Source organism: Shewanella sp. 10N.286.51.B7 (genome assembly GCF_002873615.1).
Taxonomy (GTDB): domain Bacteria; phylum Pseudomonadota; class Gammaproteobacteria; order Enterobacterales; family Shewanellaceae; genus Shewanella; species Shewanella electrodiphila.
In genome coordinates this window covers 1-57,671 of sequence record NZ_MCUF01000061.1, presented here as the reverse complement: position 1 = coordinate 57,671, position 57,671 = coordinate 1, and the positions used below count along the sequence as shown (strand labels likewise).

Genomic DNA, 57,671 nt, shown 5'->3' with positions numbered 1-57,671 from the left:
ACCCGTTTTACCCGCTAAATCAACATTTGGGAAAGCGCGTCCTAAACGTTTTGCCGTACCATCTTTTACCACTTGATTCATAGCATATTGCACCAGGTAATCGGTTGCTGGCTCCATTCCTTGTGTGGCACTTTCTCGGCTCACTTTCAAAGGTTGATTGTTGCTATCTAATACCGCCGTAATCGAGGTCAAAGGACGGTATCGGCCATTATTTGCAATCGTTTGAAATGCTTGTGCCACCATATACGGCGAGCCATTAATCGCACCTAATAACATTGACGGATAACGCGGTATAGCCTCACTCCAACCCGCATCTGCCATAGTTTTAGCCACATTATCCACACCGACTTCAATACCCACATTGACCGTTGGTACATTCATTGAGTTTTTAAAGGCGGTCAATAATGGTACTTCGTCTCTAAAGACTCTATCCACATTTTGCGGTGACCAAGTTTTACCCTGGCCATTTTGCAAAGTAATCGGTTTATCAGCCACAGGTGATGCCAAGTTGTATTTACTGCCTTGCTGAAGCGCCGTAGCGTAAACAAACGGTTTAACCAGAGAGCCAATCGGGCGTCGAATTTCTACCGCACGGTTAAAGCCATCAAAACTTGGCACTCTATCACCGACCATTGCCGCGATACCGTCAGTATATTTGTCGGTGACGACCATGCCGACCTGCACATTTTTGGCACGTTCATCTAACGTCTTCATGGTCGAAACAACTGCTTTTTCAGCCGCGTCTTGCGCCATAGGATCAAGTGTGGTGTATACCTTTACCCCAGATTGCTGTAATAAACTGTCACCATAACGACGGCGCAGTTCATTTTTCACTACCGCAAAGAAAGCAGGTAACTTCTGATGCACTGACTTATTAAAGTCACGTAAACCAATGGGCGATTCAACCGCTGCCTTATACTGTTCAACGGTGAGTTTGTCGTCTTCCATTAACAAGCGCAGCACTAAATCGCGACGGTTTTGGGCACGTTCTGGCGATCGCCAAGGGTTGTAATAAGATGGCCCTTTAATCGCAGCGATTAAAAATGCTTGCTGCGATACTGTCAACTCGGCAATTGGACGACCAAAATAGAATTGCGAAGCCAAGCCCATACCATGCACGCCGCGAGACTTATCTTGCCCCATATAAACTTCATTTAAATACGCCTCAAGAATTTCATCTTTGCTGTAGCGAAAATCAATAATGATCGCCATTAAGGCTTCACGTATTTTACGAACAATCGATCGCTCACTGGTCAAAAAGAAGTTTTTAGCTAACTGCTGAGTTAATGTCGAGCCGCCTTGAACTGTGCGCCCTGCGGTGATGTTAACGATCGCTGCTCGCGCGATCGCAAAAGGGTTGACTCCGTGATGCTCATAAAAACTGCGATCTTCTACCAGTATTAATGCATCAACAATGGCTTGGGGCATTGCTTCTGTTGGCACAAATAAACGATCTTCGCCCCCAGAAGCTAATATTCTATCTAATAATACTGGCTCTAAATGGAACACTGCCATCTGGCGTTTATCAGACATGCGCTGAACAGCTGAGACACCTTGGCTATCGAATGAAATCATCACTCGCTGTGCAACTTGATCGCCTTCTGGATGCAAAAATGGTCGACGCCATAACTCGATTTTTGTGCTCGACGCTGAAAACTCGCCCACTTGTCTCGGATTAGCAACTTTGCGATATCCCAGTAACTTAAGTTCAGACATTAATTGTGGATGATTAATCGCAGCGCCGGGATAAATGGCCATTGAGCGACTGAAAACCTGTGCAGGTAAATGCCACTTTTGCCCTTCAAACTTACGCGCAATGATTTGGTCTAAGTAAATGCCATAGGAGCTCACAATCACTAAACCAATCAAGGCTATTTTCCAGAAGAATGACCAAAATACCTTCCATTTAGAGCGAGGTTTCTTTTTCACATTAACACGTTTTACACCTGACTTTTTAGCGGGTGCTTTTTTTGCTGTGGTCTTTTTAGGCGCTGCTTTTTTTACTGCAGGTTTTTTCTTATTATCAGTCATATTTGGGTAAGTCTGTTCGTCCTTGGCTATTACTGTAAGCCTGGTGTTTTCTTTTTAGTGAATTTAGTGGCCGTAGTGTTGGCCGGATCGTCTGGCCATAAATGGCGCGGATATCGACCACGCATTTCTTTTTTAACATCAACATAAGGCCCTTGCCAAAAGCTGGCTAAATCCGCAGTCACAGCAATAGGTCGCTGCGCAGGAGACAATAGTTCCATCGTGACCACCAGCTTACCATGAAGTAATTGCGGGCTTTGTGATAAACCTAAAGCCTCTTGCAGTCGCACACTTAATAACGCTCGAGCTTGAATACCGAGACTTTTTCCGTTCTGGCGATTCGCTATTTGATCAATATCTGCATTATCACTGGCAATGTCATCAACTTGATAAGTGATCGGCGCTGATGTCCCTGTTGCCATTTTCCAATGTGTTGGTAACAGCTCATTTAATGTTTGTTGCTGCGACCAAGTTAATAGGTTCTTTACGTGACCTAATATATCCACTTTTTGCAGTTTAGCAATCGAATTAACCTCAGTTAAATACGGCGCTAACCACTGCGACAAGCTGGCAAGTAAATGCTCTGTATCGATAACAGGCCAATCATGATCAGGGGCAAACTGCTGTGCTAATTTTAAACGATATTGTAACTGATAAAAGCGCTCATCAAGGTTAAGGATGCTTAACCCTTTTCGTTGAATATGGCTCACTAACGCTTGCACAATTAAAGAAGAGTCAACATTACTCTCTAATGTGCGGCTAACAATAATGTCGCCTATTTTTTGTTGTCGTTCAGCATAAAATCGCCCTTTCACTTCATCCCATTCACAGATTTTATGTTCCGAAATCAAACTCGCTAAATCATGATGTAAATGGTCAGAGTTAATGGCTGCGGCTAAATAGACTCGACCGGCATTGCGCCCTTGTGATTCTTGAAAATCTGCCACCACTAACCAGTCATGATTGGACATATTATCTTCAATATCTATGGTAACGCCTGTGCCGTTACTCAGCAGAAACCCTTGTTTACCCCGTGCTTTAGCTATGCGGTCAGGAAAGGCTAACGCCAGTAAACTGCTGATATCACGACTTGCTGCATCACGGGCGATTTGTTTTATATCACCTGACACAGCTAATAATCTCTGCCACTTTCTCACTTGATTAGCCATTAGCCCTTGGGATGCGAGAGAAAGGTACTGACTAATATCCACGCCTTTTTTAGGTAAGCCTCTCGCTTCTAATACGGCAGCGAGTAAGCATGCTAACGACACCAAATCCGCTTGTTGATGAGCATCAGCAAGTGCCTTAGATTGCAATAACATATGCGCTAAACGTGGATGGCAACCCAGTTCATAAGCGGCTTGGCCTTGTTGGGTAATCTTATGTTGAGCATCAACAAGTGCAAGCTGTGCTAACAAGCGCCAAGCAACTTGCTGATGTATCGTTGGCGGCGGCGTCAGTAAAGGGAAGTTTTCAATATTGCTTTCACCCCAATAAGCGCAATCTAACGCCATTGAGGTTAATTCACTAATGCTGATTTCTGGGGCTTCTGTTTTGGCTAAGCGGCTTTGCTCTTCTTGTCCCCATAAACGTACACAACAGCCTGGTGCAAGACGACCTGCACGTCCTGCACGCTGAATAGAGGAGGCTTGGCTTATGCGTTTAAGTGATAAGCGACTCACACCTGTGCGGGGATTAAAGCTCGCTTCACGCTTATAACCACTGTCGACCACAATGGTGATGCCATCAATGGTCAAACTTGATTCGGCAACGTTGGTCGCAATGACAATTTTCCGCTTGCCTTCTGGTGCCGGCGCTATCGCTTTATCTTGCTCAGCTGGGGTTAAGTCCCCATACAATGGACACAAGATAAATTGCTGACTATCAAGCTTTTGACTAAGAAGTCGTTGCAGTTTATTAATTTCGCCTTTGCCCGGCAAAAAAGCTAATACTGAACCTTGCTGATACTGGACTGGCACTGTTTTTGACTCAGTGCTGACACTATCGATGATGACACTCGCTAACGCATCTAACCACTGCTGTTGACCCGCTACTGGGCGGTAGACTTTTTCAACATCAAAACTTCTGCCTTCACTGACTAGCATCGCAGCATCAGGCATTAAGTTCTGTAACGGTAAGCCTGAGAGCGTCGCCGACATGGCAATCAGCTTTAAGTCATCTCGTAATGATTCTTGCACTTCTAACGCCAGTGCTAAGCCTAAATCTGTGGGTAAATGACGTTCATGAATTTCATCAAAGATGATCACTTCAATTCCTGTGAGTTCAGGATCTTGTTGGATCATTCGAGTTAGAATGCCTTCAGTAACAATTTCTAATCGAGTGTTGGCGCTGACTTTTGCTTCACCACGCACGCGATAACCGACACTATCACCAACCTTTTCGCCCCGTGATTTAGCAATAAATTGCGCGACACTGCGGGCAGCAACACGCCTGGGTTCAAGCATCAGAATTTTGCCATTGATTTGCGGCCATTGCAGCATTGCCATCGGCAATGCTGTGGACTTACCCGCCCCAGTAGGCGCTTCAAGGATAATTTGACTATGGTCGGTCAATGCTTGCTGCAACGGTGCAAACAAAGCTTGGATCGGTAATGAACTCAAAAGGATAACTTTAACAACGGATGATGCTATTCAGTTTACGCATATTCGAATCTTGATGCCATCTCATAGACTGACACTATTGCGTTGAATTGCGTTGAATTGAGTTGTGTTGCGTTAATTTAGTAACCAAGGGCTGCGAACCCCTGAGGATAATTCAATTAACCGTGCAGGCCTGCCAATAGCATAACCTTGGCCATAATCTACGCCCAGCTCACGTAATAATCGGCCAATGGTCTCGCTTTCAACAAACTCACCAATCACTTCAAAATCCATGTCTTTACCCAGCTGACATATGGCCGACACAATGGCTTTATCACTGCGGTCATCACAAACATTTACTACAAATTGACCGTCAATTTTAACGTAATCAACATCAAGACATTTAAGGTAAGCAAAGCTTGAGAAACCTGAGCCAAAATCATCTAACGCCAGTTTACAACCTAGTGGCTTAAGTAAGTCAATCAAAGCTGTCGCTTGTTCAAGCTGACTCACAGCCGCTGTTTCAGTGATCTCAAAACACAGTTTGGACACTAATTCAGGCTCGACCATTAAACGCATTTCTAACCAGCTCATAAATTTACTGTCAGATAATGACAATGCAGATAAATTTACTGACACCATAGAAAGCTGTTCCCAAATTTCCATGTGGCGAGCGCCCCATTTTAATAAGTTATCTATGACCCAACGATCGATTTTTGAGGCCAGGTTATAACGTTCTGCCGCAGGAAGGAAAACCCCTGGTGAAACGTATCGGCCATCTTCTTGCACCATACGCAGCAGAATCTCCATATGAATACCCGATTCATCGGACGATAATGGCTCAATAAGTTGATAAAATAGTTCAAATTGGTTCAGAGCCAATGCTGAAATGATATCCACTGAAGCGAGCATTTGATTGTACAACTGGTGCATTTGTGGATCGTTTTTACAATAAAAGTGCCAGCGATTTCGGCCGCCTTCTTTGGCAATTCGACAAGCTGCATCAGCTTGGCTCATTATGCTATATATATCTGAAGTGCGTGAGTCAAGTTCTGACAAGCCCATACTGATACTGACATTATGGGTGATTTCCCCCCAAATAAATTCGTGTTCCGATAGTTGCTGGCAAATTCGTTTTGCCACTAATTCGGCCGATTCCTTATCAGCATAGAACATCAAGATGCCAAACTCATCACCCCCTAACCTTGCGACAATATCACCGGTGCGTAATAGCAAGCTTAGGCGTTTGGATACTTGGCACAAAAGTTCATCACCCGCTTTATGACCACTCACATCATTGATCACCTGAAACTGGTCTAAATCAAGAAAAGCAACACACGCAGGCAGGCGATCTTTAGCATCAATAGCTTCTTCTAACATCGCTTCAAACTGCACACGATTGGGTAAACCAGTAAGAGGGTCATAGTTTGACTGGAATGACAGTTCATCGGCTAATCGATATCGCTCGGAAATATCCTCAACCATCATCAGTAAATGATTTTCGATATCTAACGCACGACAAAAGCTCATTTTATACCAATGTTTTGTTCCAGCGATAATTAATGGAATTTCGCACCAAGACTGATGCAAAGCGCCTTCACGCACAATGTGTAAACAATCTTCCAGCAGCAAATGATCATCTGAGTTAATTACCGAAAATAAACTTTGGTTTAGATGTAATGGTAAGTTCTGGTTGGCAACCTGATTCTGTTTACTGACATTGTTATCTTTATCGATTAACGCACATGCGACGGGGAGTTGTTGAAATAGTTCTAAATATTGTAATTCTTTATTATTTAATAACTCAGTGACACGAGTCAGCTCCACTTGAGAACAAAGCGTAAGCGCACTTTCATTCACGAGATAAAATTTAGCATCTGCTTGAGCAACAATACCCTTATGTTGATGTTGATGTTGATGTTGATGTTGATACGGCACCAAACATAATCGGCTGTTGCCAATAACGACAGTATGGTTAATGTGTAATTGAATAGGCAGCGTGGATGATGTAATGAATTGATTTAATTCGTCAATTAATCGTACTGAAAAATGACTTTGCTTAACCTCGCGGGACTCTGGCTCTAGGTCTTTATCAGGAAATAAGCCACTGTGTTGATTAAGTAATAATTGCTCACACAGGATTGGAAATGATGCCAATGATAAACCAAGAATTTCGGCATTTTGGCGATTGTTCTCATACACTTTCAATGCATTGGCTTGTAAAACAAAGCCACTGGTAATGTGCTCTGATACTTGGGACAAAATAACGATCACGCCATCGCAGCCAAGTTGCTGTTGCAACGCTTCAACTTCTGTAGCCACTTGCTCTGACGATAACAAGCGACTTAATTCAGAAGATTGTTTACTGACCCATATCGATTCCAATTCGCTATCAATCATTAAATAACTCATTATGTAATTGCAATTTATCTCTCACTATTTAGTCGTATCGCTTTTAGCATTACGATGGTGAACTGTTGTTCCATAACGTTAACTACAATCTTAGCTCATATTATTAACGTCAGGTTAAAAACGACAACTTTCTTGGTTATCCTTAACTTAAGTAACCTATAAATTATCTTAGAGTTTATCTCTGCGCGAGATAATTCAATGCATAACGACTTAGTAAGGCAAACGAATGTCTGAAAATGATAACAAACGCACTTTTATTGGCTTTTCTATATCAATTAATAACCAGCAACGGCTAATAAACATCCAACAGCGATTAGCATCTCACATCAATCCATCTGCCACACCAGTGCGTAATACTAACTTACACATAACTGCGGCTTTTTTAGGACTGACCAGTGCTCAAGACATTGAAAAAATTGACACAGAGATATCCTCAATGTCATTGCATCGCTTTAGCCAAAGGCTTGAGCATATTAGTTATTGGCCGAAGGCAAAAATACTGTGTATCGAAGGAGTAGCCTCAATTGAATTAAGGAGTATTGTTGAGCAACTCACGCAGTTAACCAAGCAGCTAAACCTGCATCAAAGCCAACATGATTATCGGCCTCATGTCAGTTTATTTCGTCATGTAAAAATACCATCTTCAACTCAAGCGTTAATGAATGAGATAACGACAAAAGCTTCCAACATGATAAAACTAGCGCCTATTAGCTTCGATATCACTGAGCTGACTTTATTTGAATCAAAATCAACACCAATGGGCGTTGAATATTTAGCCCTTAAAAGTTGGCCACTGAACTGATAACTGTAAACTGCAAATCGGAAAATTAAACACAAAAAAGCCGCATATAGCGGCTTTTGGGATGTAAATCGATTGTGGACTAACCAATACGACAGCTCTAGATCTCAGCTTATTTATTTAGTATCGCAGCAATAGTCAGAACACCGTGAGCCGTGGCACCCGCGCTCCATAGTGAATTAGCCGATGACGCATAGGCGCCAGCTAAATCCATATGTAACCAGTTAACATCAGGGCGAACAAAGCGCCACAAGAAGCCTGCAGCATTTGAAGCACCACCAGCACCGCCACCTTTCATTGCACGGCTGTTAGCCGTATCAGCATAAGGTGAAGGACACATATCTTTATGCCATGCATCTAATGGTAAAGGCCATACATTTTCAGCAACGCTTGCAGCTTGTTGCTGTGCTAACTGTAATGTTTCCATTTGCGGAGAGAAAATCGCGTTATAATTTGTCCCAACAGCCATGACGGCTGCGCCTGTTAATGTCGCTGCATCTATAATCAGTTCAGCTCCGGTATCGGATGCGGCTTGTAAACCATCAGCTAAGACTAAACGGCCTTCAGCGTCAGTATTAACCACTTCAACGGTAACGCCATTTTTGTAAGTCAGGATGTCACCTAACTTATAAGCATGACCACTGATTAAGTTCTCAGCGCAACATAGGAATAACTTCACGCGCTTATTCAGCCCAGCTTTCATTGCTAGACCTAATGCAGCGGTAACAGTGGCAGCGCCGCCCATGTCACATTTCATATCAAGCATGCCTTCAGATGGCTTAATACTGTAACCACCTGAATCGAATGTAATGCCTTTACCCACAAGTGCTGTTGATACTTCTGCATCATCACCTAGTGGATTAAAATCAAGTACCAACATCGCAGGAGGACGCTCACTACCACGACCTACAGCATGTAAGCCAATCCATTGCGCTTCTAATAGTTCTTGGCCTTCCACGATGTCATAACTAACATTGTCACCACCAATGGCCTTAAGCCATTTCGCAGCATGATTTGCCAATATCACTGGAGATAATTCTTCAGGGGTTTCATTTACCAACATGCGCGCAAAGCTGGCAGCTTCAAAGCGATGAGTTAACGTAGTCTGAATCTCACTGTCACCACACCACAATACCTCAAACTCACCTTTAGCAGTGGTAAAGCCTTGTGAGAATGCCCATTGAGAGTCAATGCTCCAAAGCGCACCATCCAATTGAACCTTGCTTACTCCCTGGCTGCGGATTTTTCTTGCAGCCGCCTGCACTTGGCGTAGTTCATCTGTACCTGATAAATGTATAAACGCTTGGTTGCCTTGATAGGTAACATCAGCTTTACCCCAAAGGCTCTGTGGCGCTTCTTGTGTTAGGGTAACAGTCATTATTTCCATTATGATTTCCTTGTTGTACTTGCATTGTCACTTTTGTTTCCAATGGGCTAAGTGTACTGTAATTCGATAATGAAACGTGACAAAAACTACTATAGATTTCAATAAAATTGTAAACACTATTATTACGGAGAAAAATTTTTCATGGAGTTTACCCCAGCGCTGCAACAGGGAACCTTGATCAAACGTTACAAACGTTTTTTAGCTGATGTTAGGCTTGATGACGGAACAGAAATAACCATTCATTGCCCTAATACTGGTTCAATGAAGAATTGCTTATTTCCTGGTGAACTCGTGTGGTTTTCAACCTCAGATAACCCTAAAAGGAAATATCCAAATACGTGGGAAATCGCTCAAACAACAGAGCAACATTTAATTGGCATTAATACTGGTAGGGCTAATGCTTTGGCTGAAGAAGCCATCAATGCGGGTGTCATCACTGAGCTTACTGGTTATTCAACCCTAAAACGAGAAGTTAAATATGGTGATGAAAATAGCCGCATAGATATACTGCTCAGCGATGAAAATCGCCCTTTATGCTATGTAGAAATCAAAAGCTGTACATTATTAGAGCAAACAGTAGGCTATTTCCCTGATTCGGTCACTACAAGGGGGCAAAAGCATTTGCGCGAGCTTATGCATATGGTTAGTCTAGGTCATAGAGCAGTATTGCTGTTTGTTGTTCAGCATACTGGTATCAATATTGTGCAAGCTGCAGAGCATATCGATCCGCAATATGCATTATTACTAAAACAAGCGGTAAATAGCGGCGTAGAAGTTTTAGCTTATCAAACAGAATTATCGGCTATTTCAAGTACCCTAAGTCGTTCGTGCAAAGTGATTGTTTAGGTCAAAAAAGCGTAAAATACTAAACAAATAATTTGCCACGCTATAGCGTTTCTGCTATAGATAGCGGCCATAAATTTTACGACGCACATAAATCGCTAATTATTACAGGAGATGCGTTATGCCTGAAGGCACTAAAAAACTCGGCGTACTCGCTATCGCAGGTGTAGAACCTTACCAGGAAAAAGCTGGTGAGGAGTATATGGGTGAAGAGCAACGTGGTCATTTTAAAATGATTTTAGAAGCTTGGCGTAACCAGTTACGTGAAGAAGTTGACCGCACGTTAAACCATATGCAAGACGAAGCTGCTAACTTCCCAGATCCAGTAGACCGCGCGGCGCAGGAAGAAGAATTTAGTTTAGAGTTACGTGCTCGTGATAGAGAACGTAAACTCATTAAGAAAATTGAAAAGACATTACAAAAAATTGAAGAAGACGATTTTGGCTTCTGTGATTCTTGTGGTGTTGAGATTGGTATCCGCCGTCTTGAAGCACGTCCAACAGCTGATCAATGTATCGACTGTAAGACGCTTGCTGAAATTAAAGAAAAGCAAATGGCTGGCTAATTCAGCGACCACTGACAATCGGTTTAAGCACTTTCCGATATCAGATATTGGGCGAGATGATTCTCGCCCTTTGTTTTTGTATTTTCCCTACCGCTAAATTGATTTAAGCAAAAGGTATATCGGTGAACTCACCTCATTATATTGGTCGCTTTGCTCCATCCCCTTCTGGCCCATTACATTTTGGCTCTCTTATTGCTGCACTTGGCAGTTACCTTCGCGCTAGACATCAAAATGGCAAATGGCTTGTTCGTATTGAAGATATTGACCCGCCAAGAGAAGTTAAAGGCGCAAGTGATGACATTTTAGCCACGCTCGACGCCTATGGATTACATTGGGATGAGCAAGTTCTTTATCAAAGTCAGCGAACAGAAATATACCAACAGCAAATAGATACTCTATTAAGTAAAGACTTAGCCTACTTTTGTCAATGTACTCGAAAACAAATTGGTCAGATGGGTGGCGTTTATGACAGTCGCTGCGGACAATTAACCTCACCACTCAACCAAGGCGCTATTCGAATTCGAAATACCGCTAAAGTTGATCAGTTCAATGACTTGTTGATGGGTAATATTACGGTCAATGAAGGATTTGCAGGTGAAGATTTTATTATTAAACGCAGTGACGGCTTATATGCTTATCAACTTGCGGTAGTGCTCGACGATGCTTTTCAAGGCATTACTGAAATTGTACGAGGCTGTGATTTGCTCGAAACCAGCTGCCGACAATTAAGCATGAATAAAATTCTTGGTTTTTGTTCGCCAAACTGGCTGCATCTACCTCTAGCATGCACTAAACCCGGATTTAAGCTTTCTAAACAAAATTATGCAAATGCAATTGATGTCATTAGGCCACAAGCCAGTATCAATGCGGCTTTGCAATTTTTAGGGCAAGCCCAAGTAGACATAGACCATGTGGATATTATGCTAAAACAAGCATGCGAGCAATTTAGTATTGTTGATATTCCACAAGTATCTGAGATTCTGATAGCGCAGTGATATACTCATTGGCGTACAATTGGTATATCATAGCCGCCAGATTTTTAACCATTTAATTTTAACCATTAATCGTATCGTTCGAGGTGTATTATTTTTCGCCGTATTAGCCAATTCTGCAAACAACTGTTTGAAGACAATAAATCCACTCCGGTCATTGAGCCAGAAGCTCAAGATGACGGATTGCGCCTGGACATTGTCACCAGAGATGCCCATACAATTTCTAGGCGTCAAATCAGTGAAAATGCACTAAAAGTTCTTTACCGTTTGAGCAAGTCAGGCTACAAAGCCTACCTTGTCGGCGGTGGTGTTCGCGATATCCTATTAGGCATGGAACCGAAAGATTTCGACGTTGTGACCAATGCAACCCCTGAAGAAATCAAAAAACTATTCCGTAATAGCCGCCTTGTGGGTCGTAGATTTAGATTAGCGCACATTGTATTTGGCCGCGACGTGATTGAAGTCGCCACTTTCCGTGGTCACCATGGCGAAACCGACGAAAAAATTTCGAAATCAAATGCTGAAGGTCGTCTATTACGCGACAACGTCTATGGCGAAATCGATGAAGATGCAGAACGCCGTGACTTTACGATCAATGCACTTTATTACGATATCAGTGACTACTCTATCCGCAGTTATGGCGGTGGTATTAGTGACTTAGATGCCAGAACCATTCGTTTGATTGGCGATCCAGAAACCCGTTACCGTGAAGATCCGGTGCGTATGCTTCGAGCTGTGCGCTTTGCAACCAAACTGGATATGCAAATCGAATCAAAAACAGCGGCGCCAATTAAAGAGTTAGCACCACTGCTTAAAGATATTCCAGCTGCACGTATGTACGAAGAAGTACTTAAGCTGTTTTTTGCTGGCAAAGCACAAGCTAACTACGAAATGATGCGAGACTTAGGTTTATTTCAGCCACTTTTCCCGCAAATTTCAGCGCAAATTAAAGAGCAACCAAACGGTTATACCGCCAAAATGCTCAATGCTGTCATGAGCAACACAGATTTACGCGTTAGCCAAGACAAGCCTGTCACACCGGCATTTTTCTACGCTGCCCTGCTTTGGTATCCATTAAAGCAACGTGCTGATGATATAGCGCTTGAAAGTGGCTTAAGCCACTACGATGCACATGTCGCTGCAATGGGTGATGTGATGGAGCAACAATGCCGCACCATCAGTATTCCGCGTCGCTTTAGCACGCCAGCTAAAGATATTTGGCAACTACAACTTCGACTTGAGCGCAGCCAAGGCACTCGTGCATTTAAATTGCTCGAACACCCTAAGTTCCGTGCAGCTTATGATTTATTACTCCTTCGTGGTGAAGCAGAAGCTGGCAACATAGGTAAAATAGCAGCGTGGTGGCAATCATTCGTTGAAGCGGATGAACAACAGCGTTCTGACATAGTGAAAAGCAGCAAAAAAGGCCCTAGCCGTAATCGCAATGCTCAACAGCGTAAACGTCGTCGTCCTAGTAAGCCTAAATCAGAGTCTGCAGGTACGACTGAGAAAAACTCAGCACCTAAAGCTGAAACAAAAGGCTAACCATGAGCACCACGGTTTATGTGGCGTTAGGGGCAAACCTAAATGAACCAGTACAGCAAATCCAAGACGCTGTACTGGCGTTAAAAAAGATTGCTCTCGATGCGATTGTTAATGTGTCACCACTGTATCGTTCAGTCCCTATGGGCGATGTTGAACAGCCTGATTACGTCAATGGTGTGGCACGATTTAACACCGACCTTGCACCAATAGCTTTGCTCGACGCATTGCAAGCGATTGAAAATACCCAAGGCCGTGTCAGAGAGATACGTTGGGGACCACGTACGTTAGATTTAGATATCTTACTGTACGGGACACAAATCATCGATGAGCCTCGACTATCGGTTCCCCATTATGGAATGAAGCAACGCAGTTTTGTTCTCATTCCACTTGCAGATATTAATCAACAATTAATACTGCCATGTAGCACCGAATTAAAAAGCTTAATTACCCGTGAAATGCGAGCTGAATTAATTCAAATTTAATCAGCTTTTATGCCGTTTGCATCGCATATCCATTACTTGAATATGAATTGCTTCTAAGAGTTTATTATGTCAAAAGTCACTAGCTCAACCCTCATAAAATTCAAACAAGAAGGTAAGAAATTTACCGCGTTGACCGCCTACGATGCGAGCTTTGCTGGCGCATTTGATAGCGAAGGCGTCGATGTCCTACTGGTTGGTGATTCTTTAGGTATGGTACTGCAAGGCCACAGTGATACATTGCCTGTCACAGTCAATGATATTGCCTATCATACAGCCAGTGTTAATCGCGGTTGCAAACGAGCCCTACTTATTGCTGATATGCCTTTCATGAGTTACGCCACCCCAGAACAAACTATGGCTAATGCTGCAATTTTGATGCAGGCAGGTGCAACCATGGTCAAACTGGAAGGCGGTGAATGGTTACTTGATAGTGTGAGAATGTTGACTGAACGCGGTATTCCAGTATGTGCTCATTTAGGCCTCACGCCACAATCGGTGCATGTTTTTGGCGGCTTTAAAGTACAAGGTCGTGAAGAAGATAAAGCTCAACGCATGATTGATGATGCCTTAGCATTGCAAGCTGCTGGTGCTCAATTATTAGTGGTTGAATGCATTCCGAGCTCACTGGCAAAACGCATTACTGAAGCATTGACCATCCCAGTCATTGGTATTGGCGCTGGTGGTGATACCGACGGGCAAATCTTGGTTATGCACGATGTACTAGGTATCTCAAGCGGCTATATTCCTAAGTTTTCTAAAAACTATTTGCAGCAAACTGGCGAAATTCGTTCTGCAGTGAAAGCCTATATTGAAGAAGTCGCCAATGGCACATTCCCAGCCGATGAGCACTCGTTTAACTAAGCTTTATAGCAAACAACATTGACATGCAGTGTGAGTTCATCTCAGTAACTGCATTAAAATTTATTGTACAACTAGGTAAATATCGATGATTACCACAGCGAATATTGCTGAAATCAGAGCACAAGTAAAACAGTGGCACATGCAAGGCGAAACCGTTGCCTTTGTGCCAACGATGGGTAACTTACACAATGGTCACATTACATTAGTGACTGAAGCGCTAAAACGCGCAGACCATGTGGTGGTGTCCATTTTTGTCAATCCAATGCAATTTGGCCAAAATGAAGATCTTGACGCTTATCCAAGAACGTTAGCAGCAGATAGTGACGCACTTATTAATGCAGGTGCAGAGCTATTATTCACCCCTACACCTAGCATCATCTACCCAAAAGGTTTAGCGCAACAAACTTTTGTTGAAGTACCGAATATTGGTGATGAGTTTTGCGGTGCAAGTCGACCGGGACATTTTCGTGGTGTAGCCACGATTGTATGCAAGCTATTTAATATCGTTCAAGCCGATGTGGCTTTATTTGGCCGTAAAGATTATCAACAGCTCATGGTGATTAAAGCGATGGCTGAAGATTTATCATTACCGATTGAGATTATTGGTATTGACACAATAAGAGAAGCATCTGGTTTAGCCATGAGCTCAAGAAATGGTTATTTAACTGCTGAGCAAAAGCAACAAGCTGCTGCGATTAAACAGTGTATGGATAAGCTTGCAGCTGACGTTGCTTGTGGAAAAAACATTGCTGAAAGTGAGGCTATTGCGGCTGAAACGTTAGTGAAGGCAGGTTTTAAAATGGATTACTTGTCTGTTAGAAACGCCACTAATTTAGCCCCTATTACCAGTGAAGATCACAATCTAGTGATCTTAGTTGCTGCCTACCTTGGCAATACCCGCCTTATAGATAATCTTACCTTTAGCCGCTAATCTATTCGCCACTGACTTTGTAAGACTTAGCTGATTGTTCACTAAGTCTTACAAATTTAACGCAAAGTTCTTCTGTGCCAATAAAAAATCTACTGTCAAAAAACTGGTTTTATCGTTAAAATTAGGCCATAGTAATTAAGTATATTTAAACATTATAGCTACAAGCAGCTATAATGATTTACAACCACCTAGCGCCAATGGGTTTTGGCTGACTAGCGGTAACCATCTGATATACCTTCAACACGGTGTTGAAACGATGTTAGATTACAAAAGGATCTGTGGCCGCATGCCAATAAGACTACTCATCACATTCATTATTGTATTATTCATGGGGCCAACTTTCGCCTCTGCAAATACAATTTATAAGTGCATGAAGGACAATAAAATCGCCTTCAGTCAGACTGTTTGCCCAAAAGAATATCGTCAGCACAAAATTGAATACCAGCTTGGGATCACCACAGAAGTTGATTCGGATAAGGTTGTCTTAAAAGAAGATCCGCTTAAAGCGTTGCTGAAAAAACAAACCATTTCCAAAGAGAAATTAATCCAATTATTGGACAGTGAAGTTTATCGTCTCAAGCAAGAAAATAGTTATTTTGAAATTTTACGTGCCAGTGAAATTCAAAAACTTGATCGTAATCGCTATTGGCACAAGAAAGAAAAAGACGATCCAGATTATGTAGAAGATTTAGCTGAGATTAATAATCGATTTGATGAGTTAATGAAAAATAATCGTCACGTGATTATTGTACTTATCGAACACAAAAACAAAATCCTAGCAGAAAGCGCCAATGATGGCGCTATTGCTAAAGAATAATAGTAAGCAAATCCCTCAGCGCAACGCCCACTAACTAAAGCGTTCTCGAGCTATTCCAGTTCCTATCATCCAGATATTCGCTCAACACCTTACATTAGCCATTCATTAATCAGGCTTAAATACGCCGATGACATTACCTGTGGCTTTTTCAGCGACTTTTGTCTCTGTTTGTTGTTCACGGTAATCACAGTCAGTACACTCAACGGTTTCAACACCATTTTCTTTAAATAGTTGAATAGTATCTTGAGCATGACATTGAGGGCATTTAGCCCCAGCTACAAAGCGTTTTTTTATTTTAGCCATAATCTTATTATTGTTCTTCTGTGCATTTGCGATATCAGTAGCAGTATTTTGCCACGAATTGGTTAATCCAGTCTCGCTCTAGTGTTAAAAAAGTATCAATTACGCTATTATCGCTGCACTTTTTGTATTATCACCAGTCAAGTTGCCATTCATGATTAACATCAGCCAAGCCCAACTCATCCGCGGAACGAAAACCCTACTCGATGAAGCTAACCTTACCGTCTATCCTGGCCATAAAGTTGGCCTAGTCGGTGCGAATGGCACAGGGAAATCATCTCTATTGGCGCTCATTTTAGGCAATTTACAACTTGATAAAGGCGAATTTAGTTTACCTGCGGGTTGGCAAGTCGCCACTGTTGCCCAAGAAACACCGGCACTTGAAGTCTCAGCGCTAGAATATGTACTCGATGGTGATATTGAGTTTCGTCAACTTGAGGCTCAACTGGCTATCGCTCAAGAAAAAGATGATGGCCATAACATCGCGCTGATACATGGAAAAATTGATGCTATCGGTGGTTATGCCATTCGCTCACGAGCGAGCTCCCTGTTAGCTGGTCTAGGGTTTAGTGAGCCAGAACAAAGTAACCCAGTAAAAAGCTTCTCTGGTGGCTGGAGAATGCGTCTTAACTTAGCGCAGGCACTATTATGTCGCTCTGACTTATTGCTACTAGATGAACCCACCAACCATTTAGATTTAGATACCATGTATTGGTTAGAAGGTTGGATTAAAGCCTACCAAGGTACGCTTATCTTAATTAGTCATGACCGTGACTTTATTGACGGGATCGTTGATGAAATTGTTCACGTTGAGCATGCCAAACTGAATTATTACAAAGGTAATTACAGCTCATTTGAGCGTATTCGTGCTGAAAGATTATCTCAGCAGCAAGCCGCATTTGAACGTCAACAAAAAGAACGCGCTCACATGCAATCTTTTGTCGACCGCTTCCGTTATAAAGCCAGTAAAGCCAAACAGGCTCAAAGTCGGTTAAAAGCCTTAGAAAAAATGGCTAACTTATTACCTTCACAAGTCGACAGCCAGTTTCATATGGCTTTTCGTGAGCCTGACGCTTTACCTAATCCTTTAGCGACCATGGAGAATGTGTCTATTGGCTACGGTGACAAAACCGTATTAAGTGAAGTAAAACTTAACCTAGTTCCAGGTGCGCGTATTGGTCTGTTAGGCCGAAATGGAGCCGGTAAATCGACTCTGATAAAATTACTCACTGGAGATTTAGCCCCTATAACAGGTAAATATCAGCCTAATCCTGGTCTGAATATTGGTTACTTCGCTCAGCATCAAATTGAATTTTTAAGTTTGGATGACACCCCGCTACAGCATTTAGTCCGTCTAGCGCCCAATGCGAAAGAGCTTGAACTACGTAGCTTTTTAGGCGGATTTGGTTTTAATGGTGATATGGCTATGTCGGCTGTTAGACCTTTCTCGGGTGGCGAAAAAGCCCGTTTAGTTCTGGCACTACTCGTATGGCAAAAACCAAACGTATTGCTTTTAGATGAACCGACCAACCACCTTGATTTAGAGATGCGTCATGCACTGACCATGGCATTGCAAACTTTTGAAGGTGCAATGGTCATTGTGTCACATGATCGACATCTTTTACGGTTAAGCTGTAGTGACTATTACCTTGTAGACCAAGGTGCTGTAAAGCCTTTCCAAGGCGATTTAGATGATTATCACCAATGGTTGCTCGATGCAGCAAAAGCAGCGCAATCATCGGCCGCTAAAGAGGGTGACACTAAGCCAACAATCGACAAAAAACAGCAGAAACGTTTTGAAGCCGAATTAAGACAGAAAGTGTCTCCATTGCGTAAACAGCAAATTAAGCTTGAGACACAACAGCAAAAAATCAGCACACGGTTAGCTGAACTTGAAATCGACTTGGCTGATGGCTCGCTTTATGAAGCGGAAAATAAAGCTAAAATGACTAAAGTGCTTAATGAGAGAACTGAACTGACACAAGCGATGGACGCAAGCGAAATGACTTGGCTTGATCTTCAAGAGCAGATTGAAGTTATCGAACAAGAGTTTACCCTCAATTAATCTGCCAATTGTTTGAATGAGCTAAATATGTGCCTGCAACAATCATTCAAACAAGAGAAAACAGGTTAAAGCCTCTGATTTAATAAGCTTTAACCTGTAGTTATCAAAATTTAACTATCACCTGAAATGCACCGAGCTTTTCAAGGACAATAAGATTCAAGTTATCGTGCTATCGATAACGCAAGATAACGTAATCCTCATTATCAGTCTGAATCTTAAAGAATGGATACTTACACGTTGGAGAAAGTCTAGTGCAACCTTTTAACTCATTAATTTGGCGTGATTGTGACAATCTATACGCGACCAATCCAGCAAGCTACATCAGCGTACAAGACGACTACCAAGTTAATGTAAACCTACTATTGTTGGCCCAATACCTTGACCAACAGTGCCACTATTTACCATTAGCGCAGTGGGAAGTACTCGCCTCGACCATTGAAGACTGGGATACTAAAGTTGTTACCCCATATCGTAAATTGCGCCGCTTAGCTAAATCACATTTACAAGCAGGCGAATATCAACAAATGTTAGATATAGAGTTGATGATGGAGCGCAAAACTCAGCAAATGTTGCTGAAGAAATTAAATCAGTTTGAGCAAGGCTCAATTAATGCTGACGCTACTTCCGATATTGCCTCTGATAAAAAAGACACCTATAACACCGAAAATTACTTGTGCTTATTTGGTATCGACGCAGATTATTTTACTCAATTACAAAGTGCTTAAAGCGAGCAGCGAATACCGATATTATCAATATTCGCTGCACCACTTATACATCCGCTAAAGCAATACTATCTGCCGTTAAAACAATACTATCAGCCGTTAAAACAAAGATTATGAATGACTTTGTTGCGGTAAACGTGTCGAAATGATTGCTGCTAACGCAATCATCACACTCGAAATCCACAAGCAGACCTCAAGTCCGTATTGCTGAAATACCCAACCCGATAACAAAGTGCCAATAAGCCTACCCATCGCATTAGCCATATAATAAAAGCCAACATCTAAAGACACGCCATCTTTATCTGCGTAACTCACAATTAAATAGCTATGCATCGATGAGTTCACTGCAAACAATCCGCCGAAAACCAATAACCCGCCGATAAGCATAATATGACTATGCCAATCGAAAGTGAGAGCCAGTGCAATCACTCCAGGAATAATAGCCAATACCGCAGCCCATAAGCAGGCACTTTTACCATCAGGCACCTTACCTTGTTTTTTGCCGGTAAAATGGGGCGCAAAGGATTGAACACCACCATAAGCAATAACCCACAAGGCTAAAAAGCCCCCAACATACCAATGATCCCAGCCAAATTGACTGGCAAGAAAGACGGGCAATGCCACCACAAACCATACATCTCTTGCTGCAAACAAAAACAGCCTTGCTGCAGATAAGTAGTTAATGGTACTGCTCTTAGAGAAAATCTCTGTAAACTTGGGCTTCGCAGTCGCTTTGCCTAACTGGCTTTTTAAGGTTAATACGCTAAATATCCACACCAGCAATAACGCGACTGCCATGATTAAGATTGCCGCCTGAAAACCAAACACAGTCAGCAGCGCGCCACCTAAGAAAAAACCCACACCTTTAAGGGCATTTTTAGAACCAGTAAGAATAGCAACCCATTGATATAATTTACCTTCAGCTCCAGCGGGAACCAATGTTTTAATGGCACTTTTGGCGCTCATTTTATTCAAGTCTTTAGCAATGCCAGATAATGCCTGCGCCGCCATTACCCACACCACAGTGAGCCATTCATTGGGTACCAGCAGCATAGACAGAGCAAACACTTGCAAGCCCAGGCCGATATTCATGGTGCGATTTAAACCCACTCTCGCACCAAGCCAACCTCCTACAAGATTAGTAACAACACCAAAAATTTCGTAGAACAAAAACAGCATTGCAATTTCAATCGGGCTAAAACCTAAACCATGAAAATGCAGCACCACCAGCATTCGCAGTGCACCATCGGTCAATGTAAATGCCCAATAGTTGCCAGTCACAATTAAGTACTGTTTTATCTCACTGGGCAAGTTTGCCAATTTTGTGAATAAAGACATCGGTATAACCCTATTAATCACATGTGACTACACGTCAGCTTTATCTTGCAAGCCCACTAAACGCATTAATTCAGCAGTACGATTTGCGTAACCCCACTCGTTGTCATACCAAACATAAAGTTTAAGCTGAGTATTATTAACAACCATGGTTGATTGCGCATCGATAACCGCTGAGCGAGGGTCTGTTTTATAATCAATCGAGACTAACGGACGCTCTTCATAACCAAGCACCCCATCAAGCTCGCCTTCTGCAGCTTGTTTAAGCAATTGGTTCACTTCAGTTTCTGTGGTGCTGCGGCTCAGTTCAAAAACACAATCTGTAATTGACGCATTTGCTAATGGCACACGAATCGCATGACCATTTAAGCGGCCTTTCAGCTCTGGGAAAATATGCGTAATTGCTGTTGCAGATCCCGTGGTTGTAGGAATAAGGCTCATGCCACATGCTCTTGCACGGCGTAAATCTTTGTGGGGAGCATCAAGAATAGTTTGGGTATTCGTAATGTCATGGATAGTTGTCATTGAACCATGAACAATACCTAGTGACTCATGGATGACTTTAACCACAGGTGCTAAACAGTTAGTGGTGCAAGATGCAGCGGTAACAATTGGGTGAATTGATTTATCATAATCTTGATGATTCACGCCCATAACTACATTTAACACACCGTCTTCTTTCACTGGTGCCGTCACTACAACACGCTTTACACCTTGATCAAGGTAAGCTTGCAACTTTGCTTTGGTCTTCATCACACCTGATGCTTCAATAACAACATCACAGTTTGACCAATCAGTATCGGCAATAGCTTTATTGGCTGTGCAGACAATCTTATGACCATTAACTTCGATGGTATTATCATGCGCAACAGCTTCATGAGCCCAACGACCATGAACTGAATCAAAATTGACTAAATGAGCCAGTGTGGCTGCATCACCAGCTGGATCGTTAATTTGAACAAATTCAACGTCAGCCCAATCGAATGCAGCACGAAATGATAAACGTCCCATACGGCCAAAACCGTTAATTCCTACTTTAATTGTCATAATCTAGCCTTTCGTTTAATAAAATAAGTTAAATCAGTGTTTGAAATCACTAACAACGATTGCAGTTAGGTCTATTGACCATATCCGCTAAGCGCTTCAGATCAGCTTCAATGAATGCGGTATTGCCTGATGCGGTTTGTGTAATAACGGTTTGAGCCCATTGAGGTAATGCATCATTAAGTCGGTAGTAAACCCACTGACCTTGCCTTCTATCGGTTAACAAACCTTCTTTTCTAAGTTGAGCTAAATGGCGTGATATTTTTGGCTGACTATCATCTAGCGCAGCCATTAGCTCACAGACGCACAACTCCTGATTAAGTGAAATTAAAAGTAAACTCTTCAATCGAGTTTCATCAGCTAAGCATTTAAAAAATATGCTGGGTTGCATAGTTAACCTCTATCATCTTGGTTTGTATTCAAGGTAAATAACCAAGAAAAGTATCAAAGTTCAAAATCGTTATAGATAATGCAGCAAGGATATGCGTAAAAACAGATATACGCAAATTCATATATATGCAAAATGAAATGTTTAATAAAAATGTCATATCACTGAACATATTTTGACAAGGGGTAGCAACAAAAAACCGACTGGTTACAGTCGGTTTTATTGATTAAGCCTTCATATCATCAGTCTTTTAATCTGACTTTAGCGATTTATACTAAAAAGGTATTTATCCCAAATTAAGTGCCATTTATGTTTTGGCCGTTAAACGTTCAGCGAGTAACGTAGCATTACGCGCCACTATGCCATAAATGGATAGTTGTGGATTAGCCCCTAAACTTGTTGGGAACATCGAGCCATCCATGACTGATAAGTTTTCAAAATAATGGGATTGCCCTTCACTGTTAATCATAGATAACGTTTTATCATCACCCATAGCACAGCCTCCCATAACATGTGCTGACGCAACAATCGTCTTGAGCAAACCGATATCCATAGTGGCTATGGTTTCCTTGGCTTGCGCCCAATTAAGCTGCATACCAATACCATCATTAATCGGTAATACTTTTTTAGCTCCTGCAGCAAACTGTAATTCAGCCATGGTCGCAAAGGCACGTCTTGCGGTATCCCAAAAAGGTTGTTCCAGTGGATAATCGAGCGCAAATCCTTTGTCAGTCAGCCTAACTTGACCACCGGGGCTTTGGTCAGAATAACCATCTCTTACAAGTGCTATCATCACTTGTAAGTTATTAAAGTGAGTCATAAGCTCTGCATGACTGCGACCATAACCAATCGTTTTAGATGCTATTAAAATCGGGTGAATTGGAGGCACTTCAAGTTTATAGCCCATTTCACCCGCTGCGCCATCTCGCCAAACAAATTCATCGGAATAGATAGATTGTGGTGCGCCGCTGTGACCATCAATTTGTTTATCAAAAAGACTGCCAGATAACAGCGTTGGATGTAAAAATGTTTTACCTAATAACTTATGTGGATCAGGGGTTTTAGCCCGCATTAAAATAGTCGGAGTGTGTATTGCCCCAGCGCTTAAAATATAATGCTTAGCGCTAAAAGTCAGCGTTGCTGCACTTGAACTGCCCGATTGCGCTTTAGCAGACAAGCCTTCAACTTTGTCCCCTTTATGTTTTAAATCAATAACTTTAGCATTTGAGATTAAAGTTGCGCCTTGCTCTAGCGCACTGGGAATTGTGGTCACTAGCATCGACTGCTTAGCATTTACTGGGCAACCCATTCCACAATAACCCGTGTTCCAGCAACCTTTCACATTGCGTTTGATAACAGTGTATTCCCAGCCGAGCTTTTCACAGCCTTCTTTTAAAGCCGCGTTATTCAAATTAGGCTGAAATTGCCATTCACTGATATTCAATCTGGCTTCCATTTTCTCAAACCAAGGTTGCAAGGATTCAGTGGATAAGCCTGTGACAGATTTTTCTTTTTCCCAAAAAGCTAACGCGTTATCAGGCGTTCGAATTGAAGTGGTCCAATTAACCGTCGTCGAGCCGCCAACGCTTCGACCTTGAAAAATTCCAATACCTTTATCAGAGGTTTTCATCGCCGCAGCTTGTTGGTATAAATCAGGATAGGCGGTGCGTTCCTCCATATTGAAGTCACTTGATGACTTTAAAGGGCCACCTTCTACCATAATCACACTAAGACCTGCTTGTGCCAGGATTTCAGCAGCCGTGCCACCTCCAGCACCTGTGCCTACAATGACCACATCAGCTTCAAAGTGTTGATTTTCTGTCAATTGATTAGCATCTATATGCTGCCAACCAGCAGCTAAACCAGTGGTAATCGGATCAATGATATTTGCAGCCATTTGTTACTCCAGAATTCATGTTAATTAGTGAAAATACAAACAGCTTAGGCATCCAAAAATGTAGGTTTAGCGTAGTGCAGACGTCCCCAATGTTCTGGGCAAGCGTAATAGCTAGAAATGATGAGTTCACGCAGCCCAATATAAGCAGTCTGCATCATCTCAAGAAAGTGATGACGCCAATGCTCCAACATTTCATTCAGTTGTTCTGGCGATCTAAGCACCAATGGCGTAATGCTGCTGGTGAGAATAAGCAGGCCAAATCTTGATTCCAGCATGGTCAGTAATTGAGTTAATTCTTGCTTTTGATCTTCAGGCAATACACTGATTGTTTGGTTAATGGCAATAATGGTCCGATTTAAAAAAGCATCACGATAGTTGGCAACTTCTGGTAATGCGCCATCCATAAATATCGGAATAAGCACACTGAATAATAAGCGATGTGTGTCATCTGGGTTATCGTTTACTTCAGGCGTATACAAACTCACACCTAAAGCGAGCGCAGCTGTTCCTGTAAACGCCCCAGTTAAAAAGGTTCTTCTTTTCATTGTTATCCCTTTTCTATTGCCTACTTCTGTACGAAAGCACGGCCACAAATCAAACACTCCCAAGTGCCACATTTGTTGCCACAAAAGCATCTATGCTAAAGTGAACTCAATCAACATTTAAACACACGTTTGAATATTAACAAACCATTGCACATAAAATACCCATATGAAAAAGACTTTTTCACCACCATGGTGGGCTGTAAGTGCCCATATTCAAACGATTTTACCCGTATTTTTCAAAGTGGACAAACCAGAAGTTTCAAGACAACGCCAAGAACTATCTGATGGTGATTTCGTTGATTTAGACTGGGTGGGTGAAGCGGTAAATGGCCAACCTATTTTAGTCATTTTGCATGGTTTAGAAGGCAGCAGTGATTCTCACTATGTGCGTCGCATGCTTCAAGCAGCAAAAGAACAAGGTTTATGTGCCGTGGTACATCATCACCGTAGCTGCTCTGGCGAACCAAACCGCCTAGCACGCAGTTATCACAGTGGTGATACTCAAGATATTCACTTCACCCTCACTCAGTTAAACCAACAGTTTCCTGACTCAGCGTTATACGCTGTAGGCTATAGCTTAGGGGGTAATGTACTGGCGAAATATCAAGGCGAGCAAGGTAGTGATAGTTTGCTGGACAAAACCATCATTGTTTCAGCGCCGTTATGTTTGGCCGCTTGTGCAAAAAAATTAGAAAGTGGCTTTTCTACGGTATATCAACAGCATTTAATTAAGCAGTTACAAGACAAAATGCAGGCAAAAGTTGCTGAAGCGCACTTGAGCACTGATATGCCTGTGACCGCGAAAGAAATTGCCGAATTAACAACATTCCATCTATTTGATGATAGAGTCACCGCCCCGCTACATGGCTTCAGCGATGTATATGATTACTATAATCGAGCGAGTGGTAAACCATTTTTAAAACAGGTACAAAAATCGACTTTAGTCATTCATGCTCAAGATGATCCCTTTATGACAGATGCGGTGATCCCATCCAATGAAGAGTTGTCTGATCATGTCGAGTACGAACTACATCAAAACGGTGGTCATGTTGGCTTTATCTCTGGCGGTGTACCTTGGAAACCGACTTTTTATTTAGAGTCTCGCATCATCCAATTTATTAAAGGCTAATTCATGCTAATCCCTTACGAGGCGTTATTACAACTGCCGCAAGAAACACTTAATAACTTGATTAAAGAGTATTTATTAACTCAAGTTGAAGATGGATCTTTTGGTCAACTTGATGATCAACAAATTGCTGCTGCCATTGAAAAGTGTAAGCACTCTCTTAAGCTAGGCGAGCTCAAAGTAGAATTTAGCGAAGAAGATGAATCAATCGCTATAAGGCATAAAGATCAAATCATTTACCCAACTGCTGAGTAGGGTTAACATTGCAGCATTGACCTCAATCGATTCAGCCCGTATAAATAGAGTCTGTTTTTCTTCAAGTTTAATCATGAAAGTGTTAACGATGAGCAGAACGATAAAACACTGAACTGTCTCAGTTATTTAGCTAATTTTCACGTTTGATCTAGGTAGGATAAATGTCAACAAAACATCCCATTATTGCTGTTACTGGCTCTTCAGGAGCTGGCACAACAACAACGACAACGGCATTTACTCATATCTTCCGTCAACTGGGTATCAATGCAGCTTTTATTGAAGGTGATAGTTTTCATAACTTTACCCGTGCAGAAATGGAAGTGTTAATCCGCAAGTCTCAAGCTGAAAATCGCAATCTTAGTTATTTTGGCCCTGAAGCAAATAACTTCGTCAAACTCGAAGAGTGCTTCCAAAGCTATTCAGATACAGGCCAAGGCCAAACCCGCAGTTATTTACACACTTTTGATGAAGCAGTGCCATTTAACCAAATGCCTGGCACATTCACTCAGTGGCACCCTCTTCCTGAAAATACCGATATGCTGTATTACGAAGGGTTGCATGGTGGTGTTGTTACCGAAGATGCCAATGTCGCTAAGCATGTAGACTTATTGATTGGCATGGTGCCGATTGTCAATTTAGAGTGGATCCAAAAGATCATTCGAGATACATCAGACAGGGGTCATAGCCGTGAAAAAGTCATGGGGTCAATCGTTCGCAGTATGGATGATTACATCAAACATATGACGCCACAATTCTCGCGCACTCATATTAACTTTCAACGGGTACCGACTGTAGACACCTCTAATCCATTTAGCGCCAAAGATATTCCCAGCCTAGATGAAAGCTTTGTGGTGATTAGGTTCCGCGATATTAACAATGTCGACTTCCCTTATTATCTCAGCATGATTGATGGCTCATTTATGTCTCGAGTCAATACCTTAGTGGTACCGGGTGGTAAAATGTCATTAGCAATGGAGTTAATTCTAACCCCATTGATCAAAGAGTTAATGCATAAGAAAGCCGCAGAAAACGCTTAATACTGAGTCACATTCTTACTAAATGAACGATTATTACTTATGGTTGTTTAAGCTTGTTTTAAGCCATAGGTATTATCATCTCCACTATCGGGATTTCAGGCGAAAGAACGATAGTTGATGTGCTCATGGGTGTTAATTCCCCCATCTTTATCTGTTAGCGCACTTGGGCATATCAGCAAACCTACTTTTAGCACGCTCTTCTTCGTTAGTTTAATGACACTAGCAAGGTTTTGATTTCAGCCCGCACGCTGTCCACTTGTTCAATAATTTGATTCGCTGCAGCTTCATTTTCAGGCATATTCTGCCATTGAGTAGTCCATACTTGTGTTAATTGCTGCGACTGCTCAATTACAGGCTTACCGGTTAAACTACTCAAATCTTCTATCAGTCCAACTTTTACCCAGCCAACTCTTGGGTTGCCAAGCTTTAAGTCTTGATCATAATAAGCGGCATAAACCAATTGCTGCAATTGTGCTAACTCAAGTAACATTTCAAAACTCGCGGTTCTCACATTACTATTGTGTTCAGTTATTTCCATTCGCCAAACATTGTATGAAAAACCCATCAACGAAAATAATAAGCTAAAAATGACTGTTAACTGATACCACTTCAATTGTTGATTCATCAAATCACCTCAAAGCTAAATAAAACACCAAAATAAAGCCACCATGCCTATGCTTGAATGATTAAAAACTCGATTTCAATCATTCAAGCATAGGCATTAATAGTTCTGACAGAGAGGTGGAATAGAAAATCTTTGAAGTAAAAACAAAAAACGGCCAACAGGCCGTTTAAGATAGAAAGGTTTGCGTGACACTTAATCCATTAAGGGAATGACTTCTCGGTAAGCCTGACGCTGACGGTACTGCTCGAGACGCATAATAAATTCATCACTCTGTGCCACTTCCGGATCTTGCTTTAAAGCTTCAATCGCTTTTTGCTGAGTATCAACCGCTAACTCAAATTCACCCATTTCAGCATAACCTGCAGCAAGATTATCTAAGTTAGTCGGATCATTGGCATTATTTTCCAGTAACTGTAATGCTAACTCAACAGCACGTGAACCATCTCTATATTGCTCTTCAGGACAAGTGGCTAAAATCCAAGCCACATTGCCTAATGCGATACTGTCACCGACTTGATTAAATTGATCGAGTGCTTTACCACAGTTACGTTCAACCCCATCACCACCAGCTGAATAGATAAAACCTAAACGAAAGTGAGCGCGAGGATCGCCTTGCTGCGCTAACGTCTGATACCACTGCTCAGCCACTCCAAGGTTTCTCGGTAATAATTTACCTTCAAATGATAAGTCTGCGATAGTTTGCTGAGCTTTAATATGATCTTGCATCGCCGCTTGTTCAACCCAGTACAGTCCTTGCTCTGTATCTTGGTCAACAAAGCGCCCAGCCAAGTTCATCAGGCCTAACAGGAATTGTGCATCGGCATTGCCTTCAGCAGCACGTAATTGAATGTGCACAAGTTTAGTGCCTGCTTGGGATTCTAATGAAGCAGGAATAGAAAAAGCATGAGCAGGTGTTACAGCACTGCCAAGCATAAATAACGAGCAAGCAAGCCCTAGATTTAATAGCTTTTGAGAATATTTCAAATCAACCCCTACAACTCAACTTCATTTGGTAATCGAATTAACAATAACTATCAATTAGTGGTTTTACAATAAAGGAAATGTGTTTAAGTCTGAATATATCAGCATTAATAGCGAACTGAGAGTAAAAAAACAGTCAAAATATTGATTTAATAGTTACTTAAAGACTTGCTAAATAATTTAACGCACACTAAATTAGATTGACATAGTTATCTAATGTAGCAAAAATAAATCTTAAATTTAATAAGTTAATACTGACTCAGTCGCGTTTTTCATAATGTTAAACTCGATCTTCATCAAGGTTTTACAGCGACAAGTCACGTACAATTACTTTATTAGATAGTCCTTACTTTCATTTTATCAATCGAGGAAATAAACATGGCTCTGATTGGCAAGCCTAAACCTGATCCAACTTTGGAGTGGTTTCTTTCACACTGTCACATCCATAAATACCCAGCAAAAAGCACCTTGATACACGCAGGTGAAGAATCTGACACGCTTTACTACATCGTAAAGGGCTCGGTAGCTGTATTGATTAAAGATGAAGAAGGTAAAGAAATGATCCTTTCTTACCTTAATCAGGGTGATTTCATCGGTGAACTTGGTTTATTCGAAGAACAAGCAGAACGTACAGCTTGGGTTCGTGCAAAACAACCATGTGAAATCGCAGAGATTTCTTATAAGAAATTCAAGCAACTGATTCAGGTTAATCCTGAAATCCTAATGAAGCTTACTGCTCAAATGGCTTACCGCCTGCAAAGCACTAGCCAAAAAGTAGGTGATTTAGCATTCTTAGATGTTGCTGGACGTATTGCTCAAACTTTATTACATCTTGCTAAACAGCCAGATGCAATGACTCACCCAGATGGCATGCAAATCAAGATCACTCGTCAAGAGATTGGTCAGATTGTAGGTTGTTCGCGTGAAACTGTTGGCCGTATTTTAAAAATGCTTGAAGAACAAAGCCTTATTCAAGCTCACGGTAAAACTATAGTCGTATATGGTACTCGTTAAGTTAAGCTTCAGCTTGATTTAAGAGTAATTAATTAAAGTGATAATTAGTCAATCTGATTATCACTTTTTTTATGGGAGTCTTTCCAATGAGGCTGCTGCCAGCGCTTTTTCTCAGTCTATTTGCATACACTCTCAGCTCAACGGCACATGCAATGACAAACGAGCTTCAACATGATGAAGTTCAGCGCTTGGTCACATCTGGTAGCATTCGTTCACTTGATTATTCCCTTACTTTACTTGCACAATACTGTGAAGGTGAATTAATTGATGCCAGCCTCTATCAAGAGGATGATAAATGGCGTTATGATTTACAATTAAAGTTAAAAAAAGGGCATGTTATCCATTTATCTATCGATGCAACAAATGGAATGCCAGAGTCTACTGACCAACTACCAAGTGAATGCCAAATAAATGAAACTGCTACTCGTCGAAGATAATACCCTTTTAGTTGCTGAACTTGAGAAACAACTTAAACAAGCTGGCTATGTTACAGATGTCACTGACAAAGCTGTTGAAGCAGACTATCTAATTAAAGAAACCCAATACGATTGTGTCATTCTAGACATAGGCCTCCCTGACGGTAATGGCTTAACGCTAGTGCAGTCTTGGCGCGAAAAAGGCATCGATACTCCCGTTATCATGCTAACCGCCCGTAGTCAGTGGCATGAAAAAGTTGAAGGTTTTAATGCTGGCGCTGATGACTACCTTGGCAAACCTTTCCATGCCCAAGAGTTATTAGCACGTGTTCAAGCACTTATTCACCGTGCCCATGGCCGACTTAATACCTCATCAAAGCAATTAAGCTATGGCGGCATTACATTAGATGAAGCCGAGCAGAGAGTGCATATCGGTGAAAACCATTTTGAATTAACCGCGATGGAGTTTAGATTGCTTAAAATCTTCCTGATGTCGCCTAAAAAGTTACTCTCAAAAGCCCAATTGACAGACAAACTATACCAATTTGATGATGAGAAAGAGTCAAATGTTGTAGAAGTTTACGTCACTCATTTACGTAAAAAACTCGGTAAAACGGCCATTGAAACTCGACGCGGCCAAGGATACATCTTTCACGGCATCGTGGAATGATATCGATCCGCAGTAAGCTAAGCTTATGGCTCAGTGCACTCATTATTATTGCGACAGTCATTGGACTCATACTGTTTGAGTCCATGCTGCGACAAGCTTTTCACGACTCTATCATCAATCGACTCGAAGAAGATTTAGAGCACATCATTCTGGCAAGTCACATTAATGCTGGCGAAATCATTATCGACCAAAATGAGCTGTCGAGCTTTTACAAACCCGCATACTCTGGACGCTACTTTCAGTTTAATTCAGAAAGCCAAGTCATTCGTTCTCGCTCCCTATGGGATGTGCAACTCGACATTGAACCACTTGAGCAAAACCAAACTCGCGTCTGGCAAGCCAAAGGGCCAAAAAATAATGATATGCAGTTATTATCTATTGGCTTAGGTTCCACCAGCGGTCAGAAAGTGGCAACGTTAACTGTTGCCCAAGATTTAAGTATTGGCAGGCGGGTATTTAGTGAAGTATTTGGTACTAAGCTTGCGATCAATATCGCCATGCTGCTAGCAATGATTGGCGGTATTTTTATCATTATCAGGCAATCTTTTAAGCCTGTTAAATCCATTCAGGATTCACTCGCTAAACTTAGGCAAGGTGAAATAAACTCTCTCGAGATTAATCAGATCCCAGTAGAAATAAAACCGTTAGCAGAAACCTATAACGAACTATTGGATTACACCGCCAATCAAATCGAGCGTAGCCGTAATAACCTGGGTAATTTAAGCCATGGTCTAAAAACACCGCTTGCTGTGATGCAGCAGCAAGTTGAAGTGCTCGGTTTATCCAATCCTGAATCTGCCGAAGCTATGCAGCAGCAACTCGATCAAATTCGCAATATGATTGAACGTAAACTTGCCGCAGCTCGTATCACCGGCGATATGCTCCCCGCTGCACAAATGGTCATTCCAAGAGATTTCGAGGCGCTCACCAATACTTTAGATAAAGTCCACCACCATAAACAAATTGATTGCAGCGTCAATATCATTGCCAATATCAACCGACTGCCTATTCACCGTGAAGATGGAATGGAACTGTTTGGCAATCTATTAGACAACGCCTATAAGTGGGCACAATCAAATATCATTGTCGATATCGACGTCATAGCCAGTAACAGTAAAACGAGTGAGGTTAATTCAGGTCAAACTCTGACACTCACGATAGAAGATGATGGACCTGGTGTGAATGATGATCAACTCAATCAGTTAACCAATCGCGGTAAGCGTTTAGATGAGGCTGTTGTAGGCCATGGGCTTGGCTTATCCATCGTCAAAGAGATTATCGAACAGTATGGGTACAATCTGACGTTTGACCGTTCAGATCGCTTAGGTGGGCTCAGAGTGACGATTGTATTTAACAATCCGAAAGTGATGACCAGCGTCTAATCGCTCAATCTTCTATACCAGACACTAAAAAGCCCTGAGTCATTTAAATAACATAGAAATGACTCAGGGCTTGTTCAATAAAAAGCAATAACCACAATAATCAGCTTGTTGTAGTTTCAGTTTCAGTTTCAGTTTCAGTTTAAATAAACCAAAACTTTAGCCTGCAGCGTTAGTGCTTTCAAAAATTTTATCGGCAGAAGCCGCAACAAAGCCTGTATACAAATTGCCATCCGTCATTGGGTATCGGCGAGCAAACTCATAAAAACAGGTTGGGATTTCTAATTCACCATCCGCAAAAGTAACCATCATTCTGTCAGCCATCGTCGAAGATTGCTCTAACAAAACTTCAGCTGAACCTTTCACTTCACCGCCTGAAGTGTTCAATTTAAAGCCCGCACTTTTCAATGCTTCATTGACTGACTCAATACGTTCAAACTCTGGCAGCGCATTGATTGATACTGTGAAATGGTTTGCGCGATAGCCAATAGCGGCAACCCAAGCTGCGTATTCACTTTCAGCTAATAGTGTTTTGTAGCTTGCAAGATCCACATTCCAATGACGACCAGAATAAAGGAAATTATCCGCTTTAGTTGCGCTCTCATCCACTTGGTCAATTAAACCATGAATTATGGTTTGCGCTTTAGGGCTAAACTCTTCAACTAATAGCTCAGAGATAAAGACTTTTGGTTGATTTGCATCAGGATGCTCAAAGTGTTTGGCGATTAATTTCTTTTGCTCAAAGTTGTAATCACCACAAGCCACATAACCAATGGACTCGAAATGTTCGGCAAGCACTGATAAGTTAACTTTAGCAATGTTAAAGGTTCTCAAAGCAATATGATCATTAATGATCGGCTCGCCGTTACTGAGTAACTTATGAATACTATCCGCTGATGGCGTCATGTTGATATAGTCTTGCCATAATGCAGCGAACAAAGCGTTTACGTCGGTATGCATAATAAAATCCTTCTTTATAAAAAAGGCAATGAGTAAGGGCCTGTTGATCTTTCAAGGTTGCTTTTGCAGCGAATTGTTGGCCATTTGTACAAGGCAGAGACTTTGAGGTGTAGTTATTCTACATAAAAAGTCAATAACGCAGTAAAAGTGGCCAACAAACGCTGCCCGAAGGGTTCGGCTAAAAACATTTTACTCTTTGTTGAATGGCTTTTGCTTAGGTGACTAGGCATCAATCCATTCGCCTCAATTAAAACGTTTTTAACTCGAACAAAATTCAACCAGAAAAGATTAACAGGCCCTAGTCATTGCCTTAGCAGCTTTATTGTTATTTTAAATTGAAAGCCCTGGGCTTAAGTTTGCTGGCAAGCTAACACTGTCTGCTTCCACTGAAGCAACAGGGTAAGCACAGTAATCAGCAGCATAAAATGCGCTTGCACGATGATTACCAGAAGCGCCAACGCCACCAAATGGTGCTGAACCTGAAGCACCCGTGATTTGCTTATTCCAATTAACGATACCTGCACGAATGCGCGCTAAGAAGTAATCATAATCTTCACGGCTGTCAGCTAAGATACCTGCAGATAAGCCATAACGCGTGTTATTCGCCATATCAATCGCATTGTCAAAATCTTGGTATCTAACAAGTTGCAGTAATGGACCAAAGTATTCTTCATCTGGTAATTCAGCAATCTCAGTGACATCAATTAAACCAGGAGACACTAAGCCAGTACCCGCTTCAACATGCGTTAACTCAACTAAAGATTGACCACCAAGCGCTTGTAATTCTGCTTGTGCAGCAACCATACCTTTAGCTGCGCCCTCAGAAATCATAGAACCCATAAATGGTTGTGGCTGTGCATTCCAGCTACCGACTTTAATTTGCTTAATGGCAGCAATAAGTTGCTCAATTAATGCATCACCCGCGCTGCCTTGCTCGATATAAAGACGACGAGCACAAGTACAACGTTGACCTGAAGAGATATACGCTGACTGAATAATATCGTGAACAGCGGCTTTAGTATCTTGAACATCTTTGATGATTAATGGGTTATTACCGCCCATTTCAAGTGCTAAAATTTTGCCTGGGTGACCTGCATATTGTTGATGCAGTAAATGACCCGTACGCGAACTGCCCGTAAAGAACAAACCATCGATTTGTGGATGAGACGCTAATGCCTTGCCCGTTTCAAGCTCACCTTGAACAAGGTTAATCACCCCTTGTGGCAATCCTGCTTTATCCCAAAGCTTCAGCATTTCTTCAGCAACTTTTGGAGTCAGTTCAGACGGCTTAAATACCACAGTGTTACCCGCAAGCAATGCAGGAACAATATGGCCATTAGGTAAATGACCAGGGAAATTATAAGGACCAAATACCGCAACAACACCGTGAGGCTTATGACGCAATACTGCACGACCTGCAGGAATATCGTTGGTTTCTGTACCAGTACGCTTATCGTGAGCTGCTGCTGACAGGCCAATTTTACCTATCATCGCGCCAACTTCTGTAGCCGTTTCCCACTGCGGCTTACCGGTTTCTTGTGCAATCACTTCAGCAAGCTCAGCTTTATGTGCTTCAAGTTCACTGCGGTATGCTTCAACGATAGCTAAACGCGCTTCATAACCCAGCATAAACCAATCAAATTGTGCTGCACGAGCAGCATCAATCGCAGTATTCACTTGAGCTGCAGTTGCAGTTTTACCACTCCAGATAACCTTACCGTTAGCTGGGTTAACTGATGTTACTTCATGGCCTTCGCCATTAGACCATTGGCCTTTAATAAATTGTGTCATTTGTTCTGTCCTAAAGTTCTAGTACGCGAATGTTATCGCCATTAGCCACTTTCAATGCTTCAGCCAACTCTGGGCTGAGCGTTACCTTGTCATGCTTATCCGACACCTTCACTTTTGCCGCTGTCGCGCGATAATCCGCTAACAAAGTATTGGCAATAATGTATTGGTGGTCTGCATGAGGCATTTTGCCGATGGTCACTGTGAGCTCTCTGCTCAGCTGAACTGAGCGAATATCATTTAATGCACACTCTACAGTTGGGCCGCCATCAAAAATATCGACGTAGTTTCTAAATTTAAAGCCTTCAGCTTGAAGCAACTTCAATGCAGGCTTGGTGTTGCGATGCACTTCACCGATCACTTTTTGCGCTTTTTTAGGTAAAAGGCACACATGAATTGGACTTCGCGGCATCATTTCAGCCATAAAGGCTTTCTTACCTAAACCTGAGAGATAATCAGCTTCAACAAAATCGATACCGAGGAAATGATCTTGTAACCATTCATAAAAAGGCGAGTCGCCCTTTTCATCGCTAACGCCACGCATTTCGGCAATGACCGTGCTGCCAAAACGTTGCTCATGTTGCGCTAAAAATAAGAAGCGTGAACGTGACAGCATGCGGCCGTTATAGCCACGACGATAATCTTTATTCAAAAATAAAGTACACAACTCTGCCGCACCAGTGTAGTCATGGCACAAGGTCAGGGTTTCAACTTCATTACGAACTGAGATTTGTTTTGAATGATAAACTTCAGTACCTAAACGGTAATGATAAAAAGCATCTTCCATTCCAACAGCGGCTTCGATACCACAGGTACCGACAACTTCATTGGTTTTCAGATCTTCAAGCACCATCAAATAACCTTCATCAAAAGGCTTTTCAACTTGCTTGGAAAAAGAGGCTTCTGCACGAGCGATTTTCGATCGCAATAGCTCTTCGTTGACAGGCAGAGATGTAAACCCATGTCCTGACTCAACAGCTACCTTGTATAGAGCATCGTAATCACTGGCGCGAATTGGTCGAATGATTAGCATCAAACTCTCCTAAAATAACACCTATAAAGTCAGTATTTATGCCTTCAGGCTTAAATACTTAACCTCATTGGTTACCCAAACAAAAAAGCGCAACCCAATGGTTGCGCAATTTTATCAATTAACCTGCAACTACTTTAGCTACAGCACGTTCAAAACGCGCTAAACCTTCAGCAATATCGGCTTCTGGGATCACAAGAGAAGGAGCAAAACGCACTACGTTAGCACCAGCAATCAGGCTCATTAAACCTTCTGCAACTGACGCAACAAGGAAGTCACGACTACGACCAGCGTATTGTTCATTCAGTACAGCACCTAATAACATGCCTTGGCCGCGTACTTCTTCAAATACATTATATTTAGCATTAATTGCCGCTAAACCATCACGGAATAATTGCTCGCGATGCTTAACACCGTTAAGTACTTCAGGTGTATTAACGACATCCATTACAGCGTTACCAATAGCACACGCTAGTGGGTTACCACCATAAGTAGAACCGTGAGTACCAATTTTTAAATGTGCTGCAATTTTAGCAGTAGTCAGCATTGCTGCGATTGGGAAACCGCCACCTAATGCTTTAGCACTGGTTAAAATATCAGGTACGATATCTGTGCCCATGTATGCGAATAGCTCACCAGTACGGCCAACACCTGTTTGTACTTCATCAAAAATAACTAATGCGTCATGCTTATCAGCTAAAGCACGAACCGCTTTAAGGAATTCTGGGTCACCATTGATAATTCCGCCTTCACCTTGAAGCGGCTCAAGCATAATGGCACATGTATTATCTGAGATGACAGCTTCAAGTGCAGCAATATCATTGAATGGTACGTGAGTAACACTTTGTGGCTTAGGACCGAAACCATCAGAATAAGCCGCTTGGCCACCAACAGTAACAGTAAAGAAAGTACGACCGTGGAAGGCTTTATCAAATGCAATGATTTGATCTTTTTGTGGACCGTGATTTTCTAGTGCGTAACGACGAGCTAGTTTCAGCGCAGCTTCGTTAGCTTCTGCGCCCGAGTTAGCAAAGTAAACACGTTCAGCAAAAGTGGCATTAACTAACTTAGTCGCCAACTCTAGTGCTGGTTCGTTAGTCATTACATTTGAAAGATGCCAAAGTTTTTCGCCTTGTTCTTTAAGCGCGCCAACTAGAGCAGGATGACAATGACCTAAACAGTTCACTGCAATACCACCAGCAAAGTCAATAAACTCGTTACCTTGTTGATCCCAAACTCGGCTACCTTCACCGCGAACAGGAATTACTGCTGCAGGCGCATAATTAGGCACCATAACTTCATCAAATTGGGCACGTGTTAAGTTCATTTCAACGCTCATTACTTTTCGTCCTTTGGTTATTAAGTGATTTAAAAATCACTCTAGTCCGCTGTCTGTATTGGTTTTGGTTTAGTATCGCAGCGGTTGCTTGTCTAACTTGAAGGTCATTATTAGCTAAAATGTGATCAAAATACCAGTTTTTAGCTGTTAACTATTCATTACTGAAATGATTAGTGAATAAAGAGTGATAAAAATGCGCATACAAAGTACTTATATTGCTAAATTTGAGCATAAATAGTCATAAAAAAAGTTATTTGAACTCGATTTACTTAGCTATTCATCAAATATGCATAATTAGACAAGTCAATTTAGTCAATCACAGTCCCATTACTGTGATTACACTAAATCCAATTTGCGGTAGTTTTGCCCTTTCAGCCTGATAAGTTCCTGCTCAGTAAATTCATAATAATCAAACATCACACGCTTTTCTTGGGGTTCAATTAGGCGAGATTCTTCTAACAATAACACTTTCGCGAAGCAGCTCGCTTTCGCGACGATGGCACTTTCAGCAGAGAACTCGCTAAAGTGGTAATTAAAATCGAGCTCTTTTAGTATTTTTGTCAGCTTACTGTTTTCAAATTCAAGTAAATCCAGCATTTGCCAATTTAACTGCTCACCATGAGACATTACCTTGCTAAAGACTTCATTAGCAGGAAACTCAGATGCCATCACAGCATCGTAGAGATTCTTATCTCCTTTAGCACTCGTTTCTCGCAGCCAAGTGCCCCAGGTTTTCTCAAACTGCCTTGCGCTAGCATTCAAGATAGTCGCACTGCCTAATTGCTTCATGAGCGACGCGCTGTAAACCAACGCCGCATCTTTCTCATGCAATACTGCTAGGGCTTTGGCTGCAATTGCAGTCATCATGCTATATCGCCATAGCTTTCTGGTGGTCCAAACTAGATTGGCATTACCAGAAGGCAACCAGTTACGTAGGCAAAAGTAAGGTATTACCGCTTGTAAGTTTTCAATGCCAATATAATTAAGGACTAACTTAATATCAGTGACTTTAACTTCCGAGCGCTGAGGTCTTCTATGGCTTGATGCTGGGCTATTAATTAAATTGACTAAATCGGTATACAACCAGGAGATGTTTTCGACTAAGGGGCGGATACGACGAAGATCAGGGTCTTTATTCAATAGTAAATCAAGTAGCAAGACTTGTGACTCAGCTAGACCAGATTGTTCCAGCATTTGTTTAGGTGAGCTAATTTGATGCTCTAGGGCATTCATCACTGTGATGGTCAGCTGCTCAGAAATACGCTTAAGCACATGCTGAGCTTTTGCTTGCTCTTCCATGCGCGCCTTAATGGCTTTACGCTCGACTTCTAATTTATTGGCATCATCCTCAAGCTGTTTATCGCGATCATCAAACTGCTGGGTCAGCTTTTCTTTCCCTACAATAAGTTGTTTATATAATCGATTTTCAACTTCGATGACTTTTCCTGGTCTGACTCCACCTGCTACCGACACTGCCACTACTGCAAACCTTTAACCTTGATACATGTTGGTGATAATAAAGGATATCGGCCGCTTTATGTATCAATTGAGCGTAATAATCAAAAAAGAAAGACATAAAAAAGGCTTCCAATAGGAAGCCCTTTTAAGGTGAAGCGCTTCATGCATGGCATAAAGTGCTAATTTCCAATATTTACTTAAGCTCTTGCTCAAATAGTTTGTATATACGACGGTATTCATCTAACCAGCTTGATGGCTGTCTAAAGCCATGCGGTTCAACTGGGTAAATCGCCGTCTCAAACATTGGTTTTTCAAGTTCAATTAAACGTTGTACTAAACGTACACTGTCTTGGAAGAAAACATTATCATCCAGCACACCACTCATGATCAGCAGCGGCTTTTCTAAACCTTGAGCATGCTCAATTGGCGAGCTACGCTCATAAGCGATAGGGTCGACATCTGGCGTATTAAGAATATTCGAAGTGTAAGGCGCATTATAATGTGCCCAGTCCGTCACTGGACGTAATGCTGCGCCAGCTTGGAATAACTCTGGCTCATTAAATAATGCCATGAAGGTTAAGAACCCGCCGTAAGAACCACCATAGGTACCCACTTTAGCAGTATCGACATTGGTGTGTTTTGCCATCCAGCTAACACCGTCTTTTAAATCTTCAACTTCAGGGTGTCCCATATTACGGTACACAGCGGTGCGCCAGTCACGCCCGTAACCCTTAGAACCACGATAATCCATGTCCATTACCACATAACCTTGCTGTGTCAGCAGGTTATGGAACATAAACTCACGAAAGTAACCAGAGAAACCATTATGGGCATTTTGTAAATAACCTGCGCCATGATTAAAGATGACCGCAGGGTATTTATCAGCATTAGCAGCATCGTACCCTTGAGGCAAATACACTCTGGCATAAATATCTTTAGCACCATGAGTTGAAGGAATTTTTACAACTTGCGGCGCTTGCCATGCGTATTGGCTAAACGCTTTGCTGGTGTATTGAGTTAATTGTTTAAGCTCGCCACCTATTGGCTGTATGTATAGCTCATTTGGGTTTACAGCTGTAGAAGCTGTCAGTAACAATGATTGACCGTCTGGGCTTAGTTTGTAATCTAAAGTGCCTGTCCACTCAGTTAATTGTTCAGTCTTACCAGTTGCAATCTCTACACGGTAGACATTATAGGTGCCAGGATGGTCTTTATTCGCACGGTAATATAAATGGCTTGCATCTGGTGATAATGTTACTTGATCAACGACATACTCGCCTTTAGTTAAAGCGGTAGTTTTACCATCTGCTTTGACATATAACTGAGAGAATCCAGACTCTTCAGACAAGTAATAAAACTTATCTTCACCGGTAACCCAGCCAAACTGGTTAAAAGTATAGTTAATCCAAGCATCATCATGTAAACGATGTTCAGTCTCGAGCTTGCCAGACTGTAGATCGACACTTGCGATCCAACGATCTTTGTTATCATGGGCTTCCATCATTACAAGCAATTTATTGTCAGTGTCATGCCATTGAATGGCACTTTGACCCCAACCCCAGTCTTGCATTAACTGCAGAACACGCGGCTCAGGCTTACTTGTGTAACTTTCGCCTTTGGCTTTAGCATTTTCTGCTTTAACTGATGCCAATACATCTTCATCAAAGCCAGTTAAACCTTCAATCGTGATGTCTTTTTTTACATGCTCAACTAGGTCAAGTAATACTAACCTTTCGCCTGGATAGTTGTCTTCTGCCACTCTTGCTCTTGCAGGTACAGCGTCTACATAACCATCTTTGCCTAGGTAGTTAGGCATGATGTCATGTTCAGCTCGCCAGCTATAATTTTTATCTGATAAAGCGACAACAAGATAACGACCATCAGCAGATAAACTCATTTCATCGACAGTTTCACTGTCACCTAAGTACCAGGTTTTAGGTGCAAACGTCGGATCTTGTGCTGCTAATTCTTCTGCGTATTCTGCTCGAGATTTATTCTTGTCATGCTGTAGTGCAACATAAGCAATTAGGCGGTGTTGCTGTTTAGCAATATATGACTCAGGATCTTTAACGCCCGCAGGCGCTTTAGCCATTTGAATATCAACAAGTTGCTCAGTCATACCTGTGTCTAAATGTAATTTGAACACACTGTTACCTTGCATATAAGCAAGATCGCCTGAGTTTAAAAACTTAACGTCATCAATCGCATTATTTTGACGAGTTAATTGTTTAATCTCACCGGAGTTAAGTTGTTTAACAAAGATATTTCCTTTGTAAATATAGGCTTTTTGAGACTTGTCAGTATTAAACACACCACGTTTTTGATCTGCTAAATGCAACTGGTTAAGTTTAAGAATCGTAGCTTGAGACTGATTGATGCCTTGTTGGTATACATCCGCAATCGCAGATTGGTGCTCTTGGCGACTAAAATAAACTGACTGGCTATCGTCAGACCAATAAGCATTCTTAGCTAACAATCCCATCCAATCAGGATTAGCCATAATTTGATTCAAGGTCAATGCTTGCTCAGCTTGCGGTGGCATAGCGAATGGCACTACCACACTGGCTGATTGATTAGATACGGTCGAAGAGTCATTGTTGCTTGCTGTAGCGCTGCAACCTGAAATTATTGCGAGAGAAAGCGCACTCAATGCGGCATTTCGCAGTAGCCTGGTCATATTAAATCCCTTGTCATCAAAGATGAATGATATATTCTCGCCTAAACGTTAAATAGTTTGGCAAGTACTTTTATTATTGGCCTTTTATATCACAAATAATGACAATGTTTGTGGGGATTTATCGCTTAAGTTGTAACAGAAGTTAGCATCGAGTCAGAAAATTATTCAATAGTTCATGACCTTGCTCAGTTAATATCGCTTCTGGATGAAATTGCACACCATATATCGGCAGACTTTTATGACTCATTGCCATGATTTCTCGTCCATGAATGGGATCATCAAACCAGGCATCTAATTGAAACGATTCAGGCAAAGATTCAACTAGCAGAGAATGGTAACGCGTGACAGTTAATGGCTGATTTAATTGCTGAAATAAACCTAATTCGTTATGGGTTATTGCGCTCGTTTTACCATGCATGACCCGTTGCGCTTTTATCACGTTAGCCCCAAATACCTGTGCAATCGCTTGGTGACCTAAGCACACGCCCAATAATGGTACTTTACCCGCAAAATGCGCAATGACAGCAAGTGATATACCCGACTCGTCTGGAGAACACGGACCAGGCGAAATAACCAGATGACTTGGATTAAGCGCTTCAATTTCACTGAGAGTAATTTGATCATTTCTTTTAACCACGACTTCATAACCTAAGCGCTGAAAATACTGCACTAAGTTAAAGGTAAATGAATCATAATTATCAATCATTAACAGCATTAAACATCCCAACTTCAAGGTGAAATTTGCACGAGTGTGGTCTTGTGAACTCATCGGTTTGCAAAAGATTCCAAACTCAAACCATTATAAAGTTGATTAATAATCAACAGTCACTCTGTAGATAACCAACCAAAGGGTACAAGCCGCGGATAATATCATAGCTTAGTAGCCCACTTAAATTTTTAGCACTCTGTATGATTTATTTCAGCTGTAACGTTTCGTTGCTAGGGTATAATACGGCTCAATTTACTTTATTTGTCTTCTGGGTTTCAACATGCACAGCCACAAACAACAAATCGACAATACCAGCTTATATTTCATAGGTGATGTCTATGGCCGCTTAGATAAATTGAATGACTTACTCACTGAAATTGATTTTGATATTGAAGATCCTGAATCAAGCATTCAATTCGTGAAACTGGTGTTTTGTGGAAACTTAATTGCTGCAAATGAAGCTGAAAATATAGAGCACATTGCATTATTGTCATTTGTAAAAGAGTTAGTAGATAAAGGTCATGCTTTTTGCTTGTTGGGTAGCAACGAATTTGAAGCAATAGGATGGAGTAAGCATCACCCCATTACGGATACTCCCTACTTACCTAATGGTTCTACTGAAACCAATAAGTTAACACCGCTATTCTTAAAAGAATTCGCTCAAGGTGATGAGCAGTTGTTCCAGTGGATTGACTGGTTTATGGCATTACCGATTTATCTCGATTTTGATCATATTCGGGCAATACATGCATGTTGGGACGAATCCGTTATTAGCCAACTTAACCCTTATCTATGTTTATTAACTCAAGAGTCTACATCTACGATAAACACTGATTCAGAAAAAGGCAGTAAAAATGCTTTGTCTCAACAGTTTTGGCCTGCTGCATTTGATGAGACACATCCGTTATCAGCAATGATGACTTCGTGTCTCAACTATACTGTTCTGGAATTAATTGAACACCATCCACACCATCAATTATCGACACCTGTCGTAATTGGCCATTACCCTCAAGACAGTTTCCCTGACATTCAAAATGAGCATTTAGTTTGTGTTAACTACAACGCAGCGGTAGGCGATTATCCGTTAGTTAGCTTTGCTTGGCATCAAGGCCGTAAAAAGTCGATTGAGGTAAGCGCCTCTGAGAGTGCTAAATTAAGTTTAGGTGAGTTTTGTTTCATCGATCAGCCCTCAGCAGAAGAACATATTGCTGACGGAGTTGAAAACTTGCTAGCAGGCTTAGTGGAATTATTGCCAAAAACTGAAATCAGTCACACAAAATCAGAGCAATTAAAATCACATGTGGCTGATTGCATCTGCGCAGATTGGGATCCATTAGATCTAAAACAACACATGCATAATCATCATGCTTATCGTCAATTAATCGAACCAATTGCTTTGCTTGCACTCGCTCAAGATTCTGAACAACTTTGTGCCTATTTGGCCATAGTCGCACGTTATCAATTAGAAACTGACAATGACAATCTAGAGAACCGCAGCTTAAAAGTCGCGTTTAAATTGACTCGGTTGGCAAAAGCTTATCTCGACTAAATTAATGGTTTACTTCAACAATCATTTTTAGTGAGACAGAAATGAAAAAACCAGTCACTCATTTGCGACTGGTTTTCTTATGAACCGAACTGACACATTACATCGTTACTTGACGACAGTTAAATGTGCACGTCCTTTTGGTTTTTCAGAATTGCTTGTAGGCTTTTCTTCTGTAACGTCAGCTTTATCCGTTGTTTCAACTGCAGAGAAAGAGCGTGGTGCTGGAGCTAAATCTTCCGATTCATCTTCAGGCATATAAGCATCTTCCATATCAAACACAGTCCCAGCACCGTTTTCGCGCGCATAAATCGCAACGATTGCAGCCATAGGTAAAACAACTTGCTGAGGCACACCACCAAATCGAGCATTAAACTCAACAAATTCATTGGTCATTTGTAAGTTGCCCACTGCACCGCCAGCAATATTAAGCACGATTTGACCGTCCTTAACAAACTCTTGAGGTACCTGAGTGCCCTTTACAAATGCATCCACAACAACATGTGGGGTAAAGTGGTTATCCATCAACCACTCGTAGTAAGCCCGCAACAAATATGGACGGTTAGGTGTAATCGCTTTCATTACATACCCATGCGCATTTCGCGCTCAACCTCAGTTAACGATGCTTTAAATGATTCACGCTCAAAAATGCGTGTCATGTAAGCATGGATATCTTTAGATGTACGAACATCCAAGTTGATACCTAACTCAGGTAAACGCCATAATAACGGACCTAAGTAACAATCAGCTAAGCCAAATTCTTCACTCATGAAGTAAGGCATTTCAGCAAATACTGGCGCTAAAGCAACTAAGCTTTCAGTTAACTCTTTACGAGCTGCGTCAGCTTTTTCACCTTTACGGATACGATCAACTAGTACATACCAGTCTGTATCAATACGGTGCATCATTAGACGGCTTTGGCCACGAGCAACCGGGTATACAGGCATCAATGGAGGATGAGGAAAACGCTCATCTAAATATTCCATAATGATACGAGATTCATACAGCACTAATTCACGATCAACTAGAGTCGGTACTGAGTTGTATGGATTAACATCCAATAACTCTTGAGGTTTCTCACTAGGTTCTACCTGCAATACATCAACAGTTACACCTTTTTCAGCCAAGACGATACGTACTTGGTGGCTATATAAATCATCGGCACCTGAAAAAAGTGTCATGATAGAGCGTTTGTTGGCAGCTACAGCCATTGTTACCCTCCAGTAAAACGGAAAAAACAAAACAAACGAGGGGCAAAGCCCCTCGTTTAAAGTATGCGAATAATGTATTTTACCCGTTATTCGTGTCTAGTGCACATCTTTCCAGTATTCTTTCTTCAACAAATAAGCAACGATGAAGAAAATAAACAAGAATCCGAGTACCCACCAGCCTAAAGCTTCGCGTTCTAATTTTACTGGATCTGCAGAATATGCAAGGAAACCAGTGATATCGCGAACGGCTTGGTCATACTCTTCAGCGTTCATAGAACCGCCAGTCGTCACAACAGTGCCATCTTCTTGCTTAACAGGGATACCCTGTAAATCTTCAAGAACGTGAGGCATGCCCACTAATGGGAATACTGTGTTGTTCACACCAAATGGACGGCTTTCATCTTTATAAAAACCTTTAAGGTATGAATAAACCCAGTCTTGACCACGAACACGTGCAACTAGCGTTAAGTCAGGAGCCGCTCCACCAAACCACTTTGCAGCATCTGCAGGTGGAATCGCGTTTTCCATCAACTCACCAACTTTAGCATCGGTAAACATGTACTTTTTACGCATGTCATCAACTGAAATACCTAAATCTTCAGCTACACGACCATAACGTTGATATTGAGTACTGTGACAGCCAGAACAGTATTGCTGAAATAAATTCAAACCACGTTCTAACGACTCTTTATCATGTAAGTCCACATTGGCACTTTCTAAATGAACATTGCTGCCACCTGCTGCGATAGCAAGTGATGGTAACAATGTAACTAATGCAATTAATAACTTTTTCATTAGTGCGTCACCCTCGTAGGAACCGGTTTTGTCTTTTCATTTTTACTGTAAACCCACAGTGCAACGAAGAAGCCAAAATAAGTAAGTGTAAAGATACGAGCTGCAATAGTTAACGTTGGTGTTGCTGGTACAGCACCTAAGTAACCAAGGATTAAGAAAGACACAGTAAATTGTGCAATGTTAATCTTGTGGATTAGACCACGGTAACGAATAGACTTCACTTTACAGCGATCTAGCCAAGGTAGAACGAACAATACCGCAATCGCAAGACCCATACCGACAACACCTAACAGCTTGTCTGGGATCGCACGTAAGATTGCGTAGAACGGAGTGAAATACCAAACCGGAGCAATATGTTCAGGAGTCTTCATTGGGTTAGCCGCTTCGAAATTTGGCTTTTCAAGGAAGTAACCGCCACCTTCAGGCATAAAGAACAATACGTAACAGAACACGATTAAGAAACCGGCCACGCCCATAATGTCTTTTACTGTGTAATAAGGATGGAAAGGAATAGCGTCTACTGGCCATCCGTTTTCATCTTTATTCTTCTTAACTTCAACACCGTCTGGGTTGTTTGAGCCCACTTCGTGTAATGCAATTAAGTGAAGGAAAACAAGTACAACAAGTACTAATGGCAAAGCAATAACATGCAATGCGAAGAAGCGGTTTAGCGTAGCACCAGAAACAACATAGTCACCACGAATCCACAATGTTAAGTCATCACCAATAAACGGTATTGCACCAAACAAAGAGATAATTACCTGTGCGCCCCAGTAAGACATTTGTCCCCAAGGAAGCAAGTAACCCATAAAGGCTTCAGCCATTAACACTAGGAAAATCAACATACCGAATAACCAAAGTAGTTCTCTTGGCTTTTGGTAAGAACCGTAGATAAGACCACGGAACATATGCAGATAAACCACCACAAAGAACGCCGAGGCCCCAGTGGAGTGCATATAACGAAGTAACCAACCGTATTCAACATCACGCATGATGTATTCAACAGAAGCAAACGCGCCTTCTGCAGTTGGCACGTAATTCATGGTCAACCAAATACCAGTCAGTAGTTGGTTAACTAAAACAAGTAGAGCTAATGAACCAAAGAAATACCAGAAGTTAAAGTTCTTTGGAGTTGGATATTGACCAACGTGACGATTATAAGTCGCCGTCATTGGGATGCGATCATCAATCCAATCAACGATATTCTTAACCATTATGCAGCTCCTGTGTCTACACCGATGAGTACCGTGCCGTCATCAACATATTGATGTGGTGGTACAACAAGGTTTAATGGCGCAGGTACACCTTGGAATACACGACCAGCCATATCAAACTTAGAACCATGACATGGGCAGAAGAATCCAGCCGTAACACCTTCGACTTGCTCGCCAAATGAATCAGGCAAATAAGTTGGTGAACAACCTAGGTGAGTACAAATACCTACAGCAATGAAAAACTCAGGCTTAATTGAACGAGCAGGGTTAGCTGCATATTCAGGCTGTTGTAATTCTTCAGAGGCAGGATCGCGTAATTGACCATCTAATTTGGGCAGTTCACTTAGAATTGCATCTGTACGACGTACAACCCATACAGGTTTGCCACGCCATTCAACACGAATTAATTGACCTGGTTCTACTTTACTAATATTAACTTCAACCGGTGCACCTGCAGCTTTCGCTTTAGCGCTCGGATTCCATGACTTGATAAAAGGCACCGCTACAGCGACGGCACCAGCTCCACCAACTACGGCGGTTGCGGCTGTCAGGAATCTGCGGCGTCCGGTATCGACTGGCGCATTGCTCATCCACTTATCTCCCAGAGGGTGTTGGAATTCTTATATTTTAATAACTTAGCAACATTAGAATCACTAATCGCTAAATCTATACTTTGAGGCGGGGCTCATTATAGCGAAAAATTAGAACCAGATCATAGTAAAACACACAACTAAGTTGCGGGAATTGTATGTTTTTTTTAAGCCGCACAAAAAACAACCAAGCATTTTGATACTTTTTAGAGAATATATGCAGAAGTGAATTTTATAACTTGCTGTTAATTAATAAAATTTAATGAAATACTTTGCTTCTAAATTAGTCATAGCTGATTAATTAAGCCAAAGTGCAAAAAATTCAATTTGTTTATATAAAAAGTCGCAGACATAAAAAAACCCGGTAATAACCGGGTTTTTAATCAACTAAATGACAATTTACTTACCATCAATTGATTTCATGTACTTAAAGAAGTCACTATCAGGTTCTAGAACCATCACATCACTGTTGCCAGCAAAACTTTCTTTGTAGGCTTCTAAGCTACGTAAAAAACCATAAAATTCAGGATCTTTGTTATACGCATCTGCATAAATTTTAGCAGATAGTGCATCACCTTCACCTCGAACAGTTAACGCTTTACGTTCTGCTTCTGCAACTTTAACTGTTACATCAGCATCAATCGTTGCACGAATGATTTCAGATTGCTCTTTACCTTGTGCACGATGCTCTTTAGCAACAGCTTGACGCTCTGCTCGCATACGCTGGAAAATACTGCTACTCACGTTAGCAGGTAAATTGATTTGCTTAACACGAACGTCAACCACTTCAATACCCAAATCCTGTGAGCTTTCAGCTGCATTTTCTAAAGCATCATTTTGCAGTTCATCACGTTTGCCAGAAACAATTTCTTTAATGGTGCGACGACCAAACTCAGTACGTAAATCATTGTTGATTTTACGTTGTAGCAAGTCTTCTGCAGTTACGATGTTACCGCCACCTGTTGAAAGGTAGAAGGTTTCAAAGTCGTTAATACGCCATTTAACGTATGAATCAACCATCAAATCTTTCTTTTCAGAAGTCACGAAACGGTCAGCTGCGCCATCTAGAGTTTGAATACGTGCATCAAGGTATTTAACCTTATCGATAGCAGGTATTTTAAAATGGATCCCCGGAGCAAGCACACGAGTAACAGCTTCGCCGTTGACATCATCTTTTAAAATTTCACCAAAACGCGAAACAATGGCACGTTCGCCTTCATTTACGACCATCAAAGATGAAAAACCAATCCCTAAAAGGATGACTAAAATAATCAGTCCAAATCTACCCATGAGTTAGTCCCTCCCTTGGCGAGAACGAGCTTCGCGAGTTTGGCGGCCATCAAGCGGCATTGAAGAACCAAACGAATTATTTGAAGGAGTATTGATATGCGTTTCCGCTACAGGCTCAACCACTTCACGTTTAGTTTGATTATCCATCATTTTATCTAAAGGCAAATACATTAAGTTACCACTGTTTTTGGTATCAATAAGTACTTTATTCGTGTCAGCCATGACTGCTTGCATCGCATCTAAATAAAGACGCTTACGAGTCACTTCTGGCGCCATTTCATACTCAGGCAATAACTGTTCAAAACGCGCGACTTTACCTTGAGCTTCTAACACTTCACGCTGTTTATAAGCGCTAGCATCTTGAGCCATACGTTCTACTTGACCACGAGCTTTAGGTTCAATTTCACGTGCGTAAGCTTCAGCTTCACGAATGAATCGTTGCTCATCCTCTTGTGCAGAAATCGCATCATCAAAGGCATCTTTTACTTCTTCAGGCGGACGCGCAGGCAAGAAGTTGACGTCTTGAATTGATAAACCTAATTTATATGGTTCAAGAATACGTTCTAGTTCAGACCAAGTATCACGACGAATAGCATCACGACCAGTGGTCAAGATGTCATCCATAGTGTTATGTCCAATCACATAACGTAAAGCACTATCTGTCGCTTCTCTTAAACTTGCATTGGCATCAACAGCGCTGAACAAATACAAATAAGCATCATCTACGCGGTATTGAACATCTAATTCAACTTTAACCAAGTTTTCATCAGATGTTAGCATGCTGCCAGAAGATGGAATTGATCGAACTGCTTTGATGTTCACAGGGAAAACTTCATCAATAAAAGTCGCTTTCCAATGTAAACCAGGTCCAACTTCGCCAGAATGTTGACCGAAACGTAAGGTCACCCCACGTTCAGCTTCTTTAATGGTATAAAAACCTGAAGCCCCCCAAACCAACAAACCAATAACTAAAACAACAATAATGCTGGTTGAGTTAAATGAAGGACTTGACGATCCACCTGAACCACCTTTACCACCGCCAAAGCGCTTTGAAAGATTACGAAATACTTCGTCTAAATCTGGTGGGCCTTTATCGTTACCGTTTTTGTTTCCCCAAGGGTCTTTATCTTTTCCCTTGTTACCGGGCTCATTCCAAGCCATTTAGCACTCCATAAGTGGATGAAATAAATGTTATTAGCAAGTAACGTCTACTGCTGAATCTTCAAGTGAAGATTCAGAGATAAACGTCTCTAATTCGCCTTGACTCTGTTTTGTTAATCGGCGCCAATTGGCTTCCGACAAACGAACAGACAAAATACAGTTCCCCAGATCGTCATACTCTTTCTGCTGTATCGCGTCCAGTCCATAAAACTGACCAAGATAATGCCCAGCCGTCGCTGGTATTTTCAATGTTTGCTCTACAATCACTTCACCGATTAACTCGTTGATAGCCTGTAATAGCAATTCAAATCCAATTTGTTTTTGTGCAGATACCCAAACTCGTTCAGGCATCCCCTCATCGTCGTAATCGATTCGAGGTACAAAGTCTTCCAATAAGTCGATTTTATTACAAACGACCAGTTGAGGAATAGTATCTGCGTCAATTTCTTCAAGTACATTTTGCACTTGTTCGAAATTTTCCGTCATATTTTCATCTGCACAGTCTATGGCATGCAATAACAAGTCAGCTTGACGAGTTTCTTGCAATGTAGCTTTGAAGGCTGCGACTAAATCATGAGGTAAATGACGAATAAACCCAACGGTATCCGCTAAAATGACGGCACCATCAGGTAAATTTAGTTTACGCAACGTTGGATCCAACGTGGCGAATAACTGATCCGCTGCATAGACTTCTGAAGCGGTTAACGCATTAAACAAAGTTGACTTACCCGCATTGGTGTAACCCACCAATGACACAGTTGATAAGTCACTGCGTTTACGCGATCGGCGGCTTTGTTCACGTTGCTTGTCTACTTTATCAAGTCGACGATTAATACTCTTAATACGCCCACGCAACAAACGTCTATCGGTTTCGAGCTGGGTTTCCCCAGGTCCTCGCATACCAATACCACCTTTCTGTCTCTCCAAGTGAGTCCAACCACGAATAAGGCGAGTCGACATGTGGCGCAATTGCGCTAGCTCCACTTGTAACTTACCTTCGTGCGTTCTCGCTCGTTGAGCAAAAATATCTAAAATCAGTGCTGTCCGATCTAATACTCGGCATTCACAAATTTGCTCTAAATTTCTTTCTTGTGCAGGACTTAACGCGTGATTAAAAATCACCACATTTGCTTCAGTAGCTGCCACCATTGCGGCTAACTCTTCAACTTTACCTGTACCAACAAAAAACTTTCGATCAGGTGAACGACGGCTTCCGGTAATAACACCAACAGAGCGAGCTCCTGCTGATTCAACTAATAATTGTAACTCAGTTATGTCTTCTCTTCGGTCGTCATCAGAAAAGTCAATATGTACAAGAACTGCGGTTTCACCCGCTTCATAGCGATCAAACAAGTAGCAAACTCCTTAAATATTATTCTGATGCAGGTGCTTCATCATGCTGTGTATGAGTACTTTGAGCTGTCACATTAAATGGACGCGCAGGTACTACAGTCGAAATAGCATGTTTGTAAACCATTTGGCTTACTGTATTTTTTAACAAAATAACGAATTGGTCGAATGACTCAACTTGTCCTTGCAACTTAATACCATTCACTAAATAGATTGAAACTGGTACACGTTCACGACGCAGTGCGTTCAAAAATGGGTCTTGTAAAGATTGCCCCTTAGCCATTTCGATTTCCTTTTTTTTATTTTCAAAATAAATTTTTTGAATAATGTTTTATTGTTTAGTTTGAGTATTATACAGCAACGGCGAATAATCTAGCTCGAATGTCGTATAAGTGTAACTAAATTTCCTTCGGCTCCACTTTCAAGCCAATTTAAGTCTGGCCAACTTCTCAACCATGTTAATTGACGTTTAGCTAATTGCCTAGTAGCTGCAGTGGCTTTTTCTATCAAAGTATCATAGTCAAATTCTTCATCTAAATACTGCCAACACTGCCTATAACCAACGCAGCGCATAGAAGGCATGTCTAAATGCAAATCGCCTCGGGATTTTAATCGCTCAACTTCTTCGATAAAACCCTGTTCCATCATCAGTTTAAATCTTTTCGCGATTAATTCATGTAATACTTTTCTATCAAGTGGTGCAATAGCAAATTGAACCACATCATATGGTAACGCCTCTGACTTAGTTGCTGTCAACTCAGTCATTGTCTTACCTGTTATTCTAAAAACTTCTAAAGCACGAGAAAGTCGCTGCGGATCATTAGGGTGAATTCGCTCACCCGCTACAGGGTCAACCTCGCAAAGTTGCTGGTGTAACACATCCCAACCAAACTCTTCTGCTTCTTTAATTATTTCAGCTCTAATATCGTCATCAGCCGCAGGAAGCGGAGATAACCCTTCAAGTAGTGCTTTAAAGTACATCATGGTGCCACCGACAAGTAGTGGGGTCTTACCACGAGCAATAATTTGTTCTATTTCAATCAGTGCATCACGTCTAAAATCAGCAGCCGAATAGCTTTCACTCGGATCTAATATATCAATTAAACGATGCGGTGCTAATGCTAATTCATCAGCATTAGGTTTAGCTGAACCAATGTCCATTTGACGATATATCAGCGCAGAATCAACTGAAATAATTTCACAGTTATGCTTTTGCGCCATTTCAATGGCTAAAGATGTCTTGCCTGAGGCCGTTGGCCCCATCAAAAACAATACTTTAGGTTGTTTAGCTTGGTTCACATTAATTCTCTTCTAACCAGGTTTTCCATGGTAACGACTTTGCTTGTGACTCAAGACTCAATTTCTGTTCGTTATCTAATTGACTGTATTTAAACCAAATCTCTGATGCTGCTGTAAATGATTGCGTTTGGTGTTTTGCAATCCACAGTGATAATGCTTCATCTGAAGGAGTTTCTAATTTAATCCAGTTTAATAGTTCTGGAATTAATACAGCTAACTGGCTGTCTCTCAGATATGGGGGCACATTCTTTATTATCAACTGTTGGTAGCGAATTGATAGGGTTAATCCTAGTCTGCGCAGTAATATATCTCGTTCTTCCAGTAATGCTTTCCAATCCACATCAGCTTGAATTGACACAGGCATCAGCAAAGGCTGCCCCACTAAACCAGTGTTAATCTTAGAAAGTATTTCATTTTTTGTAACAATAACTGACACTTGCGATATATCGAGCAAGAGTAATTGGCTTTCTTTGGCCATCACCCAATATTGACCATCTAATAAAGGCGGCATGGTATTAACAACTGAAGTATTAACTTCATTAATTTGTGTTAACGATGCATTTTCTTTATTGGTTTGTAGTAATTGACCATAATTTGCTATCGCAGTGGGTGTCACTTCTGCAGAGTCAACGGCCCTGGCATTACCACCTTGAGAACCACCATATTGATGACCTTGTGCCGGTATCGACATGCTACCAAAGCGATTATTACTCACCTCTCTAGGCTGGTATTCCTTATCACTATCGGTATGGTTTGCACCTATTTGGGTTAAATATGCACTCGCTTGAGTTCCTTCACCACGATACAAATCCCCCTGATGACGTCCATTCTGATGTGGATTATTTGCCTGAGCATGTGACGATTCATGGGAGTCGGTAGTTGTAATACCTTGCCCATTTACATTCACACTATCTGAAAAGTGACCTTCAGGATCGATCGTCAATTCAGAAATCTGCTCAAGTACCGACTGCAAAGCCTGAAGTATAAAATCATGAACTAAACGGTTTTGATGAAACCTGACTTCATGTTTTGCTGGGTGAACATTAACGTCAACTTGATGCGGGTCAATCTCAAGCATCAACACATACCCAGGTTGATGCTGAATATTAAAACGACCAAAAGCTTGTTTAACCGCATGGTTAACTAGTCTATCTCGCACTAGTCTGCCATTGACATAAAAGTAGCAGCTATCGGTAACATGCGTATCACTTGGAGACTGTAAATACCCTGATAGTGTCAAACCATCATGCTCACACGATAAGTGCAGCGCTTGCTCAGCAAATCCGCGCCCACAAATTTGCCCCAAGCGTTGCTTATACTGGATTTCGGTATTTGCAGGTCGATATTGGCGCACCAATTTACCATTATGCGTTAGGGTAAAATGCACATCGGTTCTAGCAATCGCAATCCGTTTAAGCCACTCATCAATATGGGTAAACTCAGTCTTATCACTTTTTAAAAAACGTCTTCTAGCAGGGGTATTAAAAAATAAATCCACCACGTCGATGGTTGAGCCTTTTGGGTGTGCAGCTGGAGTAATTTTTACATCCATTTGCGAGCCTGCAGCGTTTGCCTGCCAAGCTTCTGATTGTTCTGCAGGCTTCGAGGTTAAACTCAGGCGCGCAACAGAGCTAATACTCGCTAATGCCTCACCACGAAAACCAAAACTTAAAATCGCTTCTAGGTCATCTAGTGAGTGAACTTTGGATGTCGCGTGACGTGATAAAGCTAATGCAAGTTCATCTTTTGCAATGCCTTTACCATTATCTCGAATACGGATTAATTTACTGCCGCCTTTATCAATCTCGATATCGACGCGCGTCGCTCCAGCATCTAAGCTGTTTTCGACGAGCTCTTTAACGACTGATGCTGGTCTTTCAACGACTTCACCTGCTGCAATTTGGTTGGCAAGTTGCGGTGGTAGAATTTGAATTGCCATAGTTTATGCCCTCGGAATGACCAGCTTTTGGCCTATTCGTAATACATCGGACTTTAAGTTATTACTTTTTTTGATGCTGGCGACACTGACTTTATAACGCTGGGCAATCACAGATAATGATTCACCGCTTCTTACCGTATGCTTCACATTACTTGTCTTTGCGAATGCAGTACCTGCAGGCGGGTTGGCCTCAAAATAGTTCACCACCCCCTTGTGAATCGCATTGGCTAATTTCTGCTGGTGATTGCCATTTAGTAACTGTTTTTCTTCTTTTGGATTAGAAATAAAGCCGGTTTCAATCAAAATTGAAGGAATATCTGTTGATTTTAATACCGCAAAACTTGCTGATTCAGGTTTATTTTTATGCAGCTTAGTCACTTTACCTAAGCCTGATAAAATATCAGTCGCAATACTGTGGCTTTCCGCCATTGAGTGATCCATCGACATATCAATCAAGGTCATCACAAGGTACTGTTCACTATCAGTGTTTTGAATAATGTCGCCCACTCCACCTAACAGCTCCGAGTGTTTTTCTTTATCTTCAAACACACGACCAATTTCAGTATTTGCACGGCGTTTAGACAATACCCAAACTGAAGCACCTTTAGGATGAGGTGTCGTAAATGCGTCTGCATGAATAGATAGCAATAAGTCCGCTCGGCTATTTCTTGCTAACTCGGAGCGTTGGTTCAAGTTAACAAAGTAGTCACCACTTCGGGTCATTACCGCTTTCATACCGGGCGTTTCATTAATCTTGCGTTCGAGTCTTTTTGAAATAGCTAATACGACTTTTTTCTCAAACGTCCCTTTAGGACCAATAGAGCCAGGATCTTCACCACCATGGCCAGCGTCAATGGCAACAATTACATCAGTTGATCGCTTGCTCGTTTGCACCACTTGCTTTTTAGCTGCTGGCTGGTTAGCAGAATTATCTAAATCGACCACTAATCGATTGCCGTAAGGCGCTGTTGGTGTCAAAGAAAATAAACTCGCCTTAACCGGAGATGCCAACTCTAAAACCAAACGTAAGGTGCCTTTTTTAGGCGGAGAACTGAGTCGAACTTTATTAATCAGCTTGCTATCTTTGGCTAAATTATCAAATTTCACTTTTGTGGAAGCATCTTTGAGATCGATAACCAAACGCTGAGGGTTTGTTAGCGAGAAATGACTATATGATGGCGCTTTCGATAAATCAAAAACGACCCGGGTAGAATTGGGGGCATCCCAAATGCGGATGCTATCTAATTTATTAGCTGCATCAACTGTATATGAGAAGCTAAGCAACAATATAAACGCAAAAAATCGAGTCATTTTATCTTAAGTCTTAAGTCATTATTATTTTAATTTATTGACGATGAACTGCCCTGAAGGTGTCAGTCCAGTAATTTCAACTTGTCTCTGCTCACCTTGATAACTCAAATGAATCGCAAGATCAGCTGCTGGCAGTAAACCATGCCCTCTATCAGGCCACTCTACGATACTGATGCTTTTTTCAGTAAAATAATCACGGATCCCCATGTACTCAAGCTCCTCAGGATCGAGTAAACGATATAAGTCAAAGTGAAATACTTCCATATCTTTTAACTCATAAGGCTCAACCAGAGTATAAGTCGGACTCTTTACATTACCTTCATGACCTAAACTTTGAATTAGGCCACGACTTAACGTCGTTTTACCCGCACCTAAGTCACCGGTTAAATATATCACCAAAGGCGCTGAAACCCAGAGCGACAACTCAATGCCTAATTCAATTGTAGCTTGTTCGTCTTGAAGATTTTTTGTTATAGAAGTCATGTTAACTTACCAGCACTTGAGGGATTAATCATATAAAAAGTATCATTTCACAGAGATTAAATACGCTTAACTGTAATATTACCCGATTTAAACAGCTGAAAAAAATAGAGCCAGCTTAATAGCTGACTCTATTTGGAAATATTAACATAAAATAGAAATGGGCAAAATATCTGTTAAATATCTTCCATTCTTAATGCACTATGCACGAGTCTTTTTTGTTGAGTTCGTTCAACTCTTACCAAGTCTAGTAAAGCCTCTTTAATCTCTGTAACTGCAGTACTGTTAGCAGTCTTTTCTATCAGTCCAATTAATCTATTTTCTAAGTCAAGATGCAGTTCGAGTACATCATCTTCATTCATGTTGGCAGCTAGAGTTGAGTCATCGCAACGCTTTTTAAAGTCTTCGAAAGTGATATCTTTGTACCAAGTATCCAGCATCCGCGTTGGTGCTTCATCAATGTAATTTTCAATACTGTCATGCACATGTTGTTGATGTTGTTGCAAATACTCCAACATCATTTTTACTCGAGTCGAATCAGCATTGCGCTGTAATCGGCTATAGAGTTGTTTCATGTCTAAACGTGACTTAGCAATAAACTCAAGTAACTCACTTAGTTGTTGGATACGTATCATAAACACTCCACGGTATCTGCATTCTCATGCAGCTAATAAATTAGTTTGTAAAAGCTTGTATTTATTATGGTTGAAAAATCACAAGGAATATTTGAGCAAGCTCATATTTTACATATAAAAGACAGGTAAATTAGCAAATATGAAATAAACAGACATTAAACCTGTTAAAACCAGCCTACGTGTTCATTAAATCTAAAGAAATTTTTAATTCGGGGTATAACTGAAGGAATTTTGCTGCGACCTGATATTTTCAACAAGCGTGGTTCGAACTGATGACCTATACCTTGGCAAGATATAGCTGATTTAGGAAGTTTGGAGCGACATATCAGGTTCGAACTGATGACCTATACCTTGGCAAGGTATCGCTCTACCAACTGAGCTAATGTCGCCTTACAAAACTTGGTATTGAAATTGGAGCGACATATCAGGTTCGAACTGATGACCTATACCTTGGCAAGGTATCGCTCTACCAACTGAGCTAATGTCGCATCTTGTTGCTAGATTAAAACATTTGGCAAGGTATCGTCTGATTCAAAGCCAACTGAGCTAATGTCGCATCTATATTTCAATTTTTAAAAATTGGAGCGACATATCAGGTTCGAACTGATGACCTATACCTTGGCAAGGTATCGCTCTACCAACTGAGCTAATGTCGCATCTTGTATGCTTTATTAAAACATTTGGCAAGGTATCGTTTCAACCTTATCAACTGAGCTAATGTCGCATCTTAATCAATTTTTAGTTTGAAGATTTGGAGCGACATATCAGGTTCGAACTGATGACCTATACCTTGGCAAGGTATCGCTCTACCAACTGAGCTAATGTCGC

Annotated in this window: 52 protein-coding genes and 4 tRNA genes (1 of these 56 running past the window's edge); 19 read left to right on the top strand and 37 right to left on the bottom strand. The window is 41.4% G+C overall.

Annotation, left to right across the window (positions count from 1 at the left end; genetic code table 11):
• From mrcB to BCU84_RS16880, 3 genes are all read right to left on the bottom strand, one after another.
• A protein-coding gene (gene mrcB, locus BCU84_RS16890; protein WP_102529244.1) for a penicillin-binding protein 1B crosses the window boundary here: on the bottom strand, positions 1-2,031 show its 5' portion. It extends 336 nt beyond the left edge of the window; only the first 2,031 of its 2,367 coding nucleotides appear in the window; the start codon lies at positions 2,029-2,031; its stop codon lies off the left edge, out of view.
• Positions 2,032-2,060: 29 nt separating this feature from the next.
• The gene (gene hrpB / locus BCU84_RS16885) at positions 2,061-4,649 is read right to left on the bottom strand and encodes an ATP-dependent helicase HrpB (protein ID WP_102529243.1); all 2,589 of its coding nucleotides are present in this window, start codon (positions 4,647-4,649) and stop codon (positions 2,061-2,063) included.
• Positions 4,650-4,763: 114 nt separating this feature from the next.
• Positions 4,764-7,028, bottom strand: a complete 2,265-nt coding sequence (locus tag BCU84_RS16880) for an EAL domain-containing protein (RefSeq protein ID WP_102529242.1) — start codon at positions 7,026-7,028, stop codon at positions 4,764-4,766.
• Between the two features lie 238 nt (positions 7,029-7,266).
• Here BCU84_RS16880 and thpR point away from each other — a divergent pair, with 238 nt between their 5' ends.
• Complete coding sequence (gene thpR / locus BCU84_RS16875; protein WP_102529241.1) at positions 7,267-7,842, top strand: RNA 2',3'-cyclic phosphodiesterase; 576 nt, start codon at positions 7,267-7,269, stop codon at positions 7,840-7,842.
• Between the two features lie 109 nt (positions 7,843-7,951).
• Here thpR and pepB read toward each other — a convergent pair whose 3' ends face one another.
• Positions 7,952-9,226 (bottom strand): aminopeptidase PepB, encoded by a 1,275-nt coding sequence (gene pepB / locus BCU84_RS16870; RefSeq protein WP_102529240.1) that lies wholly within the window; start codon positions 9,224-9,226, stop codon positions 7,952-7,954.
• Positions 9,227-9,367: 141 nt separating this feature from the next.
• On the opposite strand from pepB, the gene sfsA reads away from it, so the two are divergent.
• From sfsA to BCU84_RS16830, 8 genes are all read left to right on the top strand, one after another.
• On the top strand, positions 9,368-10,072 hold the full coding sequence (sfsA, locus tag BCU84_RS16865) for a DNA/RNA nuclease SfsA (RefSeq protein ID WP_102529239.1): 705 nt from the start codon (positions 9,368-9,370) through the stop codon (positions 10,070-10,072).
• 118 nt (positions 10,073-10,190) lie between these two features.
• Positions 10,191-10,634 carry an RNA polymerase-binding protein DksA gene (dksA, locus tag BCU84_RS16860; protein WP_055024924.1) on the top strand — a complete coding sequence of 148 codons (444 nt, stop codon included), beginning with the start codon at positions 10,191-10,193 and terminating at the stop codon, positions 10,632-10,634.
• 122 nt (positions 10,635-10,756) lie between these two features.
• On the top strand, positions 10,757-11,629 hold the full coding sequence (gene gluQRS / locus BCU84_RS16855) for a tRNA glutamyl-Q(34) synthetase GluQRS (RefSeq protein ID WP_102529238.1): 873 nt from the start codon (positions 10,757-10,759) through the stop codon (positions 11,627-11,629).
• Between the two features lie 180 nt (positions 11,630-11,809).
• Entirely contained in the window at positions 11,810-13,171 is a 1,362-nt protein-coding gene (gene pcnB, locus BCU84_RS16850; RefSeq protein ID WP_241906469.1) for a polynucleotide adenylyltransferase PcnB, read from the top strand.
• A 2-nt stretch (positions 13,172-13,173) separates the two neighbouring features.
• A complete protein-coding gene (folK, locus tag BCU84_RS16845) occupies positions 13,174-13,653 on the top strand; it encodes a 2-amino-4-hydroxy-6-hydroxymethyldihydropteridine diphosphokinase (RefSeq protein ID WP_102529236.1) in 480 nt (159 codons plus the stop codon).
• 66 nt (positions 13,654-13,719) lie between these two features.
• The gene (panB, locus tag BCU84_RS16840) at positions 13,720-14,514 is read left to right on the top strand and encodes a 3-methyl-2-oxobutanoate hydroxymethyltransferase (protein ID WP_102529235.1); all 795 of its coding nucleotides are present in this window, start codon (positions 13,720-13,722) and stop codon (positions 14,512-14,514) included.
• Positions 14,515-14,599: 85 nt separating this feature from the next.
• Positions 14,600-15,445, top strand: a complete 846-nt coding sequence (gene panC / locus BCU84_RS16835) for a pantoate--beta-alanine ligase (RefSeq protein WP_102529234.1) — start codon at positions 14,600-14,602, stop codon at positions 15,443-15,445.
• A 256-nt stretch (positions 15,446-15,701) separates the two neighbouring features.
• Entirely contained in the window at positions 15,702-16,262 is a 561-nt protein-coding gene (locus tag BCU84_RS16830; RefSeq protein ID WP_241906468.1) for a DUF4124 domain-containing protein, read from the top strand.
• Positions 16,263-16,367: 105 nt separating this feature from the next.
• Here BCU84_RS16830 and BCU84_RS16825 read toward each other — a convergent pair whose 3' ends face one another.
• Complete coding sequence (locus BCU84_RS16825) at positions 16,368-16,565, bottom strand: YheV family putative zinc ribbon protein (RefSeq protein WP_198589601.1); 198 nt, start codon at positions 16,563-16,565, stop codon at positions 16,368-16,370.
• 151 nt (positions 16,566-16,716) lie between these two features.
• Between BCU84_RS16825 and BCU84_RS16820 the strand changes: the two genes are divergently transcribed.
• Together BCU84_RS16820 and BCU84_RS16815 are read left to right on the top strand one after the other, a co-directional pair.
• Complete coding sequence (locus BCU84_RS16820; protein ID WP_102529231.1) at positions 16,717-18,627, top strand: ABC transporter ATP-binding protein; 1,911 nt, start codon at positions 16,717-16,719, stop codon at positions 18,625-18,627.
• 251 nt (positions 18,628-18,878) lie between these two features.
• The gene (locus tag BCU84_RS16815; RefSeq protein ID WP_102529230.1) at positions 18,879-19,352 is read left to right on the top strand and encodes a DUF2390 domain-containing protein; all 474 of its coding nucleotides are present in this window, start codon (positions 18,879-18,881) and stop codon (positions 19,350-19,352) included.
• Positions 19,353-19,460: 108 nt separating this feature from the next.
• Here the strand turns inward: BCU84_RS16815 and arsJ are convergent, their stop codons facing one another.
• The 5 genes from arsJ to BCU84_RS16790 all read right to left on the bottom strand — a co-directional run bounded on the left by arsJ (position 19,461) and on the right by BCU84_RS16790 (position 24,558).
• Positions 19,461-20,687, bottom strand: coding sequence for an organoarsenical effux MFS transporter ArsJ (gene arsJ, locus BCU84_RS16810; RefSeq protein WP_102529229.1), 1,227 nt, complete (start codon positions 20,685-20,687; stop codon positions 19,461-19,463).
• 27 nt (positions 20,688-20,714) lie between these two features.
• Positions 20,715-21,731 (bottom strand): ArsJ-associated glyceraldehyde-3-phosphate dehydrogenase, encoded by a 1,017-nt coding sequence (locus BCU84_RS16805; RefSeq protein WP_102529228.1) that lies wholly within the window; start codon positions 21,729-21,731, stop codon positions 20,715-20,717.
• A gap of 49 nt (positions 21,732-21,780) precedes the next feature.
• The gene (locus BCU84_RS16800; protein ID WP_102529227.1) at positions 21,781-22,119 is read right to left on the bottom strand and encodes a metalloregulator ArsR/SmtB family transcription factor; all 339 of its coding nucleotides are present in this window, start codon (positions 22,117-22,119) and stop codon (positions 21,781-21,783) included.
• Positions 22,120-22,423: 304 nt separating this feature from the next.
• Positions 22,424-24,013, bottom strand: coding sequence for a GMC family oxidoreductase (locus tag BCU84_RS16795; protein WP_102529226.1), 1,590 nt, complete (start codon positions 24,011-24,013; stop codon positions 22,424-22,426).
• A 44-nt stretch (positions 24,014-24,057) separates the two neighbouring features.
• The gene (locus tag BCU84_RS16790; protein ID WP_102529225.1) at positions 24,058-24,558 is read right to left on the bottom strand and encodes a TAT leader-containing periplasmic protein; all 501 of its coding nucleotides are present in this window, start codon (positions 24,556-24,558) and stop codon (positions 24,058-24,060) included.
• A gap of 166 nt (positions 24,559-24,724) precedes the next feature.
• Between BCU84_RS16790 and BCU84_RS16785 the strand changes: the two genes are divergently transcribed.
• The 3 genes from BCU84_RS16785 to BCU84_RS16775 all read left to right on the top strand — a co-directional run bounded on the left by BCU84_RS16785 (position 24,725) and on the right by BCU84_RS16775 (position 26,976).
• Positions 24,725-25,687, top strand: a complete 963-nt coding sequence (locus BCU84_RS16785) for a hydrolase (protein WP_102529224.1) — start codon at positions 24,725-24,727, stop codon at positions 25,685-25,687.
• Between the two features lie 3 nt (positions 25,688-25,690).
• Positions 25,691-25,939 (top strand): YheU family protein, encoded by a 249-nt coding sequence (locus tag BCU84_RS16780; RefSeq protein ID WP_102529223.1) that lies wholly within the window; start codon positions 25,691-25,693, stop codon positions 25,937-25,939.
• A gap of 161 nt (positions 25,940-26,100) precedes the next feature.
• On the top strand, positions 26,101-26,976 hold the full coding sequence (locus tag BCU84_RS16775) for a phosphoribulokinase (RefSeq protein WP_102529222.1): 876 nt from the start codon (positions 26,101-26,103) through the stop codon (positions 26,974-26,976).
• Between the two features lie 205 nt (positions 26,977-27,181).
• Here BCU84_RS16775 and BCU84_RS16770 read toward each other — a convergent pair whose 3' ends face one another.
• Both BCU84_RS16770 and BCU84_RS16765 read right to left on the bottom strand, forming a co-directional pair.
• The gene (locus BCU84_RS16770; RefSeq protein WP_102529221.1) at positions 27,182-27,601 is read right to left on the bottom strand and encodes a hypothetical protein; all 420 of its coding nucleotides are present in this window, start codon (positions 27,599-27,601) and stop codon (positions 27,182-27,184) included.
• 192 nt (positions 27,602-27,793) lie between these two features.
• Positions 27,794-28,585, bottom strand: coding sequence for a tetratricopeptide repeat protein (locus BCU84_RS16765; RefSeq protein ID WP_198589600.1), 792 nt, complete (start codon positions 28,583-28,585; stop codon positions 27,794-27,796).
• A gap of 375 nt (positions 28,586-28,960) precedes the next feature.
• Here BCU84_RS16765 and crp point away from each other — a divergent pair, with 375 nt between their 5' ends.
• From crp to BCU84_RS16745, 4 genes are all read left to right on the top strand, one after another.
• Positions 28,961-29,596: a cAMP-activated global transcriptional regulator CRP gene (gene crp, locus BCU84_RS16760; protein ID WP_102529220.1), complete on the top strand. Its 636-nt coding sequence runs from the start codon at positions 28,961-28,963 to the stop codon at positions 29,594-29,596.
• Positions 29,597-29,748: 152 nt separating this feature from the next.
• Positions 29,749-30,033: a hypothetical protein gene (locus tag BCU84_RS16755; protein WP_133146652.1), complete on the top strand. Its 285-nt coding sequence runs from the start codon at positions 29,749-29,751 to the stop codon at positions 30,031-30,033.
• Positions 30,008-30,682, top strand: coding sequence for a response regulator transcription factor (locus BCU84_RS16750; protein WP_102529218.1), 675 nt, complete (start codon positions 30,008-30,010; stop codon positions 30,680-30,682). Before BCU84_RS16755 ends, BCU84_RS16750 begins: the two co-directional genes overlap by 26 nt.
• Positions 30,679-32,064 carry an ATP-binding protein gene (locus BCU84_RS16745; RefSeq protein WP_102529217.1) on the top strand — a complete coding sequence of 462 codons (1,386 nt, stop codon included), beginning with the start codon at positions 30,679-30,681 and terminating at the stop codon, positions 32,062-32,064. Before BCU84_RS16750 ends, BCU84_RS16745 begins: the two co-directional genes overlap by 4 nt.
• Before the next feature lie 156 nt (positions 32,065-32,220).
• On the opposite strand, the gene BCU84_RS16740 is transcribed toward BCU84_RS16745, so the two are convergent.
• From BCU84_RS16740 to BCU84_RS16705, 7 genes are all read right to left on the bottom strand, one after another.
• Complete coding sequence (locus BCU84_RS16740; protein ID WP_102529216.1) at positions 32,221-33,021, bottom strand: DUF1338 domain-containing protein; 801 nt, start codon at positions 33,019-33,021, stop codon at positions 32,221-32,223.
• Between the two features lie 330 nt (positions 33,022-33,351).
• Positions 33,352-34,812 carry a succinylglutamate-semialdehyde dehydrogenase gene (astD, locus tag BCU84_RS16730; RefSeq protein WP_102529215.1) on the bottom strand — a complete coding sequence of 487 codons (1,461 nt, stop codon included), beginning with the start codon at positions 34,810-34,812 and terminating at the stop codon, positions 33,352-33,354.
• A gap of 10 nt (positions 34,813-34,822) precedes the next feature.
• Positions 34,823-35,842 (bottom strand): arginine N-succinyltransferase, encoded by a 1,020-nt coding sequence (gene astA / locus BCU84_RS16725; protein WP_102529214.1) that lies wholly within the window; start codon positions 35,840-35,842, stop codon positions 34,823-34,825.
• Between the two features lie 118 nt (positions 35,843-35,960).
• Positions 35,961-37,178, bottom strand: a complete 1,218-nt coding sequence (locus BCU84_RS16720) for an aspartate aminotransferase family protein (RefSeq protein ID WP_102529213.1) — start codon at positions 37,176-37,178, stop codon at positions 35,961-35,963.
• 336 nt (positions 37,179-37,514) lie between these two features.
• A complete protein-coding gene (locus BCU84_RS16715) occupies positions 37,515-38,657 on the bottom strand; it encodes an HDOD domain-containing protein (RefSeq protein WP_102529212.1) in 1,143 nt (380 codons plus the stop codon).
• A 172-nt stretch (positions 38,658-38,829) separates the two neighbouring features.
• On the bottom strand, positions 38,830-41,313 hold the full coding sequence (locus BCU84_RS16710) for a prolyl oligopeptidase family serine peptidase (protein ID WP_102529211.1): 2,484 nt from the start codon (positions 41,311-41,313) through the stop codon (positions 38,830-38,832).
• A 142-nt stretch (positions 41,314-41,455) separates the two neighbouring features.
• Positions 41,456-42,028 carry an aminodeoxychorismate/anthranilate synthase component II gene (locus tag BCU84_RS16705; RefSeq protein ID WP_102529210.1) on the bottom strand — a complete coding sequence of 191 codons (573 nt, stop codon included), beginning with the start codon at positions 42,026-42,028 and terminating at the stop codon, positions 41,456-41,458.
• A gap of 274 nt (positions 42,029-42,302) precedes the next feature.
• Here BCU84_RS16705 and BCU84_RS16700 point away from each other — a divergent pair, with 274 nt between their 5' ends.
• On the top strand, positions 42,303-43,571 hold the full coding sequence (locus tag BCU84_RS16700) for a hypothetical protein (RefSeq protein ID WP_102529209.1): 1,269 nt from the start codon (positions 42,303-42,305) through the stop codon (positions 43,569-43,571).
• Between the two features lie 105 nt (positions 43,572-43,676).
• On the opposite strand, the gene BCU84_RS16695 is transcribed toward BCU84_RS16700, so the two are convergent.
• The 18 genes from BCU84_RS16695 to BCU84_RS16610 all read right to left on the bottom strand — a co-directional run bounded on the left by BCU84_RS16695 (position 43,677) and on the right by BCU84_RS16610 (position 57,671).
• A complete protein-coding gene (locus BCU84_RS16695) occupies positions 43,677-44,150 on the bottom strand; it encodes a ClpXP protease specificity-enhancing factor (RefSeq protein ID WP_102529208.1) in 474 nt (157 codons plus the stop codon).
• Positions 44,150-44,779, bottom strand: a complete 630-nt coding sequence (gene sspA, locus BCU84_RS16690) for a stringent starvation protein SspA (RefSeq protein WP_102529207.1) — start codon at positions 44,777-44,779, stop codon at positions 44,150-44,152. Before sspA ends, BCU84_RS16695 begins: the two co-directional genes overlap by 1 nt.
• 96 nt (positions 44,780-44,875) lie before the next feature.
• Entirely contained in the window at positions 44,876-45,574 is a 699-nt protein-coding gene (locus BCU84_RS16685; protein WP_102529206.1) for a cytochrome c1, read from the bottom strand.
• Positions 45,574-46,788 (bottom strand): cytochrome bc complex cytochrome b subunit, encoded by a 1,215-nt coding sequence (locus tag BCU84_RS16680; protein WP_102529205.1) that lies wholly within the window; start codon positions 46,786-46,788, stop codon positions 45,574-45,576. Before BCU84_RS16680 ends, BCU84_RS16685 begins: the two co-directional genes overlap by 1 nt.
• The gene (gene petA / locus BCU84_RS16675; RefSeq protein WP_055024958.1) at positions 46,788-47,378 is read right to left on the bottom strand and encodes a ubiquinol-cytochrome c reductase iron-sulfur subunit; all 591 of its coding nucleotides are present in this window, start codon (positions 47,376-47,378) and stop codon (positions 46,788-46,790) included. Before petA ends, BCU84_RS16680 begins: the two co-directional genes overlap by 1 nt.
• A gap of 399 nt (positions 47,379-47,777) precedes the next feature.
• Positions 47,778-48,668: a protease modulator HflC gene (gene hflC / locus BCU84_RS16670; RefSeq protein ID WP_102529204.1), complete on the bottom strand. Its 891-nt coding sequence runs from the start codon at positions 48,666-48,668 to the stop codon at positions 47,778-47,780.
• 3 nt (positions 48,669-48,671) lie between these two features.
• A complete protein-coding gene (gene hflK, locus BCU84_RS16665; protein ID WP_102529203.1) occupies positions 48,672-49,829 on the bottom strand; it encodes an FtsH protease activity modulator HflK in 1,158 nt (385 codons plus the stop codon).
• Between the two features lie 33 nt (positions 49,830-49,862).
• Entirely contained in the window at positions 49,863-51,182 is a 1,320-nt protein-coding gene (gene hflX, locus BCU84_RS16660; protein ID WP_102529202.1) for a ribosome rescue GTPase HflX, read from the bottom strand.
• A gap of 19 nt (positions 51,183-51,201) precedes the next feature.
• Positions 51,202-51,462: an RNA chaperone Hfq gene (hfq, locus tag BCU84_RS16655; RefSeq protein WP_102529201.1), complete on the bottom strand. Its 261-nt coding sequence runs from the start codon at positions 51,460-51,462 to the stop codon at positions 51,202-51,204.
• Between the two features lie 89 nt (positions 51,463-51,551).
• Entirely contained in the window at positions 51,552-52,478 is a 927-nt protein-coding gene (gene miaA / locus BCU84_RS16650) for a tRNA (adenosine(37)-N6)-dimethylallyltransferase MiaA (RefSeq protein ID WP_102529200.1), read from the bottom strand.
• Position 52,479: 1 nt separating this feature from the next.
• Positions 52,480-54,417, bottom strand: a complete 1,938-nt coding sequence (gene mutL / locus BCU84_RS16645; protein ID WP_102529199.1) for a DNA mismatch repair endonuclease MutL — start codon at positions 54,415-54,417, stop codon at positions 52,480-52,482.
• Positions 54,418-54,420: 3 nt separating this feature from the next.
• On the bottom strand, positions 54,421-55,728 hold the full coding sequence (locus tag BCU84_RS16640) for an N-acetylmuramoyl-L-alanine amidase (RefSeq protein WP_102529198.1): 1,308 nt from the start codon (positions 55,726-55,728) through the stop codon (positions 54,421-54,423).
• Positions 55,729-55,752: 24 nt separating this feature from the next.
• Positions 55,753-56,211, bottom strand: coding sequence for a tRNA (adenosine(37)-N6)-threonylcarbamoyltransferase complex ATPase subunit type 1 TsaE (tsaE, locus tag BCU84_RS16635; RefSeq protein WP_102529197.1), 459 nt, complete (start codon positions 56,209-56,211; stop codon positions 55,753-55,755).
• Positions 56,212-56,384: 173 nt separating this feature from the next.
• Positions 56,385-56,840, bottom strand: coding sequence for a hypothetical protein (locus BCU84_RS16630; RefSeq protein ID WP_102529258.1), 456 nt, complete (start codon positions 56,838-56,840; stop codon positions 56,385-56,387).
• Between the two features lie 316 nt (positions 56,841-57,156).
• Positions 57,157-57,232: transfer RNA gene (locus BCU84_RS16625), tRNA-Gly, on the bottom strand.
• Positions 57,233-57,255: 23 nt separating this feature from the next.
• Positions 57,256-57,331: transfer RNA gene (locus BCU84_RS16620), tRNA-Gly, on the bottom strand.
• A 92-nt stretch (positions 57,332-57,423) separates the two neighbouring features.
• Positions 57,424-57,499 (bottom strand) — tRNA-Gly (locus BCU84_RS16615).
• 96 nt (positions 57,500-57,595) lie between these two features.
• Positions 57,596-57,671, bottom strand: a tRNA-Gly gene (locus BCU84_RS16610).

Coding starts and splice junctions, on each gene's coding strand:
- BCU84_RS16775 (WP_102529222.1), top strand. CDS start 26,101: ATGTCAACAAAACATCCCATTATTGCTGTTACTGGCTCTTCAGGAGCT.
- crp (WP_102529220.1), top strand. CDS start 28,961: ATGGCTCTGATTGGCAAGCCTAAACCTGATCCAACTTTGGAGTGGTTT.
- BCU84_RS16790 (WP_102529225.1), bottom strand. CDS start 24,558: ATGAAAAGAAGAACCTTTTTAACTGGGGCGTTTACAGGAACAGCTGCG.
- panB (WP_102529235.1), top strand. CDS start 13,720: ATGTCAAAAGTCACTAGCTCAACCCTCATAAAATTCAAACAAGAAGGT.
- BCU84_RS16720 (WP_102529213.1), bottom strand. CDS start 37,178: ATGAGCGTTGAAATGAACTTAACACGTGCCCAATTTGATGAAGTTATG.
- BCU84_RS16700 (WP_102529209.1), top strand. CDS start 42,303: ATGCACAGCCACAAACAACAAATCGACAATACCAGCTTATATTTCATA.
- thpR (WP_102529241.1), top strand. CDS start 7,267: ATGTCTGAAAATGATAACAAACGCACTTTTATTGGCTTTTCTATATCA.
- petA (WP_055024958.1), bottom strand. CDS start 47,378: ATGAGCAATGCGCCAGTCGATACCGGACGCCGCAGATTCCTGACAGCC.
- astA (WP_102529214.1), bottom strand. CDS start 35,842: ATGCTAATCATTCGACCAATTCGCGCCAGTGATTACGATGCTCTATAC.
- BCU84_RS16685 (WP_102529206.1), bottom strand. CDS start 45,574: ATGAAAAAGTTATTAATTGCATTAGTTACATTGTTACCATCACTTGCT.
- astD (WP_102529215.1), bottom strand. CDS start 34,812: ATGACACAATTTATTAAAGGCCAATGGTCTAATGGCGAAGGCCATGAA.
- BCU84_RS16770 (WP_102529221.1), bottom strand. CDS start 27,601: ATGAATCAACAATTGAAGTGGTATCAGTTAACAGTCATTTTTAGCTTA.
- sspA (WP_102529207.1), bottom strand. CDS start 44,779: ATGGCTGTAGCTGCCAACAAACGCTCTATCATGACACTTTTTTCAGGT.
- mutL (WP_102529199.1), bottom strand. CDS start 54,417: ATGGCAATTCAAATTCTACCACCGCAACTTGCCAACCAAATTGCAGCA.
- BCU84_RS16800 (WP_102529227.1), bottom strand. CDS start 22,119: ATGCAACCCAGCATATTTTTTAAATGCTTAGCTGATGAAACTCGATTG.
- BCU84_RS16740 (WP_102529216.1), bottom strand. CDS start 33,021: ATGCATACCGACGTAAACGCTTTGTTCGCTGCATTATGGCAAGACTAT.
- hfq (WP_102529201.1), bottom strand. CDS start 51,462: ATGGCTAAGGGGCAATCTTTACAAGACCCATTTTTGAACGCACTGCGT.
- tsaE (WP_102529197.1), bottom strand. CDS start 56,211: ATGACTTCTATAACAAAAAATCTTCAAGACGAACAAGCTACAATTGAA.
- pepB (WP_102529240.1), bottom strand. CDS start 9,226: ATGGAAATAATGACTGTTACCCTAACACAAGAAGCGCCACAGAGCCTT.
- BCU84_RS16755 (WP_133146652.1), top strand. CDS start 29,749: ATGACAAACGAGCTTCAACATGATGAAGTTCAGCGCTTGGTCACATCT.
- BCU84_RS16795 (WP_102529226.1), bottom strand. CDS start 24,013: ATGGCTGCAAATATCATTGATCCGATTACCACTGGTTTAGCTGCTGGT.
- BCU84_RS16695 (WP_102529208.1), bottom strand. CDS start 44,150: ATGAAAGCGATTACACCTAACCGTCCATATTTGTTGCGGGCTTACTAC.
- BCU84_RS16750 (WP_102529218.1), top strand. CDS start 30,008: ATGAAACTGCTACTCGTCGAAGATAATACCCTTTTAGTTGCTGAACTT.
- dksA (WP_055024924.1), top strand. CDS start 10,191: ATGCCTGAAGGCACTAAAAAACTCGGCGTACTCGCTATCGCAGGTGTA.
- BCU84_RS16825 (WP_198589601.1), bottom strand. CDS start 16,565: ATGGCTAAAATAAAAAAACGCTTTGTAGCTGGGGCTAAATGCCCTCAA.
- BCU84_RS16880 (WP_102529242.1), bottom strand. CDS start 7,028: ATGATTGATAGCGAATTGGAATCGATATGGGTCAGTAAACAATCTTCT.
- BCU84_RS16640 (WP_102529198.1), bottom strand. CDS start 55,728: ATGACTCGATTTTTTGCGTTTATATTGTTGCTTAGCTTCTCATATACA.
- arsJ (WP_102529229.1), bottom strand. CDS start 20,687: ATGTCTTTATTCACAAAATTGGCAAACTTGCCCAGTGAGATAAAACAG.
- BCU84_RS16785 (WP_102529224.1), top strand. CDS start 24,725: ATGAAAAAGACTTTTTCACCACCATGGTGGGCTGTAAGTGCCCATATT.
- sfsA (WP_102529239.1), top strand. CDS start 9,368: ATGGAGTTTACCCCAGCGCTGCAACAGGGAACCTTGATCAAACGTTAC.
- BCU84_RS16830 (WP_241906468.1), top strand. CDS start 15,702: ATGTTAGATTACAAAAGGATCTGTGGCCGCATGCCAATAAGACTACTC.
- BCU84_RS16745 (WP_102529217.1), top strand. CDS start 30,679: ATGATATCGATCCGCAGTAAGCTAAGCTTATGGCTCAGTGCACTCATT.
- BCU84_RS16705 (WP_102529210.1), bottom strand. CDS start 42,028: ATGCTGTTAATGATTGATAATTATGATTCATTTACCTTTAACTTAGTG.
- BCU84_RS16805 (WP_102529228.1), bottom strand. CDS start 21,731: ATGACAATTAAAGTAGGAATTAACGGTTTTGGCCGTATGGGACGTTTA.
- hflK (WP_102529203.1), bottom strand. CDS start 49,829: ATGGCTTGGAATGAGCCCGGTAACAAGGGAAAAGATAAAGACCCTTGG.
- BCU84_RS16820 (WP_102529231.1), top strand. CDS start 16,717: ATGATTAACATCAGCCAAGCCCAACTCATCCGCGGAACGAAAACCCTA.
- panC (WP_102529234.1), top strand. CDS start 14,600: ATGATTACCACAGCGAATATTGCTGAAATCAGAGCACAAGTAAAACAG.
- BCU84_RS16680 (WP_102529205.1), bottom strand. CDS start 46,788: ATGGTTAAGAATATCGTTGATTGGATTGATGATCGCATCCCAATGACG.
- folK (WP_102529236.1), top strand. CDS start 13,174: ATGAGCACCACGGTTTATGTGGCGTTAGGGGCAAACCTAAATGAACCA.
- BCU84_RS16780 (WP_102529223.1), top strand. CDS start 25,691: ATGCTAATCCCTTACGAGGCGTTATTACAACTGCCGCAAGAAACACTT.
- hflC (WP_102529204.1), bottom strand. CDS start 48,668: ATGGGTAGATTTGGACTGATTATTTTAGTCATCCTTTTAGGGATTGGT.
- BCU84_RS16710 (WP_102529211.1), bottom strand. CDS start 41,313: ATGACCAGGCTACTGCGAAATGCCGCATTGAGTGCGCTTTCTCTCGCA.